53 protein-coding genes and 1 pseudogene (1 of these 54 cut by a window edge) are annotated in these 55,732 nt (G+C 72.7%); 25 read left to right on the top strand and 29 right to left on the bottom strand.

The genetic code is table 11. The features are described from left to right. The 4 genes and pseudogenes from ABZ854_RS21790 to ABZ854_RS21775 all read right to left on the bottom strand — a co-directional run. Positions 1–422: the 5' portion of a polysaccharide deacetylase family protein gene (locus ABZ854_RS21790; RefSeq protein ID WP_361213347.1), read on the bottom strand. 382 nt of this gene lie to the left of the window's left edge; 422 of the gene's 804 nt are visible here — the first part of the coding sequence; the start codon lies at positions 420–422; the stop codon falls past the left edge of the window. Positions 423–714: 292 nt separating this feature from the next. Next, a pseudogene (locus ABZ854_RS21785) lies at positions 715–1,683 on the bottom strand (glycosyltransferase family 2 protein); the annotation flags it as partial. Further along, positions 1,680–2,501 carry a glycosyltransferase family 2 protein gene (locus tag ABZ854_RS21780; protein ID WP_129309947.1) on the bottom strand — a complete coding sequence of 274 codons (822 nt, stop codon included), beginning with the start codon at positions 2,499–2,501 and terminating at the stop codon, positions 1,680–1,682. The pseudogene ABZ854_RS21785 and the gene ABZ854_RS21780, both read right to left, overlap by 4 nt. A 368-nt stretch (positions 2,502–2,869) precedes the next feature. After that, a complete protein-coding gene (locus tag ABZ854_RS21775) occupies positions 2,870–3,328 on the bottom strand; it encodes a hypothetical protein (protein ID WP_361213344.1) in 459 nt (152 codons plus the stop codon). Between the two features lie 243 nt (positions 3,329–3,571). On the opposite strand from ABZ854_RS21775, the gene ABZ854_RS21770 reads away from it, so the two are divergent. Further along, positions 3,572–4,378: an SGNH/GDSL hydrolase family protein gene (locus tag ABZ854_RS21770; protein WP_361213341.1), complete on the top strand. Its 807-nt coding sequence runs from the start codon at positions 3,572–3,574 to the stop codon at positions 4,376–4,378. A gap of 132 nt (positions 4,379–4,510) precedes the next feature. On the opposite strand, the gene ABZ854_RS21765 is transcribed toward ABZ854_RS21770, so the two are convergent. The 3 genes from ABZ854_RS21765 to ABZ854_RS21755 form a co-directional block, all read right to left on the bottom strand. Next, positions 4,511–5,980 (bottom strand): nickel transporter, encoded by a 1,470-nt coding sequence (locus ABZ854_RS21765; protein ID WP_361213338.1) that lies wholly within the window; start codon positions 5,978–5,980, stop codon positions 4,511–4,513. After that, on the bottom strand, positions 5,977–7,248 hold the full coding sequence (locus tag ABZ854_RS21760; protein ID WP_361213335.1) for a tetratricopeptide repeat protein: 1,272 nt from the start codon (positions 7,246–7,248) through the stop codon (positions 5,977–5,979). The genes ABZ854_RS21765 and ABZ854_RS21760 overlap by 4 nt, the downstream gene beginning before the upstream one ends. Before the next feature lie 235 nt (positions 7,249–7,483). Then, positions 7,484–9,025 carry a DUF4331 domain-containing protein gene (locus tag ABZ854_RS21755; protein ID WP_361213332.1) on the bottom strand — a complete coding sequence of 514 codons (1,542 nt, stop codon included), beginning with the start codon at positions 9,023–9,025 and terminating at the stop codon, positions 7,484–7,486. Between the two features lie 209 nt (positions 9,026–9,234). Between ABZ854_RS21755 and ABZ854_RS21750 the strand changes: the two genes are divergently transcribed. From ABZ854_RS21750 to ABZ854_RS21740, 3 genes are all read left to right on the top strand, one after another. Continuing rightward, positions 9,235–9,777 carry a sigma-70 family RNA polymerase sigma factor gene (locus tag ABZ854_RS21750; protein WP_361213509.1) on the top strand — a complete coding sequence of 181 codons (543 nt, stop codon included), beginning with the start codon at positions 9,235–9,237 and terminating at the stop codon, positions 9,775–9,777. Beyond that, positions 9,774–10,586 (top strand): anti-sigma factor, encoded by an 813-nt coding sequence (locus tag ABZ854_RS21745; protein WP_361213328.1) that lies wholly within the window; start codon positions 9,774–9,776, stop codon positions 10,584–10,586. Before ABZ854_RS21750 ends, ABZ854_RS21745 begins: the two co-directional genes overlap by 4 nt. Before the next feature lie 126 nt (positions 10,587–10,712). Continuing rightward, positions 10,713–10,982: a hypothetical protein gene (locus ABZ854_RS21740; RefSeq protein ID WP_129309952.1), complete on the top strand. Its 270-nt coding sequence runs from the start codon at positions 10,713–10,715 to the stop codon at positions 10,980–10,982. Between the two features lie 54 nt (positions 10,983–11,036). On the opposite strand, the gene ABZ854_RS21735 is transcribed toward ABZ854_RS21740, so the two are convergent. From ABZ854_RS21735 to hmgA, 4 genes are all read right to left on the bottom strand, one after another. Beyond that, positions 11,037–12,227 (bottom strand): CaiB/BaiF CoA-transferase family protein, encoded by a 1,191-nt coding sequence (locus ABZ854_RS21735; protein ID WP_361213325.1) that lies wholly within the window; start codon positions 12,225–12,227, stop codon positions 11,037–11,039. Between the two features lie 133 nt (positions 12,228–12,360). Further along, positions 12,361–13,518 carry a type ISP restriction/modification enzyme gene (locus ABZ854_RS21730; protein WP_361213322.1) on the bottom strand — a complete coding sequence of 386 codons (1,158 nt, stop codon included), beginning with the start codon at positions 13,516–13,518 and terminating at the stop codon, positions 12,361–12,363. An 82-nt stretch (positions 13,519–13,600) separates the two neighbouring features. Next, positions 13,601–14,347: a GntR family transcriptional regulator gene (locus ABZ854_RS21725; RefSeq protein WP_361213319.1), complete on the bottom strand. Its 747-nt coding sequence runs from the start codon at positions 14,345–14,347 to the stop codon at positions 13,601–13,603. A 26-nt stretch (positions 14,348–14,373) separates the two neighbouring features. Continuing rightward, on the bottom strand, positions 14,374–15,690 hold the full coding sequence (hmgA, locus tag ABZ854_RS21720) for a homogentisate 1,2-dioxygenase (protein ID WP_361213317.1): 1,317 nt from the start codon (positions 15,688–15,690) through the stop codon (positions 14,374–14,376). 160 nt (positions 15,691–15,850) lie between these two features. Between hmgA and ABZ854_RS21715 the strand changes: the two genes are divergently transcribed. From ABZ854_RS21715 to ABZ854_RS21670, 10 genes are all read left to right on the top strand, one after another. After that, positions 15,851–16,384 (top strand): hypothetical protein, encoded by a 534-nt coding sequence (locus tag ABZ854_RS21715; RefSeq protein ID WP_361213314.1) that lies wholly within the window; start codon positions 15,851–15,853, stop codon positions 16,382–16,384. A gap of 64 nt (positions 16,385–16,448) precedes the next feature. Then, a complete protein-coding gene (locus tag ABZ854_RS21710; protein ID WP_361213311.1) occupies positions 16,449–17,066 on the top strand; it encodes a TetR/AcrR family transcriptional regulator in 618 nt (205 codons plus the stop codon). A 130-nt stretch (positions 17,067–17,196) separates the two neighbouring features. Next, positions 17,197–19,494 (top strand): molybdopterin oxidoreductase family protein, encoded by a 2,298-nt coding sequence (locus tag ABZ854_RS21705; protein WP_361213308.1) that lies wholly within the window; start codon positions 17,197–17,199, stop codon positions 19,492–19,494. 133 nt (positions 19,495–19,627) lie between these two features. Next, complete coding sequence (locus ABZ854_RS21700; RefSeq protein WP_361213306.1) at positions 19,628–21,118, top strand: citrate:proton symporter; 1,491 nt, start codon at positions 19,628–19,630, stop codon at positions 21,116–21,118. Between the two features lie 21 nt (positions 21,119–21,139). Next, positions 21,140–22,375, top strand: coding sequence for an MFS transporter (locus ABZ854_RS21695; protein ID WP_361213303.1), 1,236 nt, complete (start codon positions 21,140–21,142; stop codon positions 22,373–22,375). A gap of 100 nt (positions 22,376–22,475) precedes the next feature. After that, positions 22,476–23,138, top strand: coding sequence for a hypothetical protein (locus ABZ854_RS21690; RefSeq protein ID WP_361213300.1), 663 nt, complete (start codon positions 22,476–22,478; stop codon positions 23,136–23,138). Beyond that, positions 23,125–23,874, top strand: a complete 750-nt coding sequence (locus tag ABZ854_RS21685) for a class F sortase (RefSeq protein WP_361213297.1) — start codon at positions 23,125–23,127, stop codon at positions 23,872–23,874. The genes ABZ854_RS21690 and ABZ854_RS21685 overlap by 14 nt, the downstream gene beginning before the upstream one ends. A 585-nt stretch (positions 23,875–24,459) precedes the next feature. After that, entirely contained in the window at positions 24,460–25,800 is a 1,341-nt protein-coding gene (locus tag ABZ854_RS21680; protein ID WP_361213293.1) for an ABC transporter ATP-binding protein, read from the top strand. Positions 25,801–25,937: 137 nt separating this feature from the next. Continuing rightward, positions 25,938–27,326 carry an aldehyde dehydrogenase family protein gene (locus ABZ854_RS21675; RefSeq protein WP_361213290.1) on the top strand — a complete coding sequence of 463 codons (1,389 nt, stop codon included), beginning with the start codon at positions 25,938–25,940 and terminating at the stop codon, positions 27,324–27,326. Positions 27,327–27,341: 15 nt separating this feature from the next. Next, entirely contained in the window at positions 27,342–28,424 is a 1,083-nt protein-coding gene (locus ABZ854_RS21670) for a Zn-dependent alcohol dehydrogenase (RefSeq protein WP_361213287.1), read from the top strand. Positions 28,425–28,433: 9 nt separating this feature from the next. Here ABZ854_RS21670 and ABZ854_RS21665 read toward each other — a convergent pair whose 3' ends face one another. Both ABZ854_RS21665 and ABZ854_RS21660 read right to left on the bottom strand, forming a co-directional pair. After that, complete coding sequence (locus tag ABZ854_RS21665; RefSeq protein ID WP_361213284.1) at positions 28,434–29,369, bottom strand: DMT family transporter; 936 nt, start codon at positions 29,367–29,369, stop codon at positions 28,434–28,436. A 257-nt stretch (positions 29,370–29,626) separates the two neighbouring features. Next, positions 29,627–30,268, bottom strand: coding sequence for a TetR/AcrR family transcriptional regulator (locus tag ABZ854_RS21660; protein WP_361213281.1), 642 nt, complete (start codon positions 30,266–30,268; stop codon positions 29,627–29,629). A 71-nt stretch (positions 30,269–30,339) separates the two neighbouring features. Here ABZ854_RS21660 and ABZ854_RS21655 point away from each other — a divergent pair, with 71 nt between their 5' ends. The 3 genes from ABZ854_RS21655 to ABZ854_RS21645 all read left to right on the top strand — a co-directional run bounded on the left by ABZ854_RS21655 (position 30,340) and on the right by ABZ854_RS21645 (position 32,546). Next, positions 30,340–31,491 (top strand): acyl-CoA dehydrogenase family protein, encoded by a 1,152-nt coding sequence (locus ABZ854_RS21655; RefSeq protein WP_361213506.1) that lies wholly within the window; start codon positions 30,340–30,342, stop codon positions 31,489–31,491. A gap of 73 nt (positions 31,492–31,564) precedes the next feature. Further along, positions 31,565–31,852, top strand: coding sequence for a YiaA/YiaB family inner membrane protein (locus ABZ854_RS21650; protein WP_129309969.1), 288 nt, complete (start codon positions 31,565–31,567; stop codon positions 31,850–31,852). 70 nt (positions 31,853–31,922) lie between these two features. Then, positions 31,923–32,546 carry a TetR/AcrR family transcriptional regulator gene (locus ABZ854_RS21645; RefSeq protein ID WP_361213277.1) on the top strand — a complete coding sequence of 208 codons (624 nt, stop codon included), beginning with the start codon at positions 31,923–31,925 and terminating at the stop codon, positions 32,544–32,546. Positions 32,547–32,559: 13 nt separating this feature from the next. Here ABZ854_RS21645 and ABZ854_RS21640 read toward each other — a convergent pair whose 3' ends face one another. From ABZ854_RS21640 to ABZ854_RS21630, 3 genes are all read right to left on the bottom strand, one after another. Beyond that, a complete protein-coding gene (locus ABZ854_RS21640) occupies positions 32,560–33,021 on the bottom strand; it encodes a MaoC family dehydratase (RefSeq protein WP_361213274.1) in 462 nt (153 codons plus the stop codon). 270 nt (positions 33,022–33,291) lie between these two features. Further along, positions 33,292–34,359 (bottom strand): RNA ligase (ATP), encoded by a 1,068-nt coding sequence (locus ABZ854_RS21635; protein WP_361213272.1) that lies wholly within the window; start codon positions 34,357–34,359, stop codon positions 33,292–33,294. Positions 34,360–34,524: 165 nt separating this feature from the next. Then, the gene (locus tag ABZ854_RS21630) at positions 34,525–35,127 is read right to left on the bottom strand and encodes a hypothetical protein (protein ID WP_361213269.1); all 603 of its coding nucleotides are present in this window, start codon (positions 35,125–35,127) and stop codon (positions 34,525–34,527) included. 285 nt (positions 35,128–35,412) lie between these two features. On the opposite strand from ABZ854_RS21630, the gene ABZ854_RS21625 reads away from it, so the two are divergent. Beyond that, positions 35,413–38,199 carry a penicillin acylase family protein gene (locus ABZ854_RS21625; protein ID WP_361213266.1) on the top strand — a complete coding sequence of 929 codons (2,787 nt, stop codon included), beginning with the start codon at positions 35,413–35,415 and terminating at the stop codon, positions 38,197–38,199. Between the two features lie 21 nt (positions 38,200–38,220). On the opposite strand, the gene ABZ854_RS21620 is transcribed toward ABZ854_RS21625, so the two are convergent. Continuing rightward, entirely contained in the window at positions 38,221–39,522 is a 1,302-nt protein-coding gene (locus tag ABZ854_RS21620; RefSeq protein ID WP_361213263.1) for a serine-threonine protein kinase, read from the bottom strand. Positions 39,523–39,723: 201 nt separating this feature from the next. Between ABZ854_RS21620 and ABZ854_RS21615 the strand changes: the two genes are divergently transcribed. Further along, positions 39,724–40,488, top strand: a complete 765-nt coding sequence (locus tag ABZ854_RS21615; protein WP_361213260.1) for an SDR family oxidoreductase — start codon at positions 39,724–39,726, stop codon at positions 40,486–40,488. 149 nt (positions 40,489–40,637) lie between these two features. Next, positions 40,638–41,231, top strand: a complete 594-nt coding sequence (locus tag ABZ854_RS21610) for a TetR/AcrR family transcriptional regulator (protein WP_129309975.1) — start codon at positions 40,638–40,640, stop codon at positions 41,229–41,231. Positions 41,232–41,302: 71 nt separating this feature from the next. Here the strand turns inward: ABZ854_RS21610 and ABZ854_RS21605 are convergent, their stop codons facing one another. The 3 genes from ABZ854_RS21605 to ABZ854_RS21595 all read right to left on the bottom strand — a co-directional run bounded on the left by ABZ854_RS21605 (position 41,303) and on the right by ABZ854_RS21595 (position 43,974). Next, positions 41,303–42,517, bottom strand: coding sequence for an acyl-CoA dehydrogenase family protein (locus ABZ854_RS21605; RefSeq protein ID WP_361213257.1), 1,215 nt, complete (start codon positions 42,515–42,517; stop codon positions 41,303–41,305). 1 nt (position 42,518) lies between these two features. Then, positions 42,519–43,547: a phosphotransferase family protein gene (locus ABZ854_RS21600; protein ID WP_361213254.1), complete on the bottom strand. Its 1,029-nt coding sequence runs from the start codon at positions 43,545–43,547 to the stop codon at positions 42,519–42,521. Positions 43,548–43,674: 127 nt separating this feature from the next. Continuing rightward, a complete protein-coding gene (locus ABZ854_RS21595; RefSeq protein WP_361213251.1) occupies positions 43,675–43,974 on the bottom strand; it encodes a hypothetical protein in 300 nt (99 codons plus the stop codon). A gap of 118 nt (positions 43,975–44,092) precedes the next feature. On the opposite strand from ABZ854_RS21595, the gene ABZ854_RS21590 reads away from it, so the two are divergent. Continuing rightward, the gene (locus ABZ854_RS21590) at positions 44,093–45,031 is read left to right on the top strand and encodes an NADP-dependent oxidoreductase (RefSeq protein WP_361213248.1); all 939 of its coding nucleotides are present in this window, start codon (positions 44,093–44,095) and stop codon (positions 45,029–45,031) included. A gap of 361 nt (positions 45,032–45,392) precedes the next feature. Here the strand turns inward: ABZ854_RS21590 and ABZ854_RS21585 are convergent, their stop codons facing one another. Genes ABZ854_RS21585 through ABZ854_RS21570 form a run of 4 tightly spaced genes read right to left on the bottom strand, consistent with a single transcriptional unit; the run spans position 45,393 to position 47,602 of the window. Further along, complete coding sequence (locus ABZ854_RS21585; RefSeq protein WP_361213245.1) at positions 45,393–45,722, bottom strand: DUF202 domain-containing protein; 330 nt, start codon at positions 45,720–45,722, stop codon at positions 45,393–45,395. After that, the gene (locus tag ABZ854_RS21580) at positions 45,710–46,102 is read right to left on the bottom strand and encodes a DUF202 domain-containing protein (protein WP_361213243.1); all 393 of its coding nucleotides are present in this window, start codon (positions 46,100–46,102) and stop codon (positions 45,710–45,712) included. The genes ABZ854_RS21585 and ABZ854_RS21580 overlap by 13 nt, the downstream gene beginning before the upstream one ends. Before the next feature lie 21 nt (positions 46,103–46,123). Continuing rightward, positions 46,124–46,639 (bottom strand): NUDIX domain-containing protein, encoded by a 516-nt coding sequence (locus ABZ854_RS21575; protein WP_361213240.1) that lies wholly within the window; start codon positions 46,637–46,639, stop codon positions 46,124–46,126. Positions 46,640–46,678: 39 nt separating this feature from the next. Continuing rightward, positions 46,679–47,602 (bottom strand): DMT family transporter, encoded by a 924-nt coding sequence (locus ABZ854_RS21570; protein ID WP_361213237.1) that lies wholly within the window; start codon positions 47,600–47,602, stop codon positions 46,679–46,681. A 371-nt stretch (positions 47,603–47,973) separates the two neighbouring features. Between ABZ854_RS21570 and ABZ854_RS21565 the strand changes: the two genes are divergently transcribed. From ABZ854_RS21565 to ABZ854_RS21555, 3 genes are read left to right on the top strand one after another with little or no spacing between them, the layout of a single operon-like run. Then, complete coding sequence (locus ABZ854_RS21565; RefSeq protein ID WP_361213234.1) at positions 47,974–49,068, top strand: hypothetical protein; 1,095 nt, start codon at positions 47,974–47,976, stop codon at positions 49,066–49,068. Between the two features lie 53 nt (positions 49,069–49,121). Continuing rightward, a complete protein-coding gene (locus tag ABZ854_RS21560) occupies positions 49,122–49,886 on the top strand; it encodes a molybdopterin-dependent oxidoreductase (RefSeq protein WP_361213232.1) in 765 nt (254 codons plus the stop codon). After that, positions 49,870–50,496 (top strand): cytochrome b/b6 domain-containing protein, encoded by a 627-nt coding sequence (locus ABZ854_RS21555; RefSeq protein WP_361213229.1) that lies wholly within the window; start codon positions 49,870–49,872, stop codon positions 50,494–50,496. Before ABZ854_RS21560 ends, ABZ854_RS21555 begins: the two co-directional genes overlap by 17 nt. Before the next feature lie 78 nt (positions 50,497–50,574). On the opposite strand, the gene ABZ854_RS21550 is transcribed toward ABZ854_RS21555, so the two are convergent. The 4 genes from ABZ854_RS21550 to ABZ854_RS21535 are packed head-to-tail and all read right to left on the bottom strand — an operon-like array spanning position 50,575 to position 54,345. After that, entirely contained in the window at positions 50,575–51,603 is a 1,029-nt protein-coding gene (locus tag ABZ854_RS21550; protein ID WP_361213226.1) for an L-idonate 5-dehydrogenase, read from the bottom strand. A 14-nt stretch (positions 51,604–51,617) separates the two neighbouring features. Then, a complete protein-coding gene (locus ABZ854_RS21545) occupies positions 51,618–52,379 on the bottom strand; it encodes an SDR family oxidoreductase (RefSeq protein ID WP_361213223.1) in 762 nt (253 codons plus the stop codon). A gap of 10 nt (positions 52,380–52,389) precedes the next feature. Then, entirely contained in the window at positions 52,390–53,787 is a 1,398-nt protein-coding gene (locus tag ABZ854_RS21540) for a gluconate:H+ symporter (RefSeq protein WP_361213220.1), read from the bottom strand. 39 nt (positions 53,788–53,826) lie between these two features. Next, entirely contained in the window at positions 53,827–54,345 is a 519-nt protein-coding gene (locus ABZ854_RS21535; RefSeq protein WP_361213217.1) for a gluconokinase, read from the bottom strand. Positions 54,346–54,489: 144 nt separating this feature from the next. Between ABZ854_RS21535 and ABZ854_RS21530 the strand changes: the two genes are divergently transcribed. Continuing rightward, positions 54,490–55,191, top strand: coding sequence for a FadR/GntR family transcriptional regulator (locus ABZ854_RS21530; RefSeq protein ID WP_361213214.1), 702 nt, complete (start codon positions 54,490–54,492; stop codon positions 55,189–55,191). A gap of 16 nt (positions 55,192–55,207) precedes the next feature. Here ABZ854_RS21530 and ABZ854_RS21525 read toward each other — a convergent pair whose 3' ends face one another. After that, positions 55,208–55,585 (bottom strand): YchJ family metal-binding protein, encoded by a 378-nt coding sequence (locus ABZ854_RS21525; RefSeq protein ID WP_361213212.1) that lies wholly within the window; start codon positions 55,583–55,585, stop codon positions 55,208–55,210. Between the last annotated feature and the right edge of the window lie 147 nt (positions 55,586–55,732).

Below are 55,732 nucleotides of genomic sequence, written 5' to 3'. Positions count from 1 at the left end.
AGCTGCGGGTGGGTGTGGCTGTGCCCGCCGATCTCGACGCCGGCCGCGGCGAGTTCGCGCACCTGGGGCCAGTCGAGCATGGTGTCCAGGCCGCCTCCGGTGTCGCGGGCGCCCCTGATCCAGCCCGTCGAGACGAACAGGGTGGCGGGGAAGCCGTGCTGGGCGAGGACGGGCAGCGCGTACCGGTGCACGCCCTCGTAACCGTCGTCGAACGTGATCAGCACCGGCCGGTCGGGCAGCGGCCGGCCGGACCGCCAGCGCGCCGCCAGCTCGGCGGTGGTGAGGGGGGTCAGGCCCAGGTCCGCGACGAGTGCCATCTGCCCGGCGAACGCCTCCGGCGCGACCGACAGCCCCCGGGTGGCGTCGTTCGGCGCGGTCGCGACGGCGTGGTACATCAGGATCGGCACGGCCGCGTCACTCATATCCGCCCTCCTCGTCCAGACCCGGCCCGTCGGCCCGGTCGGCCATCGCGCTCCCGCCGGCCCCGGCGCCCGTCGTGTCCCCGGCGGTCCCATGGACGCGTGCGGCCCGGTCGGCCCGCGCGGCCGCCGCCGGCCCCCGGGCCCCTTCGGTCTTCAAGCTGCCGTCGGACCCGGCGCCCGTCGTGCCCCCGGTGGTTTCATGGACGCGTGCGGCCCGGCCGGCCCGTGCGGCCGCCGGCGGCCCTTCGGGCTGTTCGGTCTTTGCGGCCCTGTCCGCCCCCTCGGCCATGTCGATCGGGACCACCGTGAACCTCGGTCCGCCGCGTCGGGACCGTACGCTGCCCATCACGTAGCCGCTCGCCGCCGTGAGGACGCCGGTGATGATGGCGGCCGCGCGGCCGGCGCCGCCGGGGCGGGCGAGCAGGGCGTCGCGCAGCCCGCGGGCGACGCCGGCGGGCAGGACGCGGGTGGTGTACCGGCGTTCGGACTCCAGGCCCTTGCCGGCGCCGACGCTGCGGGCGACCAGCGCCTTGGACAGGCCCTCGGCGTAGGCGCGGGTGCGGAAGTACGCGAAGTGCTCGCGGGCCGCGGGCACCCGGTGGTGGATCACCGCGCGGTCGTCGATGAGCAGGACGGCGTCCGGGCGGGCGCGGGTGAGGCGGATGCACAGTTCCGTCTCCTCGCAGCCCAGTGGGCGCCGGTCCCCGTCGCGGCCGATGCCGGTGGCGAACCCGCCGGCCGCGTGGAACGCCGTACGCCGGAAGGAGGCGTTGCCGCCGAGGACGTTGCGCACCCGGACCCGGCCGGGCGGCAGGCCGCGGTAGGTGCAGCCCACCACCCAGTCGAACTCCTCCGGGAACCAGGCCGGGCGCCGGCCCGACGCCCAGACGGGTTCCGTGCGCCCGCCGACCGCCAGCACGCGCGGGTCGGCGTAGCCCTCGGCGAACCGGCGCAGCCAGTCCCGTTCGGCGACGGCGTCGTCGTCGAGGAACGCGATGACCTCGCCGTGGGAGGCGGCGATGCCGGTGTTGCGGCCGGCCGACAGGCCGCGCGGGCCGACGTTGGGCAGCACCCGGACGTCCCCGGCCGCCTTGTACTCGCGCCACAGCCGGTCCAGCAGGGCCCGGTTGTGGTCGACGACCAGGAGCGTCTCGCGCGCCCGGTACGACTGCGCGCGCACCGAGGCGACCGCCGCGAGGATGTCCTCCCAGCGGTCCTCGGTGTACACGCAGATCACGACGGAGATGCCGGGATCGCTCAAGACACTTCTCCCCGCACCGTGTCGAGCAGGGGGGAGTGCTGTTCCTGGCGGCGCAGCTCCCGGCGGTTGGAGCGTTCCTTGAGGATCACCTTCAGCACGCGCAGCCCGTCCCGCACGGCGCGCAGATTGCTCGCGCCGTGGATGCGGAGGTACTCGTGGCTCGGGATCTCCTGCACCTTCAGCCCCGCCTTGACGACTCTGATGTTCATCAGGGTCTCGACCTCGAAGCCGGTGCAGTCCAGCTCGATCTTGTCCAGGCAGTGCCGCCAGAACGCGTTGTAGCCGTAGCAGAGGTCGGTGTAGCGGGCGCCGAACTTGCGGTTGACGGTCGTGCACAGCGCCCAGTTGCCGAGCTTGCGGATGAACGTCATGTCGTCGGTCCCGCCGCCGTTGGCGAAGCGCGAGCCCTTCGCGAAGTCGGCGCCGGAGACCAGCGCGGAGACGTAGGACACGATCTCGTTGCCATCGGCCGAGCCGTCCGCGTCGACCATGACGATGATGTCGCCGGTGCACGCCTCGAACCCGGTGATCAGGGCATCCCCCTTGCCCCGGCCCCGCTGCTCGACGACCCGTACCGCCGGCCACAGCGAGCGGGCCACCTCGACGGTGTCGTCCGTGGAGTTGCCGTCCACGAGCACCACTTCGTGTATCCAGTCCGGGAGAGTCTTGAAGACGTACGGCAGGTTCTCCGCCTCGTTCATGGCGGGAATCACCACGCTCACGGGCGGGGTGATCGCCAGGTGGGAGGAGATGGGCCGGTAGTCGGCGGCGGTCAGCGGATCCTGGCCCGAACTAGGCGGGCGCAGCACGGAACTCATGGGTTTTTCCCTCTCGTCCGGTGGACCGCCCGCCCCTGGGCGGCCCGGCTGTGTGTCCGGTTCGAAAGGGGGGTTCTCATCGTCGGCACGGCACGGCGGACCGCCCGTGCGTTCGGATGAGCTGGCAAAGCTGGCCGGCCCGCCGGAAAGAGAACGGCGCCCGGTCGCGCGGCACGGCCCGGCCACCGATGCGGTCACCGAGCACGGCACCCCCCTACCGCGCCCCGCGCCGGTACGTCACGGCCCTGAGCCCTCCCCTGAACCGTGTGCTGACGGACCGATGCGGGTGAGATGTACGACGGTATTGACGGTTGAAGCGGAATAGCAAGACCTGGAACGAAGTCTCACTGTTTTCGTTGGTTTAACCCTTACAGCACGTTAGCCGACTTTGTTCCCCCTTGCGGGCGTTTTGCCGAACGTGCTGTTTCCCGGACGAGGGCCGGGAGCAGCAGGGCGAGGCTGAGCGCGGTCACCGCGACGACCCCGCCGCGCACCGACCAGCGGTGGACGGCCAGCATGCCCTGCGCCACCAGCATGTTGAGGACCACCGAGCCCGCAAGGGCGCTCAGGGTCCGGCCGAAGACTTCCAGCCCCCGCAGGTGCGCGGCGATGGCCGCGGCCGGCGCAACGAGCAGGAAGAACAGGGTGCACGGAGCGCGCAGCGGTGAGCCGGAACCGGTGAGCGCGAGAGTCGCGCCCACCGCGGCGACAGCCGTGGCGGCTCCCGCGAGCAGCGGCGTCAGGCCCCTCCCCGGACCCGGCCGTGCCCCGTCGGCGCCGCGCTCGGCGCCGTCTGGTGAAGGTGTCTTGATGCGCAAGGTCTGCATTGGCGTCTTTGCCCCCCGACGCGCCGGATGCCGGGCTTCAATGTCGCGCAGCCGCACAAGCGCCGTCAAGACGACGGTCCGCCTTTAAACCTTCATTCCGGGCCACTTCGGGCACCTTCGAACATGGTGTCGGGCGCCCCGAATCTAGTTGAGAACCGAAAAAATTATTGTCATGGACACTTCCTGTCAACACGCGTAGCTGGTACGACAGTTAAGGCAGAGATCCTGCTAAAGGGAGGTTCCATGAGACGTTCCCGACTTACCGGATTCGTGACCTCGCTCCTCCTCGCCGCCGGCCTCGGTCTCACCGGGGCCGCTTCGGCGCAGGCCTCCTCGACAGCCGTGAGCGGCGGCTACGTGGCGCTCGGCGACTCCTATTCCTCCGGAGTGGGCGCCGGCAGCTACATCAGCTCCAGCGGCAGCTGCGACCGCAGCACCAAGGCGTACCCGTACCTGTGGAACAGTGCCCACTCCCCGTCCTCGTTCGCCTTCAACGCCTGCTCGGGCGCCACCACGGACGACGTCCTCGCCGGCCAGCTCGGCTCGCTGAACTCCTCCACCGGCCTGGTCTCCATCAGCATCGGCGGGAACGACGCGGGGTTCGCCGACGTCATGACGACCTGCGTCACCTCGTCCGACAGCACCTGTCTGTCCCGCATCAACACCGCGAAGGCCTACGTCGACTCCACGCTTCCCGGCAAGCTCGACAACGTCTACAACTCGATCAGGGCCAAGGCCCCGTCCGCCCGCGTTGTCGTCCTCGACTACCCCCGCTTCTACGAACTGGGCCAGTTCTGCATCGGCCTCTCCGACACCAAGCGGTCCGCCATCAACAACGCCGCCGACGAGTTGGACAACGTCATCCAGAAGCGCTCCCTGGACCACGGCTTCGCGTTCGCCGACGTCCGCTCCGCGTTCTCCAGCCACGAGATCTGCTCCGGCAGTTCCTGGCTGCACAGCCTCAACTGGCTGGACATCGGCGAGTCGTACCACCCCACCGCGGCCGGCCAGTCCGGCGGCTACCTCCCGGCCCTCACCAACGCCGCCTGACCCCTCGGGTACGCCCGTAGGGGTGAACTTCGAGGGTGAACTTCCAAGGGCGAGACCCCGCTCGTCGGGGTCTCGCCTTCGTACAGGGGGTCGAGTGGGGAACAGAAGCCCGCAGAGCGTCTTCCCCGTGGCTCAGCCGAGCGCGGTCGCGGCCCCCTTCAGCACCAGTCCGGCGCCCAGGACCACGACGGTCAGCGCGGACACGAGCGGCACCCCGCGCCGCGCCAGTGAGGCCAGCGGGTGGGCGGTCCAGCTCGGCCGCCGCCGCAGCACCCGGGTCAGCCCGGACCCCAGCCGGACGACGGCGAACCCGGCCGCCGTCAGCGTCAACGCCAGCCCGGCGCCGTACGCCACCACCAGCAGCAGCCCGAACCAGGCCTGCCCCAGCGCCGCCGCGCCGACCAGCACGACCACGGCGGACGGGCTGGGCACGAGCCCCCCGGCGAACCCGAGCAGGATCGTGCCGCGCAGGGTGGGAGCGGCGGGATGGGTGTGGGGGACGCCGCTGTGGGTGTGGGTGTGCGGGCCGTGTTCATGCCCGTGTTGCCCGTGCCCGTGGTCACCCCCGTGCCCGTCTCCCCGGTGACGCCAGGCCCGCCGTACCAGGCTGCCGCCCGCCGCGAGCACCAGCGCCCCGCTCGCGATGCCCAGCCAGGCGATCACCGAGGGCGTGGCCGCCGAGCCGGCGGTGACGAGCAGGCCCAGGGCGACCACGCCGAGGGTGTGGGTCACCGTGACCGACGCGGCCAGCGGCAGCACGTCCCGCAGCCGGGCCCGGCCACCGCGCGCGGCGGCGGCCGCGGCCATCAACGTCTTGCCGTGGCCCGGGGCGAGGGCGTGCGCCGCGCCCAGCGCGAGCGCGATCAGGAGGGCGAGTGCGGCGAAGCCGAGGGTGAGGTGGTGGCGTGAGACGAGCCCGTCGAGGGCCCGCGTCCAGCGGTCCGCGCCGCGGGGCAGCACGGCGGCCCCCGGCGCGTCCTGCCGCTCCTGGGCGAGCGCCGACCCACCGGGCCGCACCCGCAGGGAGGCGGTCGCGGTGTCGGCGGGGGAGGACAGCAGGTCCCGTGGGTAGCTGGTGAGTTCGTGCGAGACCGAGGTCCCGGGCACGTCGGTCGAGGTGAGCGTCATCCGGTCCCCGCGCGCGGTGATCTCCCGCCAGCCGGGCCCGCCGGCCGCGCCCCCGCCCCGGAAGCGCACCGCGACCGACGCGTGCCGGGGGAGCCGTGCGGTCAGCCGGCACTCCACGCGCAGGGTGTCGAGCCCGGCCTGGCCGGGCCGCGGCCGGGCTCGCCCCGAGCCGACGGTCAGGGCGGCGGGCCGGCCGTCGACGGTGAGCCGGCTGTCCTCGGCGGCCCGCCGACACCGCTGTTCGGCCCATCTCCCGAGCCCCAGCCGGGCGATGTCCGGCTTGGCCTGGGTGGCCGGGATCTCGGCGAGGTCCTCCACATGGTCGACCCGGAGCTGTCCGGGGGCGGCGACGAGACCGTCGTAGCGGTTGACGGTGAAGTTGCCGAGGGGGTGCGCGCTCGCGGCACCGGCCGGGAGCAGCGCCAGCCCGCCCACGGCGAGCAGGACGAACGGCAGCCTGAACCTCGGCCTCACTTCGCCGCCCCCAGTGCCTTGCGGGCCTCGGCGGCACCCAGCGGGGAGAACCCGGGGTTGAGTCTGAGGGCGGCCGCGAGGGAGGCCCGGCCGTCCTTCCGGTGACCGGTGGCCAGCTCGATCATCCCGCGGTGATACAGGAAGGCGGCGTTGCGGTAGCCGGTCGCGGTGGACCGGCGGGCGTAGGGCAGCGCCTGCTCGTCGTCGCCGTTGACGTGCAGCGCCCAGGCGAGGGCGTCGGCGGTGTGCACGGTGTGGCGGCGGGACCACTCCGCGCGGGCCGCGCGCAGGGCGGCCTTCTTGTCGCCGTGGTCGGCGGCGGCCAGCGCCGTGTCGAGGTCGGCGTCCACGCCGTTGGCGCGGGCCAGCGCGATCCAGGCGTTCACCAGCGCGTACTGGTCGTGGGCCCGCGCCCGGTCCCCGGCCGCGCCCCGGGCCTCGTACAGCTCGCCGAGGACGACGAGCGGCGCGGGCAGCGGATAGCGGGCCACCACCGTCTCCATCCCCTTGATCGCCTCGGCCCGCCGGCCGGTCGCCGCCTGCGCGCGGGCCCGGCCCTCCAGCGCGGGCAGGTAGGTGTCGTCGGCGGCCAGGGCGCGGGCGTAGTAGCCGAGCGCCCCCTTGTAGTCGCCCTGGTTCCACGCGAGTTGGCCGAGCTGGGCAGTCACGTAGGCGACGTCTCCGGGTGCGGTGGCGCCGGAGAGCGCCTGCGTCAGGACCTTCCGCGCGGCCTTCACGTCACCCCGCAGCTCCCGCACATACGCGTACCGTGTGAACACCGGCACACCCGGCCTGCGCGCGTCGGCGGTGTCGGCGGCCCTGGACGCCTCTCCGTACCGGCCGAGTTCGACCAGCGCGTCGATCCGGGAGGACAGGGCGCGTTCGCTGTACGGGTTCCGCTTCAGCGCCCGGTCCGCACAGGCCAGGGCACCCGTGAAGTCGTGCCGCGCGGCGGCGAGCGCGGCCTGCCCGGCCAGCGCCTGGTCATTGCCCGGGGCGAGGGCGAGGGACCGCTTCAGCGCCTTCTCCGCCTGCGGGTACCGCGCAGGGTCCCCCTTGGTCCGCGCCTGCTCGTCATAGGCCAGCCCGAGCGTCGCCCAGCCACCGGCATCCCTGGGCTGCGCCCGAAGATGCCGCTGCAACGCCGCGACACTCGCATCGAGGTTCCCGCCGCCGAGCACCCCGGGATCCACCTCCCCGGACGCGCCGACCGGGGCCCCCGGGCCCGCACCCCGCCCCGCCCCCACGGCAACGGCGGCACCGGTCATGGCGACGGCCAGCAGGACGGCGCAACCGGTGAGTTGAGCCGCTCGCCAACCCGCGGACCGGCGAACCCCGGGACCCGGAGGATTCTTGTCATCACTCGTACACGGGGGCATACCTCTCCTGTCAAAGTAGGTGCGGGGGACAGCGCCCCGTAAGGGGCGCGGGGCTGTGTCGATATGCGGCTCCGCCGCGTGGGCGCGCGACCAGCCCCCACCGGCCCGCGGCCGACGAACTCGCCTAGTACGGCCTCCGCACCCGCCTCCGCCACCACGCAACCCCAGCCCCCAGCACCAAGATCCCCGCCGCCCCGGAAGCCGCCGCCGCGGCGATCACAACCGTGTCACCGGACCCACTCGAGGTCCCCCCGCCCGGCAGCAGCCCGTCGCCCAACGCATTCCGCACATCCGCCCCCGCGGGGACCCCCTTGGCCAGCGACCCCCGCGACCCCGACGTGGGCTCGGCGACGTACGGGAAGTGCTTCCCGAACCCCTTGTCGTTCGAGTTCACCGCGTCCCCCAAGTCGTTCTTGGAGCCCACCAGTTCACCCTCCATGACCTGCAGCGCCTCGTCGACCACGTCGTCGGTGAGCCGTCGGCCGTTCGGGAAGCCCGCGTTGTCCCCGTCGAGGACACCGAGCCGCTTGGGGTGCGCGGCCGGCTTGACCGAGGTGTTCAGGCGCAGTTCCTCCGCGGGGCGCACACCCGGCGGCTGGTTGAGCCCCTTGACGCCCTTGAGGAACACGTCGACCAGGTCGTTGCGCGGCTCCGCCGGCGCCTTGATCTTGTAGATGCCCTCGACGAGCTTCGGCAGCTCGGGACCTGTGACGTTCTTCAGGAACTGCGCGTCGTAGGCGGGCTGGGACGCGTTGAAGCGGTCCTTGTCCTTCTGCGGGTTGACCACCTCGTTGACCAGCGGGTTGCCCAGACGCGAGACCTGCGCGTAGTACCCCTGGGCGTTGCGCCTCTGGGTGGTCGACCAGATGCCCACCACCGGCTGCTTCGACGACTCCCGGATCAGGTCGGTCGGCACCTGCAGCGCGATCGTGTTGACGTTGTAGCCCTTGAGCGTGTCCCGGCCGACCTCGGTGAGGTTCCCGCCGTAGAGCAGGTCGAAGACGCGCAGGTCCAGGAAGAACGGGTCGTCCGCCTGGCCGGCGAAGGTCGTCGTGCCGGCGGCCGTGCGGTGGACCGCCTGGGAACGCAGCGTGCCGTAGTACGGCATCGACGCCTTGCCGACGTCCGACGGCGCGACCGGCACGTCGTCCGCGAGCTTGGTCCGGGACGTCACGTGCTCGCCGCGGAGCCGGAGCAGATCGATGTCGTAGGTCTGCGTGATGTTCAGGTCGGGGTCGTCGAGGCTGGTGACGGGGCCCGTGTTGTAGAGGAAGGTGTCGCCGTTCTTCCGGTGCGTGCGGAACGTGTAGCGGAAGACCATGTCGTCCTTCGCGTCACCGTTGTTGTCGACGTGGAGGTCGTACTGGGCGTCGTCCGCGAACGTGTAGAAGTTCGGTCCGCCGGCCGGCTCCTCGAACGGGATCCAGTTCGCCACGATCGTCGTCGTGTCGGGCTTGTCCGGGCTGACGAACGCGTACAGGTCCGTGTTGTCGTACTGCGGGGTCCCCGAGATCAGGGGGGCCTCCCGGTGGGAGGAGGCGGTGGCCGCCCCGGGTTGCAGTGTGGCGACGCCGGCGGCCGCGAGCCCGCCGGCGGCCAGCGCGCCGCAGATGAGCGGGACCAGGCCCTTGCGTCCCGTGCCGCCCCTGGAGATGAGAGGTGTCATGCCGTCCGTCCTCCGTGCCGACTTGCTTGACGGACGGGTATACGGAGCGGGACCGAGGGCCGGATTGGTCGGCCGGGAAGGAATTTTTACGCCGCGCCCGACCCGCGTTTTCCGCCCCCACATCCGTAACTACCCACCGGAGGTGTGCGTTCGTGCGGATGCGTGGGGTGCGGGGCAGGGCCGGCTGCGGCCACGGAGCGGGGGCCGGGGTGGAGGCGGACGAACTGCTGATGCTCGTGGCGGGCGGCGACCACCGGGCGTTCGAGGAGCTGTACGCCATCGTGTCCGGGCCCGTGTTCGGACTCGTCCGCAGGGTGGTGCGCGACCCCGCCCAGTCCGAGGAGGTCGCCCAGGAGGTGCTGCTCGAACTCTGGCGCTCCGCCGCCCGGTTCGACCCGCGCCGGGGCAGCGCCCTGTCCTGGATCCTCACCCTCGCCCACCGTCGCGCCGTCGACCGGGTGCGCAGCGCCCGCGCGGCCGGCGAACGCGAGCAGCGGGAGGCGCTGCGGGCCGCTGAACCCGCCTTCGACCAGGTCGCCGAGGAGGTCGAGGCCGGACTGGAACGCGAATGGGTCCGCCGCTGCCTGACCCGGCTCACCGCGCTGCAGCGCCAGTCCGTCACCCTCGCCTACTACGACGGCTACACCTACCGCGAGGTGGCCGAGCGGCTCTCCCTGCCGCTCGGCACGGTCAAGACGCGGATGCGCGACGGACTCAGCCGGCTGCGCCAGTGCCTGGGAGGTGCCGTATGAGCCTCCTCGGCCGGCTGCTGCGCCGCGAGGACCCGCACTCCCTCGCCGCCCCCTACGCGCTCGACGCCCTCGAACCCGGCGAGCGGCGCCGCTTCGAGAAGCACCTGGCGGGCTGCGACCGCTGCGCGGCCGACGTCCGCGCGCTGTCCGAGGACGCGGTGCGTCTCGCCTGGTCCGCCGCCGCCCCGGCACCCCCCGCCCTGCGCGAGCGGGTGCTGGCCGCCGTCCGGGTCACCCCGCAGGACCGGGTGCCCAGCCCGGAGCGCACCTCCCAGCTGCCGGCGCACGTCTGGGGCGGCCCGCCACCGCCCACGCGCTCCCGTACGCCCCGGCCGCGCCCCCTGTTCGCGCCCCTGGCCACCGCGACCGCCGCGGCGGCGCTCGTCGTCGCCTCCCTCGTCGCGGTCCAGGCGCACCAGACCCAGGACCGGCTGGACGCCGAACGGGCCCAGGCACGTGAGATCGCCCACGTTCTGACCGCCCCAGACGCCCGCGCCGCCACCGGCGCGGACGCCCGCGGACGCGGTATCGGAGTGATCGCCTCCGTATCCCGCGGAGAGGCCGTCGTCACCCTCAGCGGATACGGAGCCCCGCCCGGCGGCCGGGTCCGGCAGCTCTGGCTCACGCGCCCCCATGTGCAACCGCGCTCCCTCGGGCTCCTCACGGGCGACACGCCCTTGGTCGCCAAGGACCTTGACCCCACTTCGACGTCACTCGCCGTAACCGTCGAGCCTGACGGAGGGTCAGTACAACCCACCGGCCAGCCCATAGTCCAACTCACCCTGAAATCGGTCGGATTCGGAGAGTAGTCAGCGGTGGATGGTCAACCGCCTTACGGGGAAGGTCAATCCTGTGGCCGAGATACACGCGTGCCCCGATGGGGCGATAGGGTTACCCTGCCCGGGCCGGGTGGACTCGTACGGGTGGGGAGTGACATGGAGCAGATAACGATGCGCAGCAGGGCGAGGGTCCCTGCTATCACCTGCGGCAGCAGCGCGACCAGTTCGCGCCTGGACCGCCATCTCTCGGTGCTGGGCGGTCCCGCCATACCGCAGCGGGAGACGGTCGAGGCCACCTCGCTGATGCGTGAGCTGACCGCACGTGACACCACGCGCAAGCGCAGCGACCGGGGTGCGCGGGTCCGCCGTGTCTCACTCTTCGCTCCCCTGCGCCGGCTGCGTCGTTCGCTGTTCGGCGGGCACTGAGCGCACCCGCGGCCCCCGAGCCGGCCGGCGTCGGCCGTCTTCGAGGGCCCGCGCTCAGGCCGCCACGCCGTCCCGGCGCAACGCTGCGATCTCCTCGTCCGTCATCCCCGCGGCTCGCAGCAGCGCCGAGGTGTGCTGTCCGAGTGCGGGCACGTCGCCCATCCGTGCCTCGCCCCCGCCCGGCAGGGTGATCGGGGGCAGCAGCGCCCGCAGCGGCCCGACCGGCGAACCCACCTGACGCCACCGCTCCCGGGCCGCGAGCTGCGGGTGCTCCGCCAGCTCGTGCAGATCCCTGAGCCGGGCACAGGCGATGCCCGCCTTCTCCAGCCGGGCCACCGCCTCCTCCGCGTCCAGCACGCCCAGCGCCCCAGCCACCAGCTCGTCGGTCCGCTCCCGGCGCGCCACCCGCGCCGCGTTCGTCGCGAACTCCGGGTCCATCCCCAACTCCGGTCGCCCTATGACCTGTTCGGCCAGCCGGCGCCACTCCCGGTCGTTCTGCACCGACAACAGCACACGGCCGCCGTCCGCCGTCGGATAGGCGTCGTACGGCGCGATGACGGCGTGCGCGAGCCCCGTGCGCGCCGGCGGCTCGCCCCCGTGCATCGCGTGGTGCAGCGGATGCCCCATCCACTCGGCCAGCGCCTCCAGCATCGACACCTCGACCGGGCCGCCCCGCCCCGTCGTGCCCCGCCGCACCAGCGCGGCCAGCACACCCGAGAACGCGTACATGGCCGCCGCGATGTCCGCCGCCGGGATCCCCGCCTTGACGGGCTGCTCCGGCGTCCCGGTCACCGACACCAGCCCGGCCTCGCACTGCACGAGCATGTCGTAGGCCCGCTTGTCCGCGTACGGCCCCGAGCCGCCGTAGCCCGAGATGTCCACCGCGATCAGCCGGGGACGGGCCGCGCACAGCGTGGCCGCGTCCAGCCCGAGCCGGGCCGCGGCCCCGTGCGCCAGGTTCTGCACGAACACGTCCGCGTCCGCGATCAGCCGTCTTACGACGGCCAGGCCGCGCGGGTCCTTCAGGTCCAGCGCGATGGACTCCTTGCCGCGGTTGCACCATACGAAGTGCGAGGCGAGGCCGCGGGCCGCGGTGTCGTAGCCCCGGGCGAAGTCGCCGCCGTCGATCCGCTCCACCTTGATGACACGGGCGCCGAGGTCGGCGAGCTGTCGTGTGGCGAAGGGGGCGGAGACGGCTTGTTCCACGGCGACCACCGTGAGGCCGTCAAGGGGGAGAGGTTCCATGGGGTGGATGATCTCCCGTGAGCGGAGGATTGTCAGCAGGGGGGTGTCGGCGGGTGCGGGTGCGTTGTGGCTGGTCGCGCCCACGCCGCGGAGCCGCATGTCGACAGAGCCCCGCGCCCCTCGGTGGTGCTCTCTACAGCAAGGCGAACTGGCCTTCTGGGCCTTCCTCCGGGTGGTCCAGGACCGAGGCCGGGCGGTGGGAGGTTGCGGGGGCGGGGAGGATGCCGGCCCGGCGCAGTTCCGTCGCCGTGATCGGTGCGGTCGGCTTCAGGTCCGCTCGGCGCTCCCGTACGTCCGACAGCAGGGCGAGGGCCGTGATCAGTTCCAGGAGTTCCGAGGTCCAGGGCTGGGGCCAGGAAGGGGGGCGGATCGCCGCCAGGGTGCCTGGAGCGGCCGGGGCCGTGCGGGCGGTGAACCAGGCCTGAAGGACCCCGGCGCCGGCCACCTCGTAGTCCCAGGCGGCCGGCGGGACGGGGGAGACGCGGCCCTCGCCGAGCAGGAGGGTCTCCTCGTCGCGGTCGTAGTCGAGGGTGAGCGGGCGGGCCGGCAGGGGCGCGCGGACGTACGGGCGTCGGCCGCCCGGAAGCTTGGGGCGTTCGCCGTCGCGGCGCATCAGCCACAGCATGCGGCGGCCCAGCTCCACACCCGAGGCCCACAGTTCCGGGTCCTCGGTGAGCGGCACGGTCAGATCGGGGCGGCTCGCCGCGAGGATCCAGGCCAGCACGTCCACCGGGGAGGGGAGGGCGCCGAGGCGAGCGGCCAGGTGGTCCAGCAGGCCCGGCGCCAGGTTCGGTTCCGCTCCGCCCGGCCGGCGGTACAGCGGCCGGATGGTGCCCAGGCGCAGGACGGGCAGGCGGGAGGTCGCGAGGAGGGGTACGTCGTCGGGGGTCTCCACCACGAAGACCTGCCGCTCGTCCGCCACGCGCCACAGCTCCGGCCGGGCCGCGTCGACCAGCCGGTGGTCCGGGATCATCCACTGCTCGTCGAACGGCGCCGCCAACACCCCTACCGGCTCGGCACAGGGCCCCGCGGCCCGCGCCAGCCGCTCCGTCCCGCCGCCACCCCGACCGGGCAACTGGGCCACGGCGGAGTGCAGCGTACGGAACCGGCTGGACTCGAACAGCGCCTCGCGGTCCGCCACTTCGGCCTTCAGCAGCGCGTCCCAGCGAGCCTTCAGCGACCGCACGTCCGGGCCCACCGGCCAGCCCCGCCCCACCCGCAACGGTGCGACGGACCACGGCATGAGGTCCGCCAGGAGCGGAGCATCGTCGTCGTACGTCACGCAGGGCATGCTACGACAGCGCCGTGCCCCGTAAGGGGCGCGGGGAACTGCGCGAGAAACCACCACGAAGCCGCACCCACCGACGAATCGTTCACGCCTCCAACGTCACCGTGAACGAGAAGCGGTCCCCCCGGTACTGGATGACCGCCACGTCCAGCACCCGCCCGCCCCCGTCATACGTCACCCCCGTGTAGTGCAGGATGGGGCTCAGCAACGGCACTTCCAGCAAACGGGACGTCTCCGGGTCGGCCAGTCTCGCCTCCACCGTGTCGGTGATCCTGCCGATGTCCGCCCCCACGACGTCCCGCAGCACCTTCGTCATCGGCCACCGCACCAGATCGTCCAGGTCGATGAGCCCGGCCAGTTCGGGCCGTACGTGGTTGACGGCGTGGTTCGTCGGCTCGCCCGTCTTCTCGTCGCAGCGCAGCCGGTGGTACGTCGCCACCTCCGGCAGATCCGGGAAGTACTCGGCGAGATGAGCCGGCACCGGGGTCCGCCCGTGGTCCAGCAGTTCGGTCGTCATGCCGGACTGCTGGGCCACGATGGCGTCCACCGAGCCCAGCAGCCGCACCGGGGCGCCGCGCCGGGCGTCGGGCTCGATGAACGTGCCGCGCCGCCGGTGCCTGCTGATCAGCCCCTCGTCCTCCAGCTCCTTCAGCGCCTGCCGCATCGTCAGCACGCTGACGCCGTAGTGCTCGGCGAGCCGCTCCTCGGTGGGCAGGCGCAGCGGGTCCTGCGGCGAGCGGCCCAGTATCGAGGCGCGCAGCGACTGCGACACCTGGTACCAGAGCGGCAGCTTGCGGTTCAGGACGATCGAGTCCGGGGCGAAGGAGGTCACGGGCTATCCGTACCTGTCGTGGGCGGTCAGTGCAACGGACGGAAGTGCTTCTCCATGCCCTGCCACACGTCGTCGTAGCGCTGCTGGAGGTGCTCGGCGCCCGCCGCATGCGGGGTGAGCGTGACCGGCCAGCGGGTCTCGAACATGAACGCCAGCCCGTCGTCGATCTTCTGCGGCCTCAGCTCGGCCGCGCTCGCCTTGTCGAACGTCTCCCGGTCCGGGCCGTGCGCCGACATCATGTTGTGCAGGGAGCCGCCGCCCGGCACGAATCCCTCGGCCTTCGCGTCGTAGGCGCCCTCGATCAGGCCCATGTACTCGCTCATCACGTTCCGGTGGAAGTACGGCGGCCGGAACGTGTCCTCACCGACCAGCCAGCGCGGCGCGAAGGCCACGAAGTCGACGCCGGCGAGGCCCGGGGTGTCCGACGGTGAGGTGAGGACGGTGAAGATCGACGGGTCCGGGTGGTCGTAGGAGATGCTGCCGATGACGTTGAAGCGGCGCAGGTCGTACACGTACGGCACGTGGTTGCCGTGCCAGGCGACGACGTCCAGCGGGCTGTGGTCGTAGGTGGCCGTCCAGAGGTTGCCGCAGAACTTGTTGACCACCTCCACCGGGCCGGTCACGTCCTCGTACGCCGCGACGGGCGCCCGGAAGTCACGGGCGTTCGCGAGGCCGTTGGCGCCGATCGGGCCGAGGTCGGGCAGCCGGAACGAGGCGCCGTAGTTCTCGCAGACGTAGCCGCGCGCGGAGTCGTCCAGGAGCTCCACGCGGAAACGCACCCCGCGTGGGATGAGCGCCACGTGCGCGGGTTCCACGTGCAGCATGCCGAACTCGGTGTGCAGCAGCAGGCCGCCGCGCTCGGGGACGATCAGCAGTTCGCCGTCGGCGTCCGAGAAGACGCGCTCCATCGAGGAATTGGCGTGATACAGGTGGATGCCCATGCCGTTGCGCTGGGTGGCGTCGCCGTTGCCGCCGAGCGTCCACAGGCCGGCCAGGAAGTCCGTCCCGGCGGCCGGCTCGGGCAGCGGGTTCCAGCGCAGCCGGTTCGGGTCCGGCACCGTCTCGGTGAACGGGCCGCCGCGGAGCGCGCCGTTGTCCGTCCGCCGGAACGCCGGGTGAGCGGCCGACGGGTGGATGCGGTACAGCCAGGACCTGCGGTTGTGCGCCCGGGGCTCGGTGAACGCCGTGCCGCTCAGCTGCTCCGCGTACAGGCCGAGCGGCGCCCGCTGCGGCGAGTTCCGTCCCTCGGGCAGGGCTCCGGGCACCGCCTCCGAGGCGTGTTCGTTGCCGAACCCGGAGAGGTACGACAGTCCCTCGGCGGTCTTCCGTGCGTCCCCGCTCATCATCGCTCCCTTGCGTGTTTGCGTTCCGCATTCCTATGGAACACCGTAGGAATACGCGCGGGCGGGCGCAAGAGGGCCCCGGCGTCTCCTTCGTGAGGACGGCGAGAACCAGACTTCAGGGGGATCCGGCCGGCGCGGCGTTGTTCTACGCTCCCGGGCTATGGCGTGGAGGTCATGGACGAGAGGGCTGCTCACCGCGGGCGCGGTGTGCCTCCTGCTGCCGTTCGGCGCGGGAGGGTGCGGGACCGGTGCGGCGCGGGGCGGCGGCAGCCCGTCGGCCTCGCCGGTGGGCAAGGTCCTGGACGACACCGACGACAGCGGGCGCCACCTGCGCGAGGTCGGCAAGGACGACGCACCCGAGGTCGGCATCGAGGTCACCCCCGACCCGGCGGGCGGCTGGAAGGTGCGGCTGCGGCTGCGGCACTTCCGCCTCTCCCCGGCCGGTACGGCGGCCCGCCCGGCCGCCCACCGAGGCCTCGCCTACCTGTTCGTCGACGGCCACCGGGTCTCCCGGCTGCGCACCCCCGCCCACCACCTGAGCCTCCTGCCGCACGGCACCCACCACGTCACCGCCCGGCTCTACGCCGACGACGGCACGGTGTGGGCCGTCCACGGCAAGCCGGTCGAGAACACCGCCGACATCACCGCGTCCGGCGCGGAGACGGAACAGCCGGCGCCGTCCGCGTCGAAATGAGTGCCCGGGCCATCCGTCCGCGTACCGAGGGGCGAGGTACACCGGCTCCCGGCGGAAAGGCATCATGAAGTCCGTGCCCCACGCGACATCCCTCCGCCGCGCGCCCGTCCAGCGGCGCAGCGCCGAACGGCTGACCAGGATCCTCGACGCCTGCGCCGGCCTCCTCGACGAGGTCGGCTACGACGCCCTGAGCACCCGGGCGGTGGCCCAGCGCGCCGGGGTGCCGATCGGCTCCGTCTACCGCTTCTTCGGCAACAAACGGCAGATGGCCGACGCCCTCGCCCAGCGGAACCTGGAGCGCTACACCGAGCGCGTCACCGAGCGGCTGAGGGACGCCCGGCGGGGCGACTGGCGGGCCGCCATGGACGCCGTACTCGACGAGTACCTGGCCATGAAGCGCACCGCGCCCGGGTTCTCCCTCATCGACTTCGGCAACCAGATCCCCGTCGGCACCCGCAAGAGCGAGCCCAACACCCGGGTCGCCGACCGGCTCACCGAGCTGCTCGCCGACTACCTGGGCCGCACCTCCGACCCCGATCTGAGCCGTGTCTTCCTGGTCGCCGTGGAGAGCGCGGACAGCCTGGTCCAGCTCGCCTTCCGGGTGGACCCGCAGGGGGACGAGGGGATCATCGACGAGACCCGCGAGCTGCTGCGGGCGTATCTGGGACGCGTCCTCGACTGAGCACGGCGGCGCCACAAGGTCCTGTGCGCATCGTTCCAGGGGCTCCCCTCCATGCCTACCGGTCGGTATGCTCCCTTTCCGAGCCCGCCCGTGCCCGCGCGCGGCGCCGCCGAACCCTAGGGGAGGACCCGTGTCCCGCACCGCCCTGCGCATCTGCCCCCTCTGCGAGGCCACCTGCGGGCTGACCCTCACCGTCGAGGGCAGCCGCGTCACCGGGGCCCGCGGCGACCGCGAGGACGTCTTCAGCAAGGGGTTCATCTGCCCCAAGGGCGCCGCCTTCGGTGCCGTGGACTCCGATCCCGACCGGCTGCGCACCCCCCTCGTCCGCACGGACGGCGTCCTGTGCGAGGCCACCTGGGAGGAGGCCTTCGACGCGGTGGCCGCCGGTCTGCGCCCGGTCGTCGAGCGGTACGGCGCCGACTCCCTCGGAGTAGTCCTCGGCAACCCCAACGTGCACACCATGGCCGGCGCGCTCTACCCGCCCGTCCTGCTCGGCGCGCTGCGCACCCGCAGCCTGTTCACCGCCTCCACGGTCGACCAGATGCCCAAGCACGTCTCCAGCGGACTGCTCTTCGGCGACGCCAACGCCATCCCGGTGCCGGACCTCGACCACACCGGCCACCTCCTCCTCATCGGCGCCAATCCCCTGGAGTCCAACGGCAGTCTGTGCACCGCCCCCGACTTCCCCGGCAAACTCAAGGCGCTCAAGGCGCGCGGCGGCCGGCTCACCGTCATCGACCCGCGCCGCACCCGCACCGCCGGGCTCGCGGACCGGCACATCGCCATCCGGCCCGGCACCGACGCACTCCTCCTCGCCGCTATGGTCACCGTGCTGTTCGAGGAAGACCTCGTCGACCTCCGCGACCTCGCCCCGTACGTCCAGGGGGTCGACCAAGTGCGGGACGCCCTGCGGGAGTTCACACCCGAAGCGGTGGCCGGATCGTGCGACGTCGACGCCGCCGCCATCCGCGCGCTCGCCCGCGATCTCGCCGCCGCCCCGGCCGCCGCCGTCTACGCCCGCATCGGCAGCTGCACCGTCCCGCACGGCACCCTCGCCAGCTGGCTGGTCGACGTCCTCAACATCCTCACCGGCAACCTCGACCGGCCCGGCGGCGCGCTCTTCCCGCAGGCCGCCACCGACAAGACGCCCCGCCCGGCCGGCCCCGGACACGGCTTCGCCCTCGGCCGCCGGCACTCCCGGGTCCGGCGACTCCCCGAGGCCAAGGGCGAGTTGCCGCTGTCCGCGCTCGCCGAGGAGATCGACACCGCCACCGAGGAGGGCGAGCCCGTCCGCGCGCTTGTCGTCGTCGCGGCCAACCCCGTGCTCTCCGCGCCCGACGGCGACCGGCTCGACAAGGCCCTGGAATCCCTCGACTTCATGGTCGCCGTCGACCCCTACCTCAACGAGACCTCACGCCACGCCGACGTCGTCCTGCCCCCGCCCCCGCCCTCGCAGAGCCCGCACCACGACTTCGCCTTCAACACCCTCGCCGTGCGCAACCAGGTCCGCTACACCCGGCCCGCCGTCCCGCTGGAGCCCGGCAGGATGGCCGAGACCGAGATCCTCGCCCGGCTGATCCTGGCCGCCACCGGCATGCACGGCGCCGACCCCGCCGCCGTCGACACGACGGTCATCGACCAGACCCTCGCCAAGGCCGTCCAGCAACCCCACTCCCCGGTCCACGGCCGCGACCCCCGCGAACTCGCCGCGCTCCTCACCGGCGACACCGGCCCCGAGCGGCGCCTCGACCTGATGCTGCGCCTCGGCCCCTACGGCGACGGCTTCGGCGCCCGGCCCGACGGGCTCACCCTCGACCGGCTGCTCGCCCACCCGCACGGCATCGACCTCGGCCCGCTGCGTCCCCGCCTGCCCCAGCCGCTGAAGACGGTGAGCGGCCAGGTCGAGCTGCTGCCCGAGCCGATCGCCGCCGACCTGCCCCGGCTGCGCGCCGCCCTGGCCGAGCGCCCCGCGGGACTCGTCCTGGTCGGCCGCCGGCACCTGCGCTCCAACAACAGCTGGATGCACAACGTGCCCGCGCTGACCGGCGGCAGCAACCGCTGCACCCTGCACATCCACCCGCGGGACGCCGAACGCCTCGGCATACGCGACGGCGCACCCGTGCGCGTCAAGGGCGCCGGGGGAGAGGTGACCGCGCCCGCCGAGGTCACCGACGCGATCCGGCCCGGCGTGGTGAGCCTCCCGCACGGCTGGGGCCACGACCGCCCCGGCACCCGGCAGAGCCACGCCGCCTCCGTCCCTGGCGCCAACGTCAATCAGCTCCTCGACGGCAGCCTGCTCGACCCGCTGTCGGGCAACGCGGTCCTCAACGGCGTGCCCGTCGCCGTCAGCGCCGCCCCAGAGGTCCCCGGGGCGGTCCCGGCGGTTTTGGAGGCCCCCGTGGCCGAAAAGCTCGGCCCTGTGACCTGAGCAAAGCCGTGACCTGCAATTCTGCGCTTATTGCTCGCACGGCAACGTCTTGTTAACGCCGTTCTGACCGACCTAACGTCGTCGCACCGCCGGCCCTGGTGGCTGTCCAAGGGCGAACGTTAGGTATCCACTCATGCTGACCATCCTCGGCTTCGCCATGATCGCGACCTTCCTGGTCCTGATCATGCTGAAGAAGATGTCGCCGATCGCGGCGCTCGTGCTGATCCCGGCGCTGTTCTGCGTCCTCGTCGGCAAGGGTGCCAAGCTCGGCGACTACGTCATCGACGGCGTCACCAGCCTCGCGCCCACCGCGGCGATGCTCATGTTCGCGATCGTCTATTTCGGGACGATGATCGACGTCGGCCTCTTCGATCCGGTCGTCCGGGGCATCCTGCGGTTCTGCAAGGCCGATCCACTGCGCATCGTCGTCGGTACGGCCGTACTCGCTGCGATCGTCTCCCTCGACGGCGACGGCTCGACCACCTTCATGATCACGGTCTCGGCGATGTACCCGCTGTACAAGCGCCTGAAGATGTCCCTGGTCGTGATGACCGGCGTCGCGGCCATGGCCAACGGCGTGATGAACACGCTGCCTTGGGGCGGTCCGACCGCACGCGCTGCCACCGCGCTGAAGCTCGACGCGAGCGACATCTTCGTCCCGATGATCCCGGCCCTCGCCGTCGGTCTGCTGGGCGTCCTCGTCCTCGCGTACGTCCTCGGCCGCCGCGAACGCAAGCGGCTCGGCGTGCTGACGCTGGACGAGGTGCTGGTGGTGGAGCCGGAGACGGAGACGGTGCTGGTCGGCGCCGGCACGGGCAAGGGCGAGGGCCAGGGTTCGAGTGTCGGCAAGGGTGCGGGTGCCGGCGGGGCGGCCCGGACGCGCGGCGGTTCCGGCACCGGGGCGGATCTGCCCGACAGCCCCCAGGGCTCCCAGGGCTCCCCGGGCCCAGGAGGCTCCGCGGGCTCCGGGGACGACACCGCCTTCCAGGGCCTCGACCCCGACCGTCCCACCCTGCGCCCCAGGCTGTACTGGTTCAACGCGCTGCTGACCGTCGTCCTGCTCACCGCGATGATCATGGAGTGGCTGCCGATCCCGGTGCTGTTCCTACTCGGCGCCGCGACCGCGCTGACCGTCAACTTCCCGCACATGCCGGACCAGAAGGCCCGCATCGCCGCGCACGCCGAGAACGTCCTCAACGTCTCCGGCATGGTCTTCGCCGCCGCCGTCTTCACCGGGGTCCTCCAGGGCACCGGCATGGTCGACCACATGGCCACGTGGCTCGTGGACAACATCCCCAGCGGCATGGGCCCGCACATGGCCTTCGTCACCGGAGTGCTGAGCATCCCGCTCACGTACTTCATGTCCAACGACGGCTTCTACTTCGGCATCCTGCCGGTCCTGGCGGAGGCGGGCCAGGCGCACGGCGTCTCCTCGCTGGAGATCGCCCGCGCCTCCCTCGTCGGACAGCCGCTGCACATGTCCAGCCCGCTCGTCCCGGCCGTGTACGTCCTGGTCGGCATGGCCAAGGTCGAGTTCGGCGACCACACCCGGTTCGTCGTCAAGTGGGCCGTCCTCGTCTCGGCGTTGATTTTCGGCGCCGGAATCCTGTTCGCCATCATCTGACCGTCCCGGGAGGACTTGAACATGGGGCCCGGTAGGCACCGCGGCTGGCTGCTCCGCCTCGTCATCGCCTTCGGATTCGCGCAGGGGGCGGTGTCGATGGCCCGGCCGGCCGTCTCCTACCGGGCTCTCGCGCTGGACGCGGACGAACGTGCCGTGGGCGTCATCGCCGGCGTGTACGCCCTGCTCCCGCTCTTCGCCGCCGTACCGCTCGGCCGCCGCACCGACCACGGCAGGTGCGCGCCGCTGCTGCCCCTCGGGGTCGTGCTCATCTCGGGCGGCTGCGTGCTGAGCGGGCTCGCCGGCTCGCTGGGGGCGATGGCCCTGTGGAGCGGGGTGATGGGCCTCGGCCACCTGTGTTTCGTCATCGGTGCCCAGTCTCTGGTGGCGCGGCAGTCCGCACCGCACGAACAGGACCGCAACTTCGGGCACTTCACCATCGGCGCCTCGCTCGGTCAGCTTGCCGGACCCCTCGCCGCGGGCTTCCTGATCGGCGGCGCGGACCTGGCCGGCAGCAGCGCCCTCTCCCTCGTCGTGGCGGGAGCGGGCGCGGCCGCCGCGGTCACCTCGCTGTGGCGCGTCGAGGACCGTACGGCCCTCGACTCCCGCTCCCGGCACGGAGGACGGGTGCCGGTCGGCGGGATCCTGCGGGCCCGCGGTGTGCCCGCGGGCATGCTCATCAGCCTGTCCGTGCTGTCCGCCACCGACGTCCTCACCGCCTACCTCCCCGTCGTCGGCGAGCACCGGGGCATCGCGCCCTCGCTGATCGGCCTGCTGCTCAGCCTGCGCGCCGGGGCCACGATCGCCTGCCGGCTCGTCCTCACCCCGCTGCTGCGGGTGCTCGGCCGGCCCGCGCTGCTCACGCTCACCTGCTTCCTCGCCGCCCTGCTGTGCGCCGGGATCGCGCTGCCGGTGCCGGTGTGGGCGCTCGGCCTCATGCTGGGCGCGCTCGGGTTCTGCCTCGGCGTGGGGCAGCCGCTGTCCATGACGACGGTCGTCCAGGCCGCCCCCGCCGGGGCCCGGTCCACCGCGCTCGCCCTTCGGCTGACCGGCAACCGGCTCGGCCAGGTCGCCGCCCCGGCCGCGGCGGGCCTGGTCGCCGGGGCGGCGGGAGCGGCAGCGCCGTTCGTGCTGCTCGGCGCGCTGCTGCTGGTGTCGTCGGGGGTGGCCGTGCGCTCGCCGGGCGGTGCCGGGACGCCCGGGCCGGTTGCCGGACGGCGGTCGAAGGGGCCGGCATTGCGCCGCACGGGCGATATCTGACGGCGCGTTGGGCGCGGATACCGCCACTCCGTGGGGCTCATGCAAGAGAGTCCACCCGAAGAGCGATTTGTATGAAAATCGTCTAACCGGAGGAGCTCGCATGCCTAGCCTGTCACTTCCACGTTCCTACGGCACCCGCGCGGGCGCCACCGTCGTCCTCACCGCCCTCGCTGCGGCGGGCGCGTCGTGGGTGGCGGCACCGATGGCCTCCGCGGCGGGGGAGAACGGCGACATCCGGGTCCACCGCGTGGGCGTGCCCTTCGGCGTCTCCAAGGACGACCCGGCGGTTTGCAAGTTCTATCTCGACGCCGTGAACTTCGACGTCCTGCCCTCCGTGGCCTACACGATCACGGCGCAGCCCCCGCTGCCCAGCGCCGCCACCACCACCGGCACCCTCCAGCTCGCCGGGGGCGCCGGGCACACCGACCCGCTGGGCCTGGCCGACGGCCAGTACAAGCTCACCTGGATCGTGGCGGGCGCCCCCAAGGAGAAGGTGTTCCGCGTCAACTGCCATGACGACAAGGAGCACAAGGGCGAGAACGCCCCCGGCAGCATCGAGGACCACCACCGTGACGACGCCGCGTGGGGCCAGGGCGACGACCACGACGGCCCCAAGGGCGGCGTGCACGCGGGCGGCGGCGGCCTCGTCGACCGGGCGGCCGCGTACTCGCCGGTGGCCGGCGCGGCGGCCGTCGGACTGCTCGCCGTCGGCGGTGTCGCCTACGTCCGGCTGATCCGCCGTCGGCCCGATGGCGCCGCGTAGGCGCAGACGCAGGCGCTGGCACCGCAGGCGCGCCTACCGTCTCGCCCGGACCGCCCTGCTGACGGTCTTCATGGTCGTCATGGGCGTCCGGTGCGAGGCGCGTCACCGTCCGGTCGCCCCCGAGGCGGCCGCCGGTCCGGGCGCGGTGGCGGCGGCAGGCGTTCACCCGGGCTCCGCCCGCTCCGACGGGCGCGACGCGGACCACGCGCACGCCGCGCCGGCCCGTGCGGTGCCCTCCCACACGGCGCCTGCCTCCAGCGCGTCGCCGGTCGGCCTGCTGCCCCGGTCCCGGCCGGTGTCCTTCCGCATCCCGTCCCTCGGCATCGACGCGCCGGTGATCGGCGTGAAGCTGGAGAAGGACCGGCAGTTGGAGACCCCACCCCTCGGCAAACCCAAGCTGGTCGGCTGGTACCAGGGCGGGCCCACCCCGGGCGAGTCCGGCACCGCCGTCGCCGTCGGCCACCGGGACACCATGACCGGGCCCGCGGTCTTCGCCGGCCTCGCCCAGGTCAAACCCGGCAAGCCGATCGAGGTCCGGCGCGCGGACGGCCGTACCGCCGTCTACACCGTCGACCGGGTCAAGGTCTACGACAAGACCGGCTTCCCCGACAAGGAGGTCTACGGCGCCTCGAAGCGTCCCGAACTCCGCGTCCTCACCTGCGGCGGCCTCTACAGCCGCCGCACCGGCTACACCAGCAACGTCGTGGTCTTCGCCCACCTGACGGCGACGAAGTAGCGGCGCACCGGGCGAAGGGGCACGGGCCCGGGGAGCGCCGCGGGCCTCGCCCCACGGCCGCGGGCCGGCGCCCGGGCGGTACCGGGGAGTCCGGCCGGGCCCGGCGATGGCGCTGTCTCCGCCGCGGGCGGGGGCTCGGTCCGTCGCGTGGCTCCCGCCGCCTGGCCGGTGCGGTCCGTGCGCTGCTCGCGGTGCCGCCGCCCGGGCCGGGCGGAGCCGAGCGTGGCCGAGCCGGTGTGTCGCGGCCACCGCCGGAGGCGGCGCACGGGGCCGACGCGCGGCCGGGAAGAGCCGGCGAGCGCCGGGGAGGAGCCGGGAAGGGCCGCAGCCCCCCGGCCACCGCCCCTCGGCACCGCTCACGCAGCCGGGGCCGGGGTCGGGCCACCCGAACCGCCCCTGACCTGGCGGCATTCCGGAAGCTGTGTTCCGTGCCGCATGCACCCATGTGCCCGATGTGGCCCCATGTCTTCCCTCGCGCGGGCACCGTCCGTTAACTTCCGTGACGCACGGGCCCCGTACGACCCGCACGAGGCTTTCGGACACACGGAGCAGCGGCGCTCCGGACAGCCCCCGGGGGCAGCAGCCATGACACGCGCCATCTCTCTGCACGACGTGAGCAAGTCCTACGCCCGGGGCCCCCGCGTGGTGGACCGGATCTCGCTGGACATCCCGCCCGGCGAGTTCCTCGTCCTGCTCGGCCCCTCCGGCTGCGGCAAGTCCACCGTGCTGCGGATGATCGCCGGCCTGGAGGAGATCGACGACGGCACCCTGCTCCTCGACGGCGAGTACGCCAACGACTGGCAGCCCTCGGAGCGGAACATCGCGATGGTCTTCCAGAACTTCGCCCTCTACCCGAGCATGACCAGCCGCGACAACATCGGCTTCCCGCTGCGCATCGAGGCGCCGAACGCCGACCCCCGCCCCCGCATCGACGCCACCGCCCGCATGCTCGGCATCGAGGACCTCCTCGACCGCTTCCCCGGCCAGCTCTCCGGCGGGGAACGGCAGCGCGTGGCCATGGGCCGGGCCATCGCCCGCCACCCCTCCGCCTTCCTCATGGACGAGCCGCTGTCCAACCTCGACGCCAAGCTCCGCAACCACCTGCGCGCCGAGATAGCCCAGCTCACCCGTGCGCTGGGCGTCACCACGGTGTACGTCACCCACGACCAGGCCGAGGCCATGTCGCTCGGCGACCGCGTCGCCGTCCTGCGCGGCGGCGTGCTCCAGCAGGTCGGCAGTCCGCGCGAGGTGTACGCGCTGCCCCGCAACGTCTTCGTCGCCGCGTTCATCGGCACCCCGCGCATCAACCTGCTGCGCGGCCTGGTCCGCGCCCCGCTGGACGGGGCCATGACCATCAGCCTCGGCAAGCAGTACCTGAAGCTGCCCGAACCCCTCTCCCTGGACCACCAGTTGCTACGGGTGCAGCAGGGCCGCGAGGTGATCGTGGGCCTGCGCTCGGAGGCGGTGCGCATCGCCAAACACAGCTCCGCCCGGCCCGGCGAGGTGCCGCTGACCGGTCTGGTGGAGCACGTGGAGTTCCAGGGCCACGAGATCCTCGTCCACTTCAACACCGGCTCCAGCCCCGCCGTCGTCCCCGAACTGGAGGCCCCGCGCCCGGCGTCCCGGCCCGCCCGGCGGCGGCGCAGTCAGGGCGCAAGCGTGCTGGACCGGCTGAGGGAACGGGCCGGGGCGCTGCGGGCCGGCCCGGTGGGGCTCCTGGAGCACCCCGTCGACGACCTGCCCGAGCCCGCGCCGCCGGAGGGACGGCTCCCCGGCGACCTGGTCGTGCGCACCACCCCCGACATCCAGCTGCGCCACGGCATGCAGGTCCCGCTCCTCGTCGACCTGGCCCACCTCTTCGTCTTCGACCAGCACGGCGAACGGATCTGCCCGGCGCCGGCCCGGCTGCCCGACCTGGAGGAGTGAGCGGCCGCCGGTACGGCGATGATGTCCCGGTACGTCGGGTCGCCGCCCGGCCCGGCGGGCAGGTCGCTCTGGCGCACAAAAACTAACGCCGCTAGTTTGTGTGCCGGACGACGCGGACCCGCCCGGGAGGAAGCAGCATGAAGGCACACGACGGCCTCTACATCGACGGCGCCTGGCGCCCCGCGGAGAGCCGGGACGTCATCGAGGTGGTGAACCCGGCCGACGAGCAGGTCATCGGCCGGGTGCCGGCCGGCAGCGCGCTGGACGTCGACACCGCCGTACGCTCCGCGCGCGCCGCCCTGCCGGGCTGGGCCGCCACGCCCCCGGCCGAGCGGGCCGCCCGGCTCACCGCCCTGCGGGACGTCCTGGTCGCCCGCAAGGACGAGATCGCCGAGACGGTCACCGCGGAACTGGGCGCCCCGCTGCAGTTCTCCCTGGCCGTGCACGCGGGCGTCCCGATCGCCGTCGCAGGCTCCTACGCCGAGCTGGCCGCCACCCACTCCTTCGAGGAGAAGGCGGGCAACTCCACGGTCCTGCACGAGCCCATCGGCGTCGTCGGCGCGATCACCCCGTGGAACTACCCGCTCCACCAGATCCTCGCCAAGGTCGCCCCGGCCCTCGCCGCCGGCTGCACCGTCGTCCTCAAACCGGCCGAGGACACCCCGCTCACCGCCCAGCTGTTCGCCGAGGCCGTCCACGAGGCGGGCGTCCCGGCCGGTGTGTTCAACCTGGTCACCGGCCTCGGCCCGGTCGCCGGACAGGCCCTCGCCGAGCACCCCGGCGTCGACCTGGTCTCCTTCACCGGCTCCACCGCCGTCGGGCGGCGGATCGGCGCGATCGCGGGCGCCGCCGTCAAGAGCGTCGCCCTCGAACTCGGCGGCAAGTCCGCCAACGTCATCCTGCCCAGCGCCGACCTCGCCAAGGCCGTGAACGTCGGCGTCGCCAACGTGATGTCCAACTCCGGCCAGACGTGCAGCGCCTGGACCCGCATGCTCGTCCACACCGACCGGTACGACGAGGCCGTCGAACTGGCCGCCGCGGCCGCAGCCAAGTACGGCGACCGGATCGGCCCCGTCGTCAACGCGCGGCAGCGCGACCGGGTGCGCGGCTACATCGAGAAGGGCGTCGCCGAGGGCGCCCGCCTGGTCGCGGGCGGCCCCGAGTCCCCGCGCGAGCAGGGCTACTTCGTCAGCCCGACCGTCTTCGCCGACGTCACCCCGGAGATGACCGTCGCCCAGGAGGAGATCTTCGGCCCCGTCCTGTCCATCCTCCGCTACACCGACGAGGACGACGCGCTGCGCATCGCCAACGGCACCGTCTACGGCCTCGCCGGCGCCGTCTGGGCCGGTGACGAGGCCGAGGCGGTCGCCTTCGCCCGCCGCATGGACACCGGCCAGGTCGACATCAACGGCGGCCGGTTCAACCCGCTCGCCCCGTTCGGCGGCTACAAGCAGTCCGGGGTCGGCCGGGAACTCGGCAGGCACGGACTCGCCGAGTACCTCCAGACCAAGTCCCTCCAGTTCTAAGGAAGTCAGCGAGTCATGGCCGTACGTGCCGCCGTCCTGCCCGCCATCGGCGCCCCCCTGGAGATCATCGGCATCGAGCTGCCCGACCCGGGCCCCGGACAGGTCCGGGTCAGGCTCGCCGCCGCCGGCGTCTGCCACTCCGACCTGTCCCTGTCCAACGGCACCATGCGGGTGCCGGTCCCGGCCGTCCTCGGCCACGAGGGCGCCGGCACGGTCGTTGCCGTCGGCGAGGGGGTCACCCACGTCCGCACCGGCGACCCGGTCGTCCTCAACTGGGCGCCCTCCTGCGGCTCCTGCCACGCCTGCGCGCTCGGCGAGGTCTGGCTGTGCGCCAACGCGCTCAGCGGCGCCGCCGACGTCTACGCCCGCACCATCGACGGCACCGACCTGCACCCCGGGCTGAACGTGGCCGCGTTCGCCGAGGAGACGGTGGTCGCCGCGTCCTGCGTGCTGCCCCTTCCCGACGGCGTGCCCCTGGTCGACGCCGCCCTCCTCGGTTGCGCCGTCCTCACCGGCTACGGCGCCGTCCACCACTCGGCGAACGTCCGCGAGGGCGAGACGGTGGCCGTGTTCGGCGTCGGCGGGGTCGGCCTCGCCACCCTCCAGGCGGCCCGCATCGCGGGTGCGTCCCGGATCGTCGCCGTCGACGTCTCCCCGGAGAAGGAGGAACTGGCCCGCGCGGCCGGCGCCACCGACTACGTCCTCGCCTCCGACACCACCCCGCGCGAGATCCGCGCCCTTACCGGCAAACAGGGCGTCGACGTGTCCGTCGAGTGCGTGGGCCGCGCGGTCAGCATCCGCGCCGCCTGGGACTCCACCCGCCGGGGCGGCCGTACGACGGTCGTCGGCATCGGCGCCAAGGAGGAGCAGGTCTCCTTCAACGCCCTGGAGATCTTCCACTGGGGCCGCACCCTGTCCGGCTGCGTGTACGGCAACACCGACCCGGCCCGCGACCTGCCCGTCCTCGCCGAGCACGTCCGCGCGGGCCGGCTCGACCTCTCCGCCCTCGTCACCGACCGCATCGCCCTGGACGGCATCCCGGCCGCCTTCGACAACATGCTGGCTGGCAAGGGGGGCCGGGCGCTGGTGGTGTTCTGAGGGCCCGGGTCAGCGGACCCGCTCGGGGTGCGGCTCCTGGGCCGTCGCCCCGGCGGGCCGTGCCGAACGCGCCCGGGAGCGGGAGACGGCCACGCCCGCGAGGCACAGCACCCCGCCGGCCAGCGTCAGCACGCCCGGCACCTCACCGAGCGCCAGCCAGGACATCAGCACCACCAGCGCGGGTACGGCGTACGTCGTCGCGCCCATCCGGCTGGCGGTCGTCCGGGCCAGCGCATAGGCCCACGTCGTGAAGGCGAGGGCCGTCGGGAAGACGCCCAGATACACCATGTTCAGCGTCGCCGACGCGGGTGCGTGGGCCGCCTCGTGCACCAGCCGGCCGGTGAACGGCAGGCACACCACAGCGCCGACGAGACAGCCGAACGTCGTCACCTGCAGCGCGCTCGCCCCACCGAGCGCGGGCTTCTGCGCGACGACCCCGCAGGCGTAGCCCACGGCGGCGAGCAGGCACAGCAGCACGCCGAGCACCGAGGAACCGCCGCCGGACGACATCGACAGGCCTACGGTCACGGCACCGGCGAACGACACGGCCATGCCCGCGAGGAGCCTCGGCGGCATCGGGTCGCCGAGCAGGCGGGCGCCGAGCAGGGCGATGAGCAGCGGGCCGACGTTCACGACGAGGGCGGCCGTGCCGGCGTCCACCTGCTGCTCGCCCCAGTTCAGGACGACCATGTACACCCCGAACCAGAGCAGGCCCGACAGCCCGATCCCGCGCCACGCGGTTCTGGGGGGCCACCCCTCCCGCCTGATCAGGCAGATCGCCCCGAGCACGAGGCTCCCGGCCAGCAGCCGCCCGAGGGCGAGCGCGCCCGGCGAGTACGCGTCCCCCGCACTGCGGATCGACACGAACGCGGAGGCCCACAGGACCACGGTGACGGCGGCCGCGCCGAGGGGCAGCAGACGCTGCCTGGCCGTTGTGTCGTTCATGCGGTCGAGGGTATGCGCGTGCGGCGCGCCCCTGCTGGCGGTTTTCCGACATGGTCCCCGGCGCGGGGGCTGGGCGGGGGTGAGTATCGCTCACCGGCGCCGTCCGGGCGCCGTCCAACGCCCACATGCCCGCAGCTTCGACGGACCCGCGGCCGAAAACGGCGCAGGCGGGGCAGCGCCCCGTAAGGGGCGCGGGGAACTGCGCGACCGGCCACGACGTGCCCGCACGCGGAACGCCACCCGAACCGGCCGTAGGCCTACACGCTCTGGCGGTCGACTTCGTACTGCTGAGCCAACCCCTCCAGCAACGCCGCCAGCCCCGCCTCGAAGGCCCTCTCGTCGATCTTCTCCTGCTGCTCCGCGAGCAGATGCGCCTGCCCGAGGTGCGGATAGTCGGCCGGATCGTACGCGCTCGCGTCGTCGACGAACCCCCCGGCGAACGAACCCAGCGCGGAGCCCATGATGAAGTACCGCATCAGCGCCCCGATGGACGTGGCCTGGGCCGGCGGCCACCCCGCCCGCACCATCGCGCCGTACACCGCGTCCGCGAGCCGCAGCGCGGCCGGGCGGCGGCCGGGGCCGCGCGCGAGGACCGGCACGATGTTCGGATGGTCCCGCAGGGCCGCCCGGTAGGACACCGCCCAGTCGTGCAGCGCGGTCCGCCAGTCCCGCTCGTCCTCGAACATCGACAGGTCGACCAGCGCGCTCACCGAGTCCGCGACCGCCTCCAGGATCTCGTCCTTGGTCCGGAAGTGGTTGTACAGCGACGGCCCGCTCACCCCCAGCTCGGCGGCGAGCCGGCGTGTGGAGACGGCCGCCAGGCCCTCCGCGTCCACCAGTTCCCGTGCCGTCTCGACGATCCGGTCGGTGCTGAGAAGGGGCTTGCGCGGTCGGGCCATGGCGCACATAGTAGGGCTGCACAAGGAAACTAGCAGTGCTAATTTAAATGCGGGTGTGAGGTGATCGCGTGGTGAACCTGGAGCTGAGCGAGGAGCAGACCGCCGTGCAAAAGCTTGCCCGGGACTTCGTGTCACGCGAGATCGCCCCGCACGTGGTCGCCTGGGACCGCGCCGAGGAGGTCGACCGCGCCATCGTGAAGAAGCTCGGTACGGTCGGTTTCCTTGGTCTGACCATCGACGAGGAGTACGGCGGCTCCGGCGGCGACCACCTCGCGTACTGCCTGGTCACCGAGGAGCTGGGCCGTGGCGACTCCTCGGTCCGCGGAATCGTGTCCGTCTCCCTCGGCCTGGTCGCCAAGTCGATCGCCGCATGGGGGACCGAGGAGCAGAAGCGGCGGTGGCTGCCCGGCCTGACCGCCGGCGAGTACATCGGCTGCTTCGGCCTCACCGAGCCCGGCACCGGCTCCGACGCAGGCAACCTCACCACCCGGGCCGTACGCGACGGCGACGGCTACGTCGTCAACGGCACGAAGATGTTCATCACGAACGGCACCTGGGCCGACGTCGTCCTGCTCTTCGCCCGCTCCACCGACGCCCCCGGCCACAAGGGAGTCACCGCGTTCCTCGTCCCCACCGACACCCCCGGCCTGACCCGCCGCACCGTCCACGGCAAGCTCGGACTGCGCGGCCAGGCCACCGCCGAACTGGTGCTGGAGGACGTCCGAGTGCCTGCCTCGGCGAGGCTGGGGGAGGAGGGCAAGGGCTTCTCCGTCGCCATGTCGGCCCTGGCCAAGGGGCGGATGTCGGTCGCCGCCGGCTGCGTCGGCATAGCCCAGGCCGCCCTGGACGCGGCCGTGCGGTACGCGGGGGAGCGCGAGCAGTTCGGCAAGCCGATCGCCCGGCACCAGCTGGTGCAGGAGCTGATCAGCGACATCGCCGTCGACGTGGACGCCGCCCGGCTGCTCACCTGGCGGGTCGCCGACCTCGTCGACCGCGGCGAACCCTTCGCCGTCGAGTCCTCCAAGGCCAAGCTGTTCGCCTCGGAGGCCGCCGTCCGCGCCGCCAACAACGCCCTCCAGGTCTTCGGCGGCTACGGCTACATCGACGAGTACCCGGCGGGCAAACTCCTGCGCGACGCACGGGTGATGACCCTCTATGAGGGCACGAGTCAGATCCAGAAGCTGCTCATCGGCCGCGCCCTGACCGGCGTTTCGGCGTTCTGAGTACGTGCCTGAGTATCCCGGGTGAGTATCTCGGCGGATGTGGCGCGGGCCACGTCCGCCGATGATCGGTGCCATGAGTGACACACCGGTCAAACAGCAGAGCACGGCCGCCTTCTACGGCCAGGCCGTCGCGTCCTTCGCCATCGCCCTCGCGGCCACCGCCGTGGGCATCTTCCAGCTGGGCGCCAACGCCTGGGTGCGCGGCTTCCTCGGCATCGCGGTGCTCTACCTGGTCACCTCCGCCTTCACCCTCGCCAAGGTCATCCGGGACCGCCAGGAGGCCGGGCAGATCGTGAGCCGGGTCGACCAGGCCCGCCTGGAGAAGCTGCTCGCCGACCACGACCCCTTCGAGAAGCTGTAGTCCAGGCTAAGCGAGCGCTCACCTTCAACGGTATGGTGGAGGTCCTGTCACCGAGAGGGGCGAGCGAGCGATGAGTACGGCCGAGCAGACGACCGGCGGCGACGTCGAGCCGTGGGAACAGGTCACCCCGGACGCGGCCCGGCGGCTGCTCGTCGCCGCGGTGGAGGCCTTCGCCGAGCGCGGCTACCACGCCACGACGACCCGCGACATCGCCGGCCGCGCCGGTATGAGCCCGGCCGCGCTCTACATCCACTACAAGACCAAGGAAGAGCTGCTCCACCGGATCAGCCGCATCGGCCACGACAAGGCCCTTGACATCCTGCGCACGGCGGCGCGGCGCGAGGGCACCGCGACCGAGCGGCTGGCCGACGCCGTCAGCTCCTTCGTCCGCTGGCACGCCGGGCGGCGCACCACCGCACGGGTCGTGCAGTACGAACTGGACGCGCTCGGCCCCGAGGCCCGCGCGGAGATCGTCGCGCTGCGCCGGCAGGTGGACGCCGAGGTGCGCGGCATCGTCGAGGACGGTGTGGCCTCGGGCGAGTTCGACGTGCTGGACGTCCAGGGCACGACCCTCGCGGTGCTGTCCCTGTGCATCGACGTGGCCCGCTGGTTCACCGTGAACGGGCCCCGCACGCCGGACGAGGTCGGCACGCTGTATGCCGACCTCGTGCTGCGGATGGTGGGGGCGAAGTAGGTTCCGCCGGGTCTCAGATGTAGTAGCGGGAGACCGACTCCGCGACGCAGACGGGCTTGTCGCCGCCGTCGCGCTCCACGGTGAACGCCACGCTCACCTGGACGCCACCGGGGACGTCCTCCACGCCGGTGATCACCGCGGTGGCGCGGAGCCGGGAGCCGACCGGGACGGGGGCGGGGAAACGGACCTTGTTCGTGCCGTAGTTGACGCCCATCCGCACACCCTCGACGGTGATCAGCTGGGGGCCGAAGAGGGGGAGCAGGGAGAGGGTGAGGTAGCCGTGCGCGATGGTCGTCCCGAAGGGGCCCTGTGCGGCCTTCTCCGGGTCGACGTGGATCCACTGGTGGTCGCCGGTGGCTTCGGCGAACAGGTCGATCCGCTTCTGGTCGATCTCCACCCAGTCGGTGTGGCCCAGCTGCTCGCCCACGGCTGCCTTCAGCTCGTCGGGGGAGGTGAAGGTCCTCGGTGCTGCCATGTTCTTCCCGGCCCTCTCGCTTCGCTTCGGATAGTCTAAGCAACTGCTTAGCATGTTATCCGCGGTCACCGGTCCCGTCCACAACCAGCCCCGCCGAACTTCCCGCCGCCTCCGCCCCAGCCCCGTCGCGGCTGGTCGCGCAGTTCCCCGCGCCCCTGACGTGGCACGTACGTGGCTGCGGGCATGCGTGCTGCCGCTAGGGGCTGCACGGGTGGGCGTAGCGGTGCCCTGCGCCGGTAAGCACCCCCGGGCGGCGCAGGTGCCGTAGGCTCACTCGTACTCTGTGCCGCCCTTGCGGGTCAGGTACGCCGGGCTGATCGCCTTGGCGATGGCGCGGCCGCCGGTGACCGTGCTGTACCGCTCCTCGGCGGGCCGTATCACCACGCCCTCGCGAAGGTGCAGCTCACGCCCGGACACCGTCTCCCGCCCGCTCGCGAACTCCCGGACGAGGCCGATGTCGTACGGCCCGGCGTACAGACGGGGAACCACCGGCAGGCGCCCCTCCAGTACCTCCGCCGCGTCCAGCCACCGCACGGCGCCATTTACCTCGGCCGACACGTCGAACACCGCGTACCCCAGCGTGTCGCGCCGCCCGTCGGCGCCGTAGGCCAGGTCCTGCACCCCCGCGCCGTAGACCTCCGCGAAGATCCCGACCCGGCGCGCCCCCAGCCGCTCGCAGAGCCACGCCGCGGTCTCGGCCACGCCGTGCGCCCGCACCGCCCGCCAGTACAGGTTGCGCGGATCCTCCTTCAGGGCCAGGGACTTGGCCCCGAATCCCTTGGAGGAGACGTACATCCGCCCCTCCTCGGCGACGTACGTCAGCAGACAGGCCGTGCCGTGCAGCTTCTCGGTGAGGACGACCGGCTCGCCCGGCGTGAAGATGTCCGGATACCGCTGGATGTTCTCGATGTCGACCCAGGGCAGCAGTTCCGGCGCCGGCTCGACCTCTCCGCTCATCGTCGGCGGGATCGGCGGCACCCACTTGGTGATGCCCAGACGCTCGGCGAAGTCGGTCCCCTCGGCGGCCGCCCGCGCCAGATCCACGCCGGCCAGCGCCTTCGGCCGGCACACCAGCCCCTGCGACAGCTCGCCCCGCAGCCGGACCGCTTTCACCCGGTTCGCCGCGCCGCCCGCCAGTCGCCCGGTCAGTCCCAGTTCACCGATCAGCTCGTCCGGCAGCACGGACTGCTCCGGGATGTACACAGCCGCCTCGCCGGTGCGGTAGGCGCCCTTGGCGACCACCGCCCGGTACAGCCCCACCTGGGCCAGTTCGAGCGCGTCGGCGTTCGGGTGTTCGTGGACGGCCAGCACTTCGGCGGTGACATGCAGGGTCGACATGGGACAGCCTCTTCTCCCGGTCGGGACAGGGGATCGGTCGGTCCCCACTGTCCGGACCACAAAAGGCTGGAGCGACCGGTTTTGCCCCTGGTAGCGTGCCGATCCGATCCACCAGGGGTGCGGCATCCCCGGCGCACCCCCGGTCCCCCACGCCGTCCCCGCCGGTCAGGCAGACATCAGGAGGCGGCCGCGCCGGGCGTAGGTCAGGGCCTGGGTCGTGAGCACGGGGCTCGGCACGAGGATGCCGCAGTCCGCGCAGACCGGGCCGCAGGACGGTTCGTGGTCCAGGCCGTGCCGGTAGACGAGCCGCTCCCCGCCGCACACCGGGCAGCCCGAGCCCGGTTCCCGCTCCAGGGCGGCGATCAGCCGGCGCAGCACCTCCGCCAGCGGCTCACCGGGGTGCACCTTCGGGTCGTCGCACCAGGCCACCCCGAAGCCGCCCCAGGTCAGCCGGTGCCAGTCGTCCACGCTGCCCGGCCGGCGCAGCCCGTCGTGCTTCTCCTTCTTGCGGCGCTCGGCGAAGTCGGTCTCGTAGGCGAGCCACACCGCCCGTGCCTCCTCCAGCTCCTCCAGTGCGGCCACGAACCGCGCCGGGTCGGGGGACCTGTCCTCCGGGCCGAATCCGGCCCGGGAGCACAGATGGTCCCAGGTCGCCCGGTGCCCGTAAGGGGCGAACCGCTCAAGGCACTTGCGCAGCGAGTAGCGCCGCAGCGCCAGGTCGCACCGCGGATCGCGCACCTGTCTCGCCAGACTTCGGAATCCGGCCATCGCCCTGCACCTCCGTCTATACCTGCGTCCACACCTGCGTCATGCGCTCACGTCACGTCGGCGGCGCCGTACGGCTGTGGTGCTCCGGACTCCGCCGTCGCCAAGTAGACGTACGACGGAGCGCATCGGCTCCATACGATTTCCGATGCCCTGCCATAAGGCGTCACGGGTTGACCGCCTCCCACCGGCCTCGCCTCCTCAGAAAAGTGACGCATGTTCATCTTCTAACTCGGGGATACCGGCGGTAACATCCGGCCACCCCACCCCTCGTTGGGAGGAGCTGCCATGCCATGGCGCACCCCGCACCACGTGTTGTCCGACAGACTGAGAACTCCCCGCAAGCTCTCCGGGTTCCTGAAGACGGCATCCGTATGCGTACTGACAGCCGCACTTCTCTCCCCGCTCACCCGAACGGCCGCAGCGGCCGACGCCCCCGCATTCAACGACTACTGCGGCGGCCAGTGTTCGGACATCCTGCCGCCCGGTGAGAACGGCAACGCCACCCTCGCCCAGATCCTGCTCAACCAGGTCTTCGGCACCCAGCCCGCGCACGCCGAGGACCAGCTCGGGCCCTACGCGAACCTGGCCACCGGCTACTCCGGGCTCACCGACGCCAAGATCAACAACTTTTTTAACGACGCCTCCTTCGGCGTGCCTTCCGACCAGGTCGCATCGAGCGAGAGACCGGCCGGCCGCAGTGACGTGACGATCGTCCGCGACAAGAAGGCCGGTGTGCCGCACATCACAGGCACCACCCGGTACGGCACCGAGTTCGGAGCCGGTTACGCGGCCGCCGAGGACCGGCTGTGGCTGATGGACGTCTTCCGGCACGTGGGCCGTGGCCAGTTGACCTCGTTCGCCGGCGGAGCCCCCGCCAACCAGGGCCTGGAGCAGCAGTTCTACCGCAACGCCCCCTACACCGAGGCCGACCTGCAGGCGCAGATCGACAACGCCGTGGCCAAGGCCGGAGCTCGCGGCCAGCAGGCGCTCGGCGACGTCAACGCCTACCTCGCCGGCGTCAACGCCTACATCGACGCCTCCGACAGCGGCCGCTACTTCCCCGGCGAGTACGACCTGACCGGCCACAAGGGACCGATCACCAACTCGGGCACCATCGAGCACTTCAAGGTCACCGACCTGGTCGCGCTCGCCTCGGTGATCGGCTCACTCTTCGGTGCCGGCGGCGGGGGCGAGGTCAACAACGCCCTCTCGCTGCTCGCCGCCCAGGCCAAGTACGGCACCGAGGAAGGAACCAAGGTCTGGGAGGCCTTCCGCGAACGCAACGACCCCGAAGCCGTCCTGACCGTCCACGACACGAGCTTCCCCTATGGAGGCCGGCCCGCCGACGCCCAGGGCGAGGCCTTGCCCGACCCCGGCTCGGTGACCGAGGAACCGCTGGTCTACGACCGCACCGGCAGCGCCGCCACCGCCGGCGCCACCAAGGCCTCCGGCTCCGCCGCCAAGGCGACCCTCGGCTCCGCCCGGCGCGGCATGTCCAACGCCCTCGTCATCAGCGGCAAGCACACCGCGAGCGGCCACCCCATCGCCGTCTTCGGGCCGCAGACCGGCTACTTCGCGCCGCAGCTGCTGATGCTGGAGGAAATACAGGGCCCGGGCATCAGCGCCCGCGGCGCCTCCTTCGCCGGCCTGAGCATGTACGTCGAACTCGGCCGCGGCCAGGACTACTCCTGGAGCGCCACCACCTCCGGCCAGGACATCATCGACACCTACGCCGTCGAACTGTGCCAGGACGATTACCACTACCTGTACCACGGCACCTGCACCGCCATGGAGGAGATCGAGCAGAAGAATGCCTGGAAGCCGACCGCGGCCGACGGCACGCCGGCCGGGTCGTACACCATGCGGGTGTGGCGCACCAAGTACGGGCCCGTCGAGTACCGCGCGACCATCGGCGGCAAGAAGGTCGCCTACACCACGCTGCGCTCCTCGTACCTGCACGAGGCCGACTCGATCATCGGCTTCCAGATGATGAACGACCCGGGCTACGTCAAGGGGCCGGAGGGCTTCCAGAGCGCGGCCCAGCACATCAACTACACGTTCAACTGGTTCTACGCCGACTCCCAGCACACCGCGTACTACAACAGCGGTGACAACCCGGTCCGCGCGGCCGGCGTCGACGCCGAGTTCCCGGTCTGGGCGCGTCCGGCGTACGAGTGGCGCAACTGGGATCCGGCCACCAACACCTCCGACTACACCCCGCCCGCCGCCCACCCCAACTCCGTCGACCAGGACTACTACGTCTCCTGGAACAACAAGCAGGCCAAGGACTACACGACCGCGTCCTGGGGCGACGGCTCCGTGCACCGCGCCAACCTGCTCGACGACCGGGTCAAGAAGCTGGTCGCGGCCGGCGGTGTGACTCGGGCCCAACTGGTGCAGGCCATGGCCGACGCGGCCCTCGCCGACCTGCGTGCCGAGGACGTGCTGCCGGAGCTGCTCCGGGTGATCGGCTCCTCGCCGGTGACCGACCCCACGGCCGCCGACGCGGTCAAGAAGCTCCAGGCGTGGGTGAGCGCCGGTGCCAGGCGCACCGAGACCTCGGCGGGATCGAAGACGTACGCGAACGCCGACGCCATCCGCATCCTGGACGCCTGGTGGCCGCTGCTGGTCAAGGCCGAGTTCGAACCGGGCCTCGGCAGCGACCTGTACACCGCGTTCACGAACAACCTGTCCGTGGACGAGGCGCCCTCCGCCGGGCACGGCCCGACCGGCTCGCACGCCGGAAGCTCCTTCCAGTACGGCTGGTGGAGCTATGTCGACAAGGACATCCGGGCGGTGCTCGGTGAGCCGGTCCAGGGCGGCCTGGGCCAGAAGTACTGCGGCGGCGGCAGCCTCGGGGCCTGCCGCGACGCCCTGATCGGCACCCTGAAGCAGGCGGCCGGCCTGACCGCCGCCCAGGTCTACCCGGGCGACGACCAGTGCTCGGCCGGCGACCAGTGGTGCGCCGACTCGATCGTCCAGCGCACGCTGGGCGGCATCAAGCACGGCCACATCAGCTGGCAGAACCGGCCGACCTTCCAGCAGGTCGTGGAGTACACCTCGCACCGGTGACACGCCGGTGCCGGCGGCGGGTCACGCGACACGGCCCGCCGCCAGCACCAGCCGGGCGAGTTCGGGGTGCACGATGTCGCTGTGCGCCCCGCTTGGCGGCCCGCCGCGGCGGACGACCGCCGCCGCGTCGACGTTCACACAACCCGAGCGCGGCAGCGGGCCGCGCAGCGCCCCGGCCAGGTCCAGGGCGGCGGTGCCCGGCACCGCCTGCACCCCGTCGTGCCCCATGGCCCCCCACCGGGGGCCCAGCGCGTGCCCGAGCGAGAAGCCGGCGACCGACCGGTCCTCGCCCGCGCAGGCCGAGGCCAGCGGGTAGAACGTCCCGAGGGACGAGTCGAAGTGCGAGTAGCAGCACACCAGCGGCCCGTCGACGCGCTTCTGCCGGTCCTTGAGCGCACCCGACCCGTGCGGGTCCTGCGGCAGCCGGGTCGCGAACGTGTAGTGCGAGAAGGCCCCCTGGAGCAGCGTCACGGACTTCACCGTGCGCACCCCCGAGGGCAGCCCGTCGAGCGCGTACGACACCAGGCGGCCGCCGAAACTGTGTCCGACGAGGTGCACCCGCACCCCGGGCGCCGCCGTGGCCAGCCGCCCGAGCGCCGGCCCTAGCCCGCGGCTGCCCACCGTGCCCGCCCGCCGCTTCATCTCGTAGTACGTCGCCTGCCGCAGCAGTTCCTTGGCGCCGTCCCACGGGTTCGGCAGGCTGAACCCGGCGGGCGTCCCGGGCGACTCCAGCGAGGCCAGCGCCTCGGCGAGGGCCTCGCAGACGGCCACCGTGTCCCCGGAGAGCAGGCCGGGTTCGCCCTCCTCGCCGGTGTCGGTACCGGCCTGCCGGGTTCCCGCCCCGACCAGCAGCCGGACCAGCCCGCCGAACTCGGCCAGCCCCTCGGTGCCGGCCGGATGGACGTCCAGCATGCGGGCCAGCTGGTCGACCACCGTGGTCCGGGCCGGGAACGTCTCCCGGAGCGCGCGCAGGGTGTCCTTGTCCAGCGCCGGCCGCGGCGCGGCCCCGGCCTCATCGGCCACGGCGGACCGCGGGAAGTCCGGAATCGGCTCGTCGCAGAACCGCATCGACGGCCAGATCACACCGACGTATCCGATCCGGGCCTTCGGCGCGAGCCCCGGGATCGGGGCGAAGAAGCGGCGGTACAGGGAGGTGGCGCCCGAACGGTCGTTGTTCCAGCCGTGCGCGAAGACGATCAGATCGCGGACGCCGTGGCCGCGGGCCTGATCCAGCAGCCGGTCGCGTTCGGGGCCGTCCACGTCCCCGTCCGCGTCGAAGGTCAGCTCCCAGTAGGGAGTCACGCTCATCCCAGGATCCGCCATGACAGGCTCCCTCGTGCCCCGGAAACGGTGCGTTCCGGTTCGCATCGTCCCGCTGCCGGACAAGCTTGGCCATACTCCTCGCCGTTGCTGTTCGCGTGGCGCGGGCGGCCCTTTCCCAGCGACATACCGACTGGTTAGTCTGTTCGGGCCCGGCCGGCTTCGCCGGACCGGGCGCGCCGCGCACACGTGCCGAAGGAGACGATGGTGGAAGCCGTGCAGGATGCGGGAGTGGTGGTCACCGGGGCCGGTGGCGGGATCGGGGCCGCGCTGGCCCGCCGGTTCGCCGCCGAGGGCGCCCGGGTCGTGGTGAACGACCTGGACGGCGAGAAGGCCGCGGCCGTGGCCGCGGAGATCGGCGGGATCGCCGTACCCGGCGACGCCTCCGCGGTCGTCGGCGAGGCGCGCGACGCCCTCGGCGGCCGGGTGGACGTCTACTGCGCCAACGCCGGTCTCGGCTCCGGCGGCTCCGAGGCGGCCGGCGAGGCCGTCTGGGCGAGCGCCTGGGACGTCAACGTCATGGCCCACGTCCGCGCCGCCGAGCGGCTCCTGCCGGACTGGCTGGAACGCGGCAGCGGCCGGTTCGTCTCCACCGTCTCCGCCGCCGGCCTGCTCACCATGATCGGCGCGGCCCCCTACAGCGTGACCAAGCACGGCGCGTACGCCTTCGCCGAGTGGCTGTCCCTGACCTACCGCCACCGGGGCCTGAAGGTGCACGCGATCTGCCCGCAGGGCGTGCGCACCGACATGCTCGCCGCCACCGGCAGCGCCGGCGACCTGGTGCTCCAGCCGACCGCCATCGAGCCGGACGCCGTCGCCGACGCTCTGTTCCGGGGGATCGAGGAGGACCGCTTCCTGATCCTGCCGCACCCCGAGGTCGCCGACTACTACCGGGCGCGGGCCGGCGATCCCGACCGCTGGCTGACGGGCATGAACCACGTCCAGCAGAAGTGGGAGGCCACGAGCTGAACGGCTGAGCGGCTCCCGTGAGACCCTCGGGCGGAGATCCTGCCCGACGGGACCGGGACGGTCAGTGGGAAGATCCTGCCTGGGGAACCGCGTTCCCGACGGTGACGATCATCAGTGAAGAGCAGCGACACGGAAGGCAGGTGGCGGCAGTGCCCAGGACCACGGACGGAGACGGGACCCCGGTCCCGCAGCGGCTGCTGGCCGCCGCCACCCGGCTCTTCGCGGAGCAGGGCTACGACCGCACGTCCGTGCAGGAGATCGTCGAGGCGGCCGGCGTCACCAAGGGGGCGCTCTACCACTACTTCGGCTCCAAGGACGACCTCCTGCACGAGGTGTACGCGCGCGTGCTGCGCGTCCAGCAGGAACGGCTCGACGCGTACGCAGGCGCCGACGAGCCCATCGAGAAGCGGCTGCGCGGCGCCGCGGCGGACGTCGTCGTCACCACGATCGAGAATCTCGACGACGCGATGATCTTCTTCCGCTCCATGCACCACCTGAGCCCCGAGAAGAACAAGCAGGTGCGCGCCGAACGCCGCCGCTACCACGAGCGCTTCCGCGCGCTCATCGAGGAGGGCCAGCGCGAAGGCGTGTTCTCCACCGCCACCCCGGCCGACCTGGTCGTCGACTACCACTTCGGTTCGGTCCACCACCTGTCGACCTGGTACCGCCCCGACGGGCCGCTCACGCCCCAGGAGGTGGCCGACCACCTCGCCGACCTCCTGCTGCGCGCCCTGCGGCCGTAGCGCACGGCCGTAGGACACCGCGACGCGTAAGGGGCGGCCACCCTGGGTGGCCGCCCCTTACGCGCGCTTGCCTACAGGTACCTCTTCAGCTCCCGGCGGGCCAGTGAGCGCTGGTGCACCTCGTCCGGGCCGTCCGCGAGCATCAGGGTGCGCGCCCCCGCGTACAGCTCGGCCAGCGGGAAGTCCTGGCTGACCCCGCCCGCGCCGTGCAGCTGGATCGCCCGGTCCAGGATGTCGACCACCGCGCGCGGAGTGGCGATCTTGATGGCCTGGATCTCGGTGTGCGCGCCCCGGTTGCCGACGGTGTCCATCAGCCAGGCCGTCTTCAGCACCAGCAGACGCAGCTGCTCCACCGTTACGCGCGCGTCGGCGATCCAGTTCTGCACCACGCCCTGCTGGGCCAGCGCCTTGCCGAACGCCGTACGGGACACCGCCCGCCGGCACATCAGCTCGATCGCCCGCTCGGCCATGCCGATCAGCCGCATGCAGTGGTGGATCCGGCCCGGGCCGAGCCGCGCCTGGGCGATGGCGAAGCCGCCGCCCTCCTCACCGACCAGGTTCGACACGGGCACGCGCGCGTGGTCGAAGACCACCTCGGCGTGACCGCCGTGGTAGTGGTCCTCGTAGCCGAACACCCGCATCGCCCGCTTCACCGTGACACCGGGTGTGTCCCGCGGGACCAGCACCATCGACTGCTGGCGGCGGATGTCGGGACCGTCCGGGTCCGTCTTGCCCATCACGATGAAGATCTTGCAGTTCGGGTCCATCGCCCCGGAGATGTACCACTTGCGGCCCGTGATGACGTACTCGTCGCCGTCCCGCTCGATGAGCGTGGTGATGTTGGTGGCGTCCGAGGAGGCCACCTCCGGCTCCGTCATCGCGAACGCGGAGCGGATCTCGCCCGCCAGCAGAGGCTCCAGCCACTGCTTCTTCTGCCGATCACTGCCGAACTGCGCCAGCACCTCCATGTTCCCGGTGTCGGGCGCGGCGCAGTTCGTCGCCGTCGGCGCGAGCTGCGGGGACCGGCCGGTGATCTCGGCGAGGGGCGCGTACTGCAGGTTCGTCAGCCCGGCGCCGTACTCGGCGTCCGGCAGGAACAAGTTCCACAGGCCCTGCCGGCGCGCCTCGGCCTTCAGCTCCTCCACCACGGCCGGGGTGTCCCACGGCGAGGCCAGCGCGGCCCGCTGCTCCTCGGCGACCGCCTCGGCGGGGTGGACGTACTCCTCCATGAAGGCGAGCAGCCTGGCGCGCAGTTCCTCGGTGCGCGCGTCGAACGCGAAGTCCATGTCAGCTCTCGCCTTCCTGAAGCGTGGTCAGTCCGTGGTCGATGAAGACGGGCACGAGGTCGCCGATGCGGTCGAAGCCGCGGCCCACCGTCTGGCCCAGCGTGTACCGGTAGTGGATGCCCTCCAGGATCACGGCGAGCTTGAACCACGCGAACGCCGTGTACCAGGAGACGGCCGAGACGTCGCGGCCCGAGCGCGCCGCGTACCGCTCGATCAGCTCGGCCGGGTCGGGATGCCCGGGAGCCTCGGCGGTGGTGGAGACGGGGGAGTCCGGCATGCCGAGCGACCGGCTGTACATCACCAGCAGCCCGAGGTCGGTCAGCGGGTCGCCGAGCGTGGACATCTCCCAGTCCAGGATCGCCCTGATCTCGTCGTCCCGGCCGATCAGGACGTTGTCCAGCCGGTAGTCGCCGTGCACGACCGCCGGGGCGGGGGAGACGGGCAGGCCGCGTCCGAGGGACGCGTGCAGCTCGTCGATGCCCGGCAGGTCTCGGTTGCGGGAGGCGTCCAGCTGCTTGCCCCAGCGGCGCAGCTGCCGGTCCAGGAAGCCCTCCGGCCGCCCGAAGTCCGCGAGGCCCACCTCGGCGGGGTCGACGGCGTGCAGGTCGACCAGCGTGTCCACCAGCGACAGCACCGCGCCGCGGGTGCGCTCCGGGCCGAGCGGGGCGAGCTGGTCGGCGGTGCGGTAAGGGGTGCCCTCGACGAACTCCATGACGTAGAACGGTGCCCCCAGCACCTCCTCGTCCTCGCACAGCAGCACCGGGCGCGGCACCGGCACCTTCGTCGGGTGCAGTGCGCTGATCACCCGGTGCTCGCGCCGCATGTCGTGCGCGGTGGCCAGGACGTGCCCGAGCGGAGGCCGTCGTACGACCCACTTGGTGGTGCCGTCGGAGACCTGGTAGGTGAGGTTCGACCGCCCGCCCTCGATCAGCCGGCCGGTCAGCGTGCCGGTGACCAGACCGGGCCGCTCCCGGTCCAGCAGACCGCGCAGCCGGTCGAGATCGAGTCCGGGCGGGTGATCGGCGCTCATACGGCACTCCTACGAACGGGTGAACCTGACCCGACTTATGATGCCGACCGGTCGGTATGTCGTCCAGTAGGTGTGAGGAACGTGACCGGAGCCACCCTAGTCCGGCCCCGGGAAACCGGCGCTGCGCTCAGTGCTCGTCCCAGTGGTCCCCGTGCTCGGCGTGCCGGTGCCCGTCGTGCAGATAGTCCACATGGTCGCCGTGCTGCACGCGCGCGTGCCCGCACTCGTCGTGGTGCTCGTGCGGATGGGCCTCGTGCGCGGTGTGCCCGGACGGCTCGCACTCGTCCCAGTGGCCCTGGTGCTCCCGGTGCAGATGACCGTCGTGCACGTAGTCGAGGTGGTCGCCGTGGTGCACGGCCGTGTGCCCGCAGTCCGGTCCGTGCGTGTGCGTGCCGTGCGAGGCGTGTTCCTGGTGAAGGGTGGTCATGGTGGTCACCTTCGGGGGTACGTGAGGATCCGTTGACGACGGACAGGCTGCCACGCGAAACGCGCATACCGGGGCATCCCGGTTGCGTGGCGCACGAGTACCCCGGAGGGTCGTGGGCATGAAGGCCATCACCTACAGCCGGTACGGCGGACCCGACGTGCTGGAGTACACGGACGTCCGCGACCCGAAGGTCGGCCCCGACGCCGTACTGCTCGAGGTCCGCGCGGCCGCCGTCAACCCGGTCGACTGGAAGTGCCGCGAGGGCCATATGGACGGCATGCTGGACGCCGTGTTCCCGGTGATCCCCGGCTGGGACGTCAGCGGCGTGGTCGTCCGGCCCGGCGTCTCGGTCACCGAGTTCTCCGCCGGCGACGAGGTGATCGGCTACGTCCGCGAGGACTTCCTCTCCCGGGGGACCTTCGCCGAATACGTCGCCGCGCCCGTGCGCACGCTGGCCCGCAAGCCGCGCAACCTTTCCCACGAGGAGGCCGCGGGGCTCCCCCTGGTCGGACTCACCGCCTACCAGGTGCTGGTCAAGGCGCTGGAGGTCAGACGCGGCGAGACCGTGCTGGTGCACGCGGCGGCCGGCGGGGTCGGCTCGCTCGCCGTCCAGATCGCCGCGCACCTCGGCGCCCGAGTGATCGGCACGGCGAGCGAACGAAACCACGACTTCGTCCGCGGCTGCGGGGGCGAACCGGTGACGTACGGGGAGGGGCTGGCCGAACGGGTGCGGGGACTCGCCCCCGAGGGGGTGGACGCGGCGTTCGACACCATCGGCGGCGACACGCTCAGGGCGTCGGCCGATCTGCTCACGCAGGGGGGCCGCCTCGCCTCCATCGCCGACCCGGAGGTCGTGAACTACGGCGGCCGGTACTGCTTCGTCCGCCCCGACGCGGATGACCTGGCGGTACTGACCGAACTGGCCGAGCGGGGCGCGGTGTCGGTCCACGTCCAGGAGACATTCCCGCTCGCGCGAGCGTCGGAGGCCCACCGCCTGAACGAGGAGGGCCGCACCCGCGGCAAGATCGTGGTGACGGTGTCCCCGTCCGGGCGCTGAGTGCCGCCCGCGGACCGGCGGCGGCTGCTCGCGCGGTTCCCCGCGCCCCCTACGGGCGCCACCGGTCCGTGCCCCGCTGCGGCGCCGTCGTGGCTGCTCGCGCGGTTCCCCGCGCCCCTTGCGAGGCGATTCCGCTGGACTTTGTGCGACAGGGTGCACCTGCGGGCTGGGCAATCCCCGTGCAGTCGAGCGCGCCCCAAAGGGGCGCGGGGAACTGCGCGACAAGCCACGACGGCGCCGCACTGGTCAACGCACCGTCGGCGCCCGTAGGGGCCGCGGGGCTGTGTCCATATGCGGCTCTGCCGCGTGGGCGCGACCCGCCCCCACCGGCCCGCAGGTGAACGCACTTGCCGGGCGCGCCCTACAGCACCAGCACCGCCGCACACACCGCCAGTGCCACCGGGCACAGCACCGCCGCCCCGGCGTACCGCGCACGCAGTGTGGGGGGCCGGGCGCCGGACGCCAGTCCGCTGATTCGCCGGTGCGCCACCCACACGAAGCACAGCCACACCGCACAGCACACCGCGCACACGGCGACACCAGTGGCCGAAGCCCCACCATGGAGCGCCGTCTTGACGGCGAGCACCGCGGCGACCGCCGCGGACAGTGTCGTACGGCGCCACGCCAGCCGCGTCCGCTCCGGCTGCAGCCCGGGATCCCGGTCGGGCGCCGGGCTCCTCACCCCGCCCATCCGACCAGCACCACCACGACCATCGCCACCGCCACCACCGCGATGACCAGGCTCAGCAGGACCGGGAAGCGGGACGCCGGCAGGTCCTCGCCGCGCCGCATGGCCCGCTCGCACCGCACCCAGTGGTTCAGCGCGCGCAGCGAGCACAGCACACCCGCGCCCAGCAGCGCGAGCGCCAGCCCGACACGCCAGCCCCAGCGCAGGTCCGGCAGGAACTGGTCGACCGCGAACCCCCCGCCGATCAGTGCGAGCGCCGTCCGCAGCCAGGCCAGGAAGGTGCGCTCGTTGGCCAGGGAGAACCGGTAGTCGGGCGTGCCGCCCTCCTCACGGATGTGCTCCGGCGCGAACCAGAGCCGGACGTTGCGCACGAACTCGATCACGCGCACGACCTTACCCGGGCGTCACCGAGCGGCCCGGTACGCCTTCAGCCGCTCGTAGGCGGCCATGCCGTCCGGCACCCATTCCCACACGCCGAGCCGGCGCTCCACCTCCTCGTCGGGAAGGAAGTCGTGCCACTGGACCTCCTCCGCCTGGGGGTGCACCGGCAGTTCGCAGCGGACCTCGTACACCGCCGACCACCAGCTCTTCCCGGTCCCGTCGTCGTAGAGGAACTTGAAGAGGAACTCCGGCCGGGGCAGGCCGCTCACACCCAGCTCCTCCTCCGCCTCCCGCAGCGCCGCCTCGTCGTAGGACTCACCCGCGCCGACGACCCCGCCGACGAACATGTCGTACAGCGAGGGGAACACCAGCTTGACCGGCGTACGGCGGTGCACGAAGAGCCGGCCGGAGGCGTCCCGGGCCTGGATGAACACGCACCGGTGGCGCAGCCCCCGGGCGTAGACCTCGCCGCGCGGGTACTGCCCGACGACCCGGTCGTGCTCGTCGACGACGTCGAGGATCTCGTCAGCAGGATTCATGCCCTCATCCAAGCAGGGCCCGCGCCCGCGGCTCGGAGGTCAGGGCCCCTGGAAGATCTGGGCCGGCTCGGCGGTGCCGCCCGCCTTCGCGGCCTTCGCCTTCACCGTCGCGCCGCACGGCAGCGCCGGGTGCAGCCCCAGCAGCACGATGCCCAGGACGATCCCGGCCAGCCCCGCGGCCTCCCAGGCCAGGGCCCCGGTGTCGGTGTGCAGCCGGTCGCCGAGGAAGCCCACGCCGCACAGGATGCCGGCGAGCGGCTCGGCGGCCGTCAGCGCGGGCAGCGACATCCGCAGCGGGGCGGTCTCGAAGGCGCTCTGCACCAGTATCAGCCCGACCACGGCGCACGCCACCAGCGCGTACGGTTGCCAGCCGGTGAACAGACCGGCGAAGCCGCCCCGCGCGAACAACGTGCCGCTGACCCGGGTCATCGCGTCCTGCACGCCGAACAGCAGACCGGCGGCCACCGACAGCAGCACCGGACCCCAGCTGAGCCGGGACCGCTTGCCGTACGTCGTGAGCACCAGCGCCGTGCCGACGACCGCGCCCACGATCAGCCAGTGCCGCAGCGGGCCCGCCTCGGCGCCCCCGCCGCGCGGCTGCCCGGCCACGATGAAGGCGCTCACCCCGCCCGCGAGCAGCGCCAGCCCCGCCCAGCCCTGCCGGCCGAGCGACTGTTTCGTCTGGTGGCGGGACAGGGCGAGGGCGAACAGCAGATTGGTCGCGAGCAGCGGCTCGACCAGCGAGATCTCGCCCTGCCCGAGCGCCAGCGCGCCCAGCACCATGCCGCCCACCATCAGGCCGAGGCCGCCCAGCCAGCGCGGCACCCGCACCAGGTCGAGCAGCAGTCGGAAAGAGAGGAAGTCACCGAGCGGCGCCTTCTCGGCGGCATTCTGCTGGAGGACGAATCCGAAACCCAGGCAGCAGGCGGCACTCACGGCGAGAAGGAGAACCAGAACGGACACGCGCGTACCTCGATCATCCGGCCGGACCACGGGTGCGTCGTGGCCGACTGTAGCGCTCCCGGAACGGCATTGCCCCAGGAGTACCCGTAACCGGGCGGTTCACTCGGTCACGATGTCCGATCGACCGGGTCGGTGCGAGGCGGTGGCGGGACCGTGCGGCCATGCTGCGCCGCCGCCTCGCCCGGCGCTATGGCGTACGCCACACAAATCGGACCAATTCCCCCGGTGTGCCTCGCTCGTCCGGCCCCAAGTTCCGCTCCCGCAAAGGCATTTGAAGCTGGAATCAACCCGTTCCGCTTGACGCACACCGCGGGCGGCGGGTTTGCTGTCCGTGATCGGATGATGGCAGCCCGAGAAACAGGAAGTCCGCGGTGCCTCCACTCCCGCCTCTGCTCGGCCCCAGCAGGGCCCCCACGGACCGGCGTGCCGACACCGTCTCCCCGGCCGACGGCACCGCCCCGGACGGCCCGTGCGCCGTCGACGACGCCCTCGACGACACCCAGCTCCGGGGCGCCCGGGCCGCGCTGGCCCAGGGCCGCCGGCAGGCCGCCCGCTCCCTGCTGCTGCACACCGGTGACGACTGGGACCGCCGTGCCCACCGGCTCACCGTCCTCGCCCGCGAGCCGTACGCCGCCTCCTGGGCCCGCGACTGGCAGCTCGCCGAACCGGACTCCGCCGACGCCGCCGCGCTGCTCGCCCTGGCCCTCGTCCAGCGCGCCCTGCGCGGCCGCGGGGAGCCCGGCACCGCCATGGAGGCCTGCCACGCCGCGGCCGCCCTCGCCCCCGCCGACCCCACGCCCTGGCTCGGCCTGCTGCTCCTCGCGCGCACCCTCGGACCCGAGCGCGAGGTACTGCGGCTCTTCGCCGAGGTCCACGGCCGCCACCCGGAGCACCACCATGCCCACCACCTGCTGATCGCCCGCATAGCCGAGCGGCCGGGATCCGGGCCCGAGTCCCACGAGGTGTACGACCTCGCCGAGCTGGCCGCCGCCGAGGCCCCGGCCGACTCCCCGCTGGCCGTCCTGCCCGTGGTCGCGTACGCCGAGCGCTACCGGGTGCTGGCGGCCACCGGCCTGCTCCCCGCCGATCCGTCGGCCGTCGGCCCGGCCCCTGTCGGCCCGGAGGCGGCCGGCCCGGCCCCCGCCGTTCCGCCCGCCGCCGGTCACTGGTCGGGGCCCCGGGCCCGCCGGGTGCTGAACGCCGCCTTCGCCTGGTGGCTGGAGTGGGAGCACGACGACCACCCGCGCCGCCACATCGACCTCAACCACCTCGCCTTCGCCATGCACCGCGCCGGCCGCTCGGCCGAAGCGGCGGTCCTCTTCCAGCGCATCGGCCGGCACGCCACCGCCGTCCCCTGGTCCTACCCGCACCGCGACCCCTGGACGGCCTTCCGCACCGCCCGCGCCCACGTCCTCGGCGGGCGGCCGGCCCCGGCCCCGGCGCGGCAAGTCATTACGGAATCCTGACCGCCGCCCCCATGCCCTGGCCCCCTGAGGGCCACAAGTGCTCGAATGAATACGTGAACCCTGAACGAACCGAGGCGTCCGAGCCGTCCGACGCGCACGGCAGGCCGTCCGACGCGCACGGCAGGCCCATCGGCCGCCGCGTCTTCCTCGGCACCCTCGGACTGGGCGCCCTCGGGGTCGCCGCCGCGCCCGCCCTGCAACGCGGCCTGGAGGGCTTCCTGGCCAGCGTCTCCGGCAAGGACCCCACGGGCCTGACCGGGCTGCTGCCCAACGGCGGCGGCTTCCGCTACTACTCCGTCGCCGCGTCCGTCCCGAACAAGGGTCCGAACGACTACCGGCTCACCGTCGACGGACTCGTCGACCACCCGCGCACCTACACCCTCGCGGACCTGCGCGGCCTGCCCCAGACCCGGCTCGTCAAGGACGTCCAGTGCGTCACCGGCTGGCGGGTCCCGGGCACCCCCTTCGAGGGCGTACGGCTCTCCGACCTGCTGGACGCGTCCGGCGTCCGGTCCGCCGGCAAGGCGATCCGCTTCACCTGCTTCGACGGCACCTACAGCGAGAGCCTCACCCTCGACCAGGCCCGCCGCCCCGACGTCCTCGTCGCCCTGCGCATGCAGGACAAAAACATCGGCCACGACCACGGCGGCCCCGTCCGCCTCTACGTCGCCCCCATGTACTTCTACAAAAGCGCCAAATGGCTCTCCGGCATCACCGTCACCGACCACGTCCGGCCCGGCTACTGGGAGCACCTCGGCTACGACGTCGACGCCTGGGTCGGCCACTCGAACGGACGCAGCGATGACCCTACGAGCTGACACACCGGCCCCGCCGAGCGCCCGCGTCCAGCGCTTCAGCCGGGCCGAGCGGTGGGTGCACCGGACGACGGCCGCGCTCATGGGCGTCTGCGTGATCACCGCGGCCTGCCTCTACATCCCGCAGCTCGCCGTCCTCGTCGGCCGCCGGGAACTGGTCGTCCGCATCCACGAGTGCGCCGGTGTCGCCCTGCCGGTGCCGGTGCTGCTCGGCCTCGCCTCCCGCGCCTTCCGCGCCGACCTGCGCTTCCTCAACCGGTTCGGCCCGCACGACCGCCTGTGGCTGCGGGCCGCCCTGCTCCGCGACCGGCGGCACAGTTCCCGCCCGGCGGGCAAGTTCAACGCCGGCCAGAAGATCTACGCCGCCTGGATCGCCGGCGCCACCCTCGTCATGCTCGGCACGGGCCTGATGATGTGGTTCACCCACCTCACGCCCCTGATGTGGCGCACCTCCGCCACCTTCGTGCACGACTGGCTGGCCCTCACGATCGGCGTGGTCCTGGCCGGCCACATCGGCATGGCCCTCGGCGATCCCGAAGCCCGCCGAGGCCTCCGAACGGGCACGGTCAGCAGGGAATGGGCCCGCCGGGAACACACCCTGTGGCGCCCCTGACCGTCCTGCCGGCCTCCCCTGCACCCGCCGCGACGGCGCTCAGCCGAAACGGCGCATCCCGGAGGCGCCGCACCTACCTCACCCGTCCCCGAACTCCAGCAACACCTTGCAGGAACGCCCCCGGTCAGCGGCCAGAGTGAACGCGGCGTCAGCCTCCCGCACCGGAACCACCGCGCTGATCAGGCCGTCGAACTCGCCCCGCGCCGCCAGCAGCGCCGTCGCCTCCTCGAACTCGGTGTCGAAGCGGAACGCCCCGCGCAGCTCGATCTCCCGGCTCACCACCAGGTTCCCGGGGAAGGGCGACCGCCCGGGCGGCAGCATCCCGAGCTGCACGACCACACCTCCGCGCCGCACGAGCCGTAGACACGTGTCCAGCCCGGCCGCGGTCCCGGACGCCTCGACGGCCACGTCGACCTCCGCCGGCCGTCCCGCGTCCGCCGGATCGCCGGCCCGGACGAGCGTGTCCGCCCCGGCGACCGCCGCGTGGCCGAGCGCCTCGGGCAGCAGGTCCGTCACCGTGACCCGGCCCGCGCCCGCCGCCCGCGCCGCCGCGACGACCAGGCAGCCGATCGGCCCGGTCCCGGTCACCAGCACGTGCCTCCCGGCCACGTCCCCGGCGCGCCGCACCGCGTGCAGGGCCACCGACAGGGGCTCGGCCAGCGCGGCCCGCCGCAGCCCGAGCCCCTCGGGCAGCGGCCTCACCTGCCCCGCCGGCACGACCACCTGCCCGGCGAAGCCGCCCTGGACGTGCGGGAAGCGGGCCGCGCTGCCGAGGTAGCGGGTGTCCCGGCACACGTTCGCCCGCCCGTCGGCGCACTCCGGGCAGCGCCCACACGGGGAGGCCGGGTGCACGGCGACGGCCGTACCCGGCGGCGGACCGGTGGCGTCACCGCCGTAGGAGACCACCGTGCCCACCACCTCGTGGCCCAGGACCATCGGCTCGCGCAGCCGGAAGTCGCCGACGCCGCCGTGCCGCCAGTAGTGCAGGTCCGACCCGCACACACCGCCGTACCGCACGGCCACCAGCGCCTGTCCGCGCCCGGGCAGGGGAGCCGGCAGCTCCTCCACCCGCAGATCGCCCGCCCCGTGGACGACACAGCCCAGCACGCCCGCCGCCCCCTTCACAGCACGCTCGTCATGCCGCCGTCGACGTACAGCACCTGGCCGCCGACGAAGTCCGCCGCCGGGGAGGCGAGGAACAGCAGCCCGCCCACCAGGTCCGCCGTACGGCCCCAGCGGCCCGCCGGGGTCCGCCGCCGCACCCAGGTGCTGAACTCCTCGTCCGCGACCAGCGGGGCGGTCAGCTCGGTCTCGATGTAGCCGGGCCCCAGCCCGTTGACCTGCACGCCGTACGGCCCCCAGTCCGCGCACATGCCCTTGGTGAGCATCTTCAGCGCGCCCTTGGTCGCCGCGTACGGCGCGATGCCCGGCCGCACCACCTCGCTCTGTAGCGAGCAGACGTTGACGATCTTGCCGTGGCCGCGTTCCGTCATCCCGCGCGCTGCCTCGCGGCCGACGAGGAACGCGCCGGTGAGATTGGTGTCCAGGATGCGGTGCCAGTCGCCGTCCGTGAACTCCAGCAGCGGCGCCCGCAGTTGCATGCCCGCGTTGTTGACGAGGATGTCGAGCGGACCCACCCGCTCCTCGACACCGGCGATCCCGGCGGCCACCGAGGCGCCGTCGGTCACGTCGAACACCGCCGTGCGGACGTCACCGGGGAGGTCCCCGGCGGCCTTCGCCAGCCGTTCGGGATCGCGCCCGTTGAGCACCACCGTGCAGCCGGCCTCGGCCAGGCCCCGGGCCAGGGCAAGCCCGATACCGCGGCTGGAGCCGGTCACCAGGGCCGTCCGGCCGCCGATGTCGAAGAGCGGGTGAGCCGTCATGGTCGTACCCCTAGATGATCAGCGAGAGGAGCAGGACGAGACCGCCGGCCACCACCGAGATGATCGTCTCCATGACCGACCAGGTCTTGATTGTCTGCCCGACGCTCAGCCCGAAGTACTCCTTCACCAGCCAGAACCCGGCGTCGTTGACATGGCTGAAGAACAGCGAGCCGGCGCCGATCGCGAGGACCAGCAGGGCCGCGTGCGTGGTCGACATGTCCGCGGCGAGCGGCGCGAGCAGGCCGGCGGCCGAGACCGTCGCCACCGTCGCCGAACCGGTCGCCAGCCGGATCACCACCGCGACCAGCCAGGCCAGCAGCAGCGCCGGGATCGACCAGTCCTTGGAGATGTCGAGGATCATCTGGCCGACACCGCAGTCGATCAGGGTCTGCTTGAAGCCGCCGCCCGCGCCCACGATCAGCAGGATCCCGGCGATCGGCATCAAGCCCTTCTCGACGGTCTCCTGGATCCGGCCCTTGCTGAACCCGGCGGGCCGGCCCAGCGTGAAGATGCCGACGATCACGGCCGCGAGCAGCGCGATCAGCGGGGAGCCGACCACGTCGAAGACGCGCTGGGTCATGTTCGCGGGGTCGTCGACGACGATGTCCACCAGCGCCTTGGCCAGCATCAGCACGACCGGCAGCAGCACGGTCGCCAGCGTGGCGCCGAAGCCGGGACGGCGCTTCAGCTCCTCCGAGGGCCGCTGCGGGACCATCCGGTCGGGCGCGGGCACGTCCACCCAGCGGGCCGCGACCTTCGAGAACAGCGGTCCGGCGATGATCACCGTGGGTATCGCGATCACGAGGCCCAGCGCCAGCGTCACGCCCAGGTTCGCCTTGACCGCGTCGATCGCGACGAGCGGGCCGGGGTGCGGCGGGATCAGGCCGTGCATCACGGACAGACCGGCCAGCGCCGGCACGCCGATGCGCATCAGCGAGTAGTTGCCGCGCTTGGCGACCATGAGCACGACCGGGATCAGCAGCACGATGCCGACCTCGAAGAACAGCGGCAGACCGACCACGGAGGCGATCAGCACCATCGCCCACGGCATCGCCCGGCCACCGGCCTTCGCGAGGATCGTGTCGACGATCTGGTCGGCGCCGCCGGAGTCGGCGAGGAGCTTGCCCAGGATCGCCCCGAGCGCGATCAGGACGCCCACGCCGGCGACGGTGCCGCCGAGCCCGGTGGTGAAGCTGGTGATGGCCTTGTCCAGCGGCGCGCCGGCGACCGCGCCGAGCACCAGCGAACCGATGGTCAGGGACAGGAAGGCGTGCAGCTTGTACTTGGTGATGAGCACGACGATGACGGCGATGCCCACCAGCGCGGCGATGCCGAGCTGGGCGTGGCCGGCGGAGGTGATCGGCGGAGGCGCGTCCGCTGCCAGCATCTCGACGCTGAGTCTGGTCACGGGGGATTCCTTGCGGGTACGGGGACAGGGATCGGGGTGCTACTCGGTGATGTCGGGAAGCGCGTCGAGCGCCCTGACGGCCCGCTCGGTGATCTCCTCGGGGCCGCCGTCGACGTCCACGGCCACGCCCGCCTCGTCCGCCTGGAGGGGCTGGAGCGTGGCGAACTGGGAGTCCAGCAGCGCGGTCGGCATGAAGTGACCGCGCCGCAGCGACATCCGGTCCTCGATGAGGTTCCGGTCGCCCGTCAGGTGGACGAACACCACGCCGGGAGCGGCGGCGCGGAGCCGGTCGCGGTACGCCCGCTTCAGCGCCGAACTGCTGACCACCCCGCCGAGTCCCGCCCGCCCGTGCGCCCAGGCGCCGATGGCGTCCAGCCACGGCCACCGGTCGGCGTCGTCGAGCGGGACGCCGGCCGACATCTTGTCGATGTTGGCCTGCGGGTGGAAGTCGTCGCCCTCGGCGTACGGGACGCCCAGCCGGGCGGCGAGCAGGGGACCGATCGTGGTCTTGCCCGTTCCGGCGACGCCCATCACGACGACGACGTGGGGGGTACGCATCACTGCCTCGCTGTCTTCCTCGACATCCGACGCCGACATCTGGCGTCGGGGCACACTGAAACCCATTAGGTACGACTAATTCAAGAGCCTGTAGTGAATAAGTCTGACTTTATTGCTCCGTGATCCACGCCGTACGCTGAGTGCATGACCACACCGGGCCGGGGGCTGCACGGCCACGTTCTCGACTCCCTCGGCCCCGCGATCACCGCGGGCGAGTATCCGCCGGGCAGCGTGCTGCGCACCGACGAACTCGCCCAGCGCTTCGAGGTCTCACGCTCCGTGATGCGCGAGGCGGTCCGCGTCCTCGAATCCATGCACCTCGTCGAGTCCCGGCGCCGGGTGGGCGTGACCGTCCGCCCCAAGTGCGAGTGGAACGTCTACGATCCGCAGGTCATCCGCTGGCGCCTGGCCGGCGCCGACCGCCCGCACCAGCTCCGCTCGCTCACCGTGCTCCGCTCGGCCGTCGAACCCGTCGCCGCCGGCCTCGCCGCCCGGCACGCCACCTCCGAGCAGTGCGCCGAACTCACCGAGTGCGCGCTCGGCATGGTGGCCAACTCGCGCGGCCACCGGCTCCAGGAGTACCTGGTCCACGACATGGCCTTCCACCGGGTGGTCCTCATCGCCTCCGGCAACGAGATGTTCGCCCGCCTCGGTGACGTGGTCGCCGAGGTGCTGGCCGGCCGTACCCACCACGAGGTCATGTTCGAGGACCCCGACCCGGCCGCCGTCACCCTGCACGTCCAGGTCGCCGAGGCGGTCCGGGCCGGCGACGCCACCCGCGCCGAGGAGCTGACCCGCCAGATCACCGTCGGCGCCCTCCACGAACTGGACATCCTGGCGCCTTGACCCCTGGGCGGGGCGGCTACGCGTTGTCGAGGAACTCGCCGTCGACGTACACCCACGCCCCGGCCACCCGCTCGAACCGGCTCCGCTCGTGCAGCGAACCGCCCCGGTAGGACGCCCGGAACGTCACGGTCCCGGCGCTGTGGAAGGCGGACCCGCCGGTGCTGTCCAGCACCTCCAGCCCCGTCCACCGCATCCGCGGGTCCAGCTCCAGCCGCTCCGGCCGGGTCCGCGGATGCCAGGTGCGCAGCAGATAACCCACGTCGCCCCTCACGAACGCGCAGTACCGCGACCGCATCAGCGCCTCGGCGCTCGGCGCGGCCGCGCCCGCGTGGAAACGGCCGCAGCAGGCGTCGTACGGCTCGGGCCGTCCGCAGGGGCAGGTGCGCGTGGTCATGGCACCCATTGTGGGGGAGGGGGCGCGAGGAACGGTGCGGGGGAGGAACGCACGAGGGCCCCCGCTTCCGCGAGGGCCCTCACTGGTGTCCGAGGGGGGACTTGAACCCCCACGCCCGATAAAGGGCACTAGCACCTCAAGCTAGCG

This window comes from Streptomyces sp. NPDC047028 (assembly GCF_040644095.1).
GTDB lineage: Bacteria > Actinomycetota > Actinomycetes > Streptomycetales > Streptomycetaceae > Streptomyces.
The sequence above is the reverse complement of the archived record's forward strand: the minus strand, read 5'-3'. Positions and strand labels throughout refer to the sequence as shown.

Excerpts from the sequence above, each read along its gene's own strand:
- ABZ854_RS21625 (WP_361213266.1), top strand. The coding sequence starts at position 35,413 with ATGCCATGGCGCACCCCGCACCACGTGTTGTCCGACAGACTGAGAACT.
- ABZ854_RS21630 (WP_361213269.1), bottom strand. The coding sequence starts at position 35,127 with ATGGCCGGATTCCGAAGTCTGGCGAGACAGGTGCGCGATCCGCGGTGC.
- ABZ854_RS21780 (WP_129309947.1), bottom strand. The coding sequence starts at position 2,501 with ATGAGTTCCGTGCTGCGCCCGCCTAGTTCGGGCCAGGATCCGCTGACC.
- ABZ854_RS21700 (WP_361213306.1), top strand. The coding sequence starts at position 19,628 with ATGCTGACCATCCTCGGCTTCGCCATGATCGCGACCTTCCTGGTCCTG.
- ABZ854_RS21585 (WP_361213245.1), bottom strand. The coding sequence starts at position 45,722 with ATGGGCGGGGTGAGGAGCCCGGCGCCCGACCGGGATCCCGGGCTGCAG.
- ABZ854_RS21680 (WP_361213293.1), top strand. The coding sequence starts at position 24,460 with ATGACACGCGCCATCTCTCTGCACGACGTGAGCAAGTCCTACGCCCGG.
- ABZ854_RS21535 (WP_361213217.1), bottom strand. The coding sequence starts at position 54,345 with ATGCGTACCCCCCACGTCGTCGTCGTGATGGGCGTCGCCGGAACGGGC.
- ABZ854_RS21745 (WP_361213328.1), top strand. The coding sequence starts at position 9,774 with ATGAGCCTCCTCGGCCGGCTGCTGCGCCGCGAGGACCCGCACTCCCTC.
- ABZ854_RS21590 (WP_361213248.1), top strand. The coding sequence starts at position 44,093 with ATGAAGGCCATCACCTACAGCCGGTACGGCGGACCCGACGTGCTGGAG.
- hmgA (WP_361213317.1), bottom strand. The coding sequence starts at position 15,690 with ATGAGCGGGGACGCACGGAAGACCGCCGAGGGACTGTCGTACCTCTCC.
- ABZ854_RS21670 (WP_361213287.1), top strand. The coding sequence starts at position 27,342 with ATGGCCGTACGTGCCGCCGTCCTGCCCGCCATCGGCGCCCCCCTGGAG.
- ABZ854_RS21600 (WP_361213254.1), bottom strand. The coding sequence starts at position 43,547 with ATGAGCGCCGATCACCCGCCCGGACTCGATCTCGACCGGCTGCGCGGT.
- ABZ854_RS21555 (WP_361213229.1), top strand. The coding sequence starts at position 49,870 with ATGACCCTACGAGCTGACACACCGGCCCCGCCGAGCGCCCGCGTCCAG.
- ABZ854_RS21605 (WP_361213257.1), bottom strand. The coding sequence starts at position 42,517 with ATGGACTTCGCGTTCGACGCGCGCACCGAGGAACTGCGCGCCAGGCTG.
- ABZ854_RS21735 (WP_361213325.1), bottom strand. The coding sequence starts at position 12,227 with ATGGAACCTCTCCCCCTTGACGGCCTCACGGTGGTCGCCGTGGAACAA.
- ABZ854_RS21525 (WP_361213212.1), bottom strand. The coding sequence starts at position 55,585 with ATGACCACGCGCACCTGCCCCTGCGGACGGCCCGAGCCGTACGACGCC.
- ABZ854_RS21575 (WP_361213240.1), bottom strand. The coding sequence starts at position 46,639 with ATGAATCCTGCTGACGAGATCCTCGACGTCGTCGACGAGCACGACCGG.
- ABZ854_RS21690 (WP_361213300.1), top strand. The coding sequence starts at position 22,476 with ATGCCTAGCCTGTCACTTCCACGTTCCTACGGCACCCGCGCGGGCGCC.
- ABZ854_RS21770 (WP_361213341.1), top strand. The coding sequence starts at position 3,572 with ATGAGACGTTCCCGACTTACCGGATTCGTGACCTCGCTCCTCCTCGCC.
- ABZ854_RS21695 (WP_361213303.1), top strand. The coding sequence starts at position 21,140 with ATGGGGCCCGGTAGGCACCGCGGCTGGCTGCTCCGCCTCGTCATCGCC.
- ABZ854_RS21685 (WP_361213297.1), top strand. The coding sequence starts at position 23,125 with ATGGCGCCGCGTAGGCGCAGACGCAGGCGCTGGCACCGCAGGCGCGCC.
- ABZ854_RS21730 (WP_361213322.1), bottom strand. The coding sequence starts at position 13,518 with ATGCCCTGCGTGACGTACGACGACGATGCTCCGCTCCTGGCGGACCTC.
- ABZ854_RS21660 (WP_361213281.1), bottom strand. The coding sequence starts at position 30,268 with ATGGCCCGACCGCGCAAGCCCCTTCTCAGCACCGACCGGATCGTCGAG.
- ABZ854_RS21740 (WP_129309952.1), top strand. The coding sequence starts at position 10,713 with ATGGAGCAGATAACGATGCGCAGCAGGGCGAGGGTCCCTGCTATCACC.
- ABZ854_RS21645 (WP_361213277.1), top strand. The coding sequence starts at position 31,923 with ATGAGTACGGCCGAGCAGACGACCGGCGGCGACGTCGAGCCGTGGGAA.
- ABZ854_RS21620 (WP_361213263.1), bottom strand. The coding sequence starts at position 39,522 with ATGGCGGATCCTGGGATGAGCGTGACTCCCTACTGGGAGCTGACCTTC.
- ABZ854_RS21760 (WP_361213335.1), bottom strand. The coding sequence starts at position 7,248 with ATGACCGGTGCCGCCGTTGCCGTGGGGGCGGGGCGGGGTGCGGGCCCG.
- ABZ854_RS21650 (WP_129309969.1), top strand. The coding sequence starts at position 31,565 with ATGAGTGACACACCGGTCAAACAGCAGAGCACGGCCGCCTTCTACGGC.
- ABZ854_RS21715 (WP_361213314.1), top strand. The coding sequence starts at position 15,851 with ATGGCGTGGAGGTCATGGACGAGAGGGCTGCTCACCGCGGGCGCGGTG.
- ABZ854_RS21775 (WP_361213344.1), bottom strand. The coding sequence starts at position 3,328 with ATGCAGACCTTGCGCATCAAGACACCTTCACCAGACGGCGCCGAGCGC.
- ABZ854_RS21615 (WP_361213260.1), top strand. The coding sequence starts at position 39,724 with ATGGTGGAAGCCGTGCAGGATGCGGGAGTGGTGGTCACCGGGGCCGGT.
- ABZ854_RS21530 (WP_361213214.1), top strand. The coding sequence starts at position 54,490 with ATGACCACACCGGGCCGGGGGCTGCACGGCCACGTTCTCGACTCCCTC.
- ABZ854_RS21755 (WP_361213332.1), bottom strand. The coding sequence starts at position 9,025 with ATGACACCTCTCATCTCCAGGGGCGGCACGGGACGCAAGGGCCTGGTC.
- ABZ854_RS21665 (WP_361213284.1), bottom strand. The coding sequence starts at position 29,369 with ATGAACGACACAACGGCCAGGCAGCGTCTGCTGCCCCTCGGCGCGGCC.
- ABZ854_RS21710 (WP_361213311.1), top strand. The coding sequence starts at position 16,449 with ATGAAGTCCGTGCCCCACGCGACATCCCTCCGCCGCGCGCCCGTCCAG.
- ABZ854_RS21545 (WP_361213223.1), bottom strand. The coding sequence starts at position 52,379 with ATGACGGCTCACCCGCTCTTCGACATCGGCGGCCGGACGGCCCTGGTG.
- ABZ854_RS21675 (WP_361213290.1), top strand. The coding sequence starts at position 25,938 with ATGAAGGCACACGACGGCCTCTACATCGACGGCGCCTGGCGCCCCGCG.
- ABZ854_RS21595 (WP_361213251.1), bottom strand. The coding sequence starts at position 43,974 with ATGACCACCCTTCACCAGGAACACGCCTCGCACGGCACGCACACGCAC.
- ABZ854_RS21635 (WP_361213272.1), bottom strand. The coding sequence starts at position 34,359 with ATGTCGACCCTGCATGTCACCGCCGAAGTGCTGGCCGTCCACGAACAC.
- ABZ854_RS21640 (WP_361213274.1), bottom strand. The coding sequence starts at position 33,021 with ATGGCAGCACCGAGGACCTTCACCTCCCCCGACGAGCTGAAGGCAGCC.